This window comes from Ruegeria sp. N11 (assembly GCF_056531525.1).
The window spans coordinates 166,845-222,200 of the sequence record NZ_JBQFLX010000002.1; the positions used below are offsets into that span (position 1 = coordinate 166,845).

General features: G+C 60.3%; 59 protein-coding genes (2 of these 59 running past the window's edge). 24 read left to right on the forward strand and 35 right to left on the reverse strand.

The annotated features are described in order from the left end of the window. Both ACR0J8_RS02750 and mnmC2 read right to left on the reverse strand, forming a co-directional pair. On the reverse strand, positions 1 to 627 hold the 5' portion of the coding sequence (locus ACR0J8_RS02750) for a DMT family transporter (RefSeq protein ID WP_170614282.1). 243 nt of this gene lie to the left of the window's left edge; only the first 627 of its 870 coding nucleotides appear in the window; the start codon lies at positions 625 to 627; its stop codon lies beyond the left edge, outside the window. Continuing rightward, positions 624 to 1,289 (reverse strand): tRNA (5-methylaminomethyl-2-thiouridine)(34)-methyltransferase MnmC2, encoded by a 666-nt coding sequence (gene mnmC2 / locus ACR0J8_RS02755; RefSeq protein ID WP_480522792.1) that lies wholly within the window; start codon positions 1,287 to 1,289, stop codon positions 624 to 626. The genes ACR0J8_RS02750 and mnmC2 overlap by 4 nt, the downstream gene beginning before the upstream one ends. 55 nt (positions 1,290 to 1,344) lie before the next feature. On the opposite strand from mnmC2, the gene ACR0J8_RS02760 reads away from it, so the two are divergent. Next, a complete protein-coding gene (locus ACR0J8_RS02760) occupies positions 1,345 to 2,379 on the forward strand; it encodes an NAD(P)/FAD-dependent oxidoreductase (protein WP_480888841.1) in 1,035 nt (344 codons plus the stop codon). Here the strand turns inward: ACR0J8_RS02760 and ACR0J8_RS02765 are convergent. From ACR0J8_RS02765 to ACR0J8_RS02780, 4 genes are all read right to left on the reverse strand, one after another. Then, positions 2,371 to 3,183, reverse strand: a complete 813-nt coding sequence (locus tag ACR0J8_RS02765) for an HTD2 family dehydratase (protein WP_480888842.1) — start codon at positions 3,181 to 3,183, stop codon at positions 2,371 to 2,373. The two genes, ACR0J8_RS02760 and ACR0J8_RS02765, sit on opposite strands and share 9 nt — an antisense overlap. A 51-nt stretch (positions 3,184 to 3,234) precedes the next feature. Beyond that, a complete protein-coding gene (locus ACR0J8_RS02770) occupies positions 3,235 to 3,777 on the reverse strand; it encodes an NADPH-dependent FMN reductase (RefSeq protein WP_480522789.1) in 543 nt (180 codons plus the stop codon). 132 nt (positions 3,778 to 3,909) lie between these two features. Then, on the reverse strand, positions 3,910 to 4,581 hold the full coding sequence (locus ACR0J8_RS02775; RefSeq protein WP_480522788.1) for a YiaD family glycine zipper/OmpA-like lipoprotein: 672 nt from the start codon (positions 4,579 to 4,581) through the stop codon (positions 3,910 to 3,912). Positions 4,582 to 4,699: 118 nt separating this feature from the next. Continuing rightward, positions 4,700 to 5,392: a helix-turn-helix transcriptional regulator gene (locus ACR0J8_RS02780; protein WP_480522787.1), complete on the reverse strand. Its 693-nt coding sequence runs from the start codon at positions 5,390 to 5,392 to the stop codon at positions 4,700 to 4,702. A gap of 106 nt (positions 5,393 to 5,498) precedes the next feature. Between ACR0J8_RS02780 and ACR0J8_RS02785 the strand changes: the two genes are divergently transcribed. Further along, positions 5,499 to 5,690, forward strand: a complete 192-nt coding sequence (locus ACR0J8_RS02785) for a hypothetical protein (protein WP_170679485.1) — start codon at positions 5,499 to 5,501, stop codon at positions 5,688 to 5,690. A 2-nt stretch (positions 5,691 to 5,692) separates the two neighbouring features. On the opposite strand, the gene ACR0J8_RS02790 is transcribed toward ACR0J8_RS02785, so the two are convergent. Next, positions 5,693 to 6,553: an RluA family pseudouridine synthase gene (locus ACR0J8_RS02790; RefSeq protein ID WP_480888843.1), complete on the reverse strand. Its 861-nt coding sequence runs from the start codon at positions 6,551 to 6,553 to the stop codon at positions 5,693 to 5,695. Between ACR0J8_RS02790 and ACR0J8_RS02795 the strand changes: the two genes are divergently transcribed. Both ACR0J8_RS02795 and ACR0J8_RS02800 read left to right on the forward strand, forming a co-directional pair. Then, entirely contained in the window at positions 6,439 to 6,849 is a 411-nt protein-coding gene (locus ACR0J8_RS02795; protein ID WP_480888844.1) for a nuclear transport factor 2 family protein, read from the forward strand. The genes ACR0J8_RS02790 and ACR0J8_RS02795 overlap by 115 nt on opposite strands. Positions 6,850 to 6,851: 2 nt before the next feature. Then, entirely contained in the window at positions 6,852 to 7,562 is a 711-nt protein-coding gene (locus ACR0J8_RS02800) for an SGNH/GDSL hydrolase family protein (RefSeq protein ID WP_480522784.1), read from the forward strand. Here the strand turns inward: ACR0J8_RS02800 and rarD are convergent. From rarD to ACR0J8_RS02845, 9 genes are all read right to left on the reverse strand, one after another. After that, a complete protein-coding gene (rarD, locus tag ACR0J8_RS02805; RefSeq protein WP_480888845.1) occupies positions 7,553 to 8,458 on the reverse strand; it encodes an EamA family transporter RarD in 906 nt (301 codons plus the stop codon). The two genes, ACR0J8_RS02800 and rarD, sit on opposite strands and share 10 nt — an antisense overlap. A gap of 264 nt (positions 8,459 to 8,722) precedes the next feature. Continuing rightward, on the reverse strand, positions 8,723 to 11,176 hold the full coding sequence (locus ACR0J8_RS02810; protein WP_480522782.1) for a GcvT family protein: 2,454 nt from the start codon (positions 11,174 to 11,176) through the stop codon (positions 8,723 to 8,725). Positions 11,177 to 11,265: 89 nt separating this feature from the next. Next, a complete protein-coding gene (locus ACR0J8_RS02815; RefSeq protein ID WP_480888846.1) occupies positions 11,266 to 12,246 on the reverse strand; it encodes a GlxA family transcriptional regulator in 981 nt (326 codons plus the stop codon). A 10-nt stretch (positions 12,247 to 12,256) separates the two neighbouring features. Further along, positions 12,257 to 13,150, reverse strand: coding sequence for a homocysteine S-methyltransferase family protein (locus tag ACR0J8_RS02820; RefSeq protein ID WP_480888847.1), 894 nt, complete (start codon positions 13,148 to 13,150; stop codon positions 12,257 to 12,259). Between the two features lie 11 nt (positions 13,151 to 13,161). Continuing rightward, on the reverse strand, positions 13,162 to 14,214 hold the full coding sequence (locus tag ACR0J8_RS02825; protein ID WP_480888848.1) for a zinc-binding dehydrogenase: 1,053 nt from the start codon (positions 14,212 to 14,214) through the stop codon (positions 13,162 to 13,164). Positions 14,215 to 14,325: 111 nt separating this feature from the next. Next, positions 14,326 to 16,776 carry a GcvT family protein gene (locus tag ACR0J8_RS02830; protein ID WP_480888849.1) on the reverse strand — a complete coding sequence of 817 codons (2,451 nt, stop codon included), beginning with the start codon at positions 16,774 to 16,776 and terminating at the stop codon, positions 14,326 to 14,328. 15 nt (positions 16,777 to 16,791) lie between these two features. Further along, positions 16,792 to 17,172, reverse strand: coding sequence for a GFA family protein (locus ACR0J8_RS02835; RefSeq protein WP_170679464.1), 381 nt, complete (start codon positions 17,170 to 17,172; stop codon positions 16,792 to 16,794). A gap of 4 nt (positions 17,173 to 17,176) precedes the next feature. Then, positions 17,177 to 17,800, reverse strand: coding sequence for a LysE family translocator (locus tag ACR0J8_RS02840; RefSeq protein WP_480522777.1), 624 nt, complete (start codon positions 17,798 to 17,800; stop codon positions 17,177 to 17,179). After that, entirely contained in the window at positions 17,800 to 18,369 is a 570-nt protein-coding gene (locus ACR0J8_RS02845) for a helix-turn-helix domain-containing protein (RefSeq protein ID WP_480888850.1), read from the reverse strand. Before ACR0J8_RS02845 ends, ACR0J8_RS02840 begins: the two co-directional genes overlap by 1 nt. A 58-nt stretch (positions 18,370 to 18,427) precedes the next feature. Here ACR0J8_RS02845 and ACR0J8_RS02850 point away from each other — a divergent pair, with 58 nt between their 5' ends. Beyond that, positions 18,428 to 18,772, forward strand: coding sequence for a DUF1294 domain-containing protein (locus ACR0J8_RS02850; RefSeq protein WP_480522775.1), 345 nt, complete (start codon positions 18,428 to 18,430; stop codon positions 18,770 to 18,772). A gap of 22 nt (positions 18,773 to 18,794) precedes the next feature. Here ACR0J8_RS02850 and ACR0J8_RS02855 read toward each other — a convergent pair whose 3' ends face one another. The 3 genes from ACR0J8_RS02855 to ACR0J8_RS02865 form a co-directional block, all read right to left on the reverse strand. Next, positions 18,795 to 19,241 carry a GNAT family N-acetyltransferase gene (locus ACR0J8_RS02855; RefSeq protein ID WP_480888851.1) on the reverse strand — a complete coding sequence of 149 codons (447 nt, stop codon included), beginning with the start codon at positions 19,239 to 19,241 and terminating at the stop codon, positions 18,795 to 18,797. Positions 19,242 to 19,414: 173 nt separating this feature from the next. Beyond that, positions 19,415 to 19,870 carry a GAF domain-containing protein gene (locus ACR0J8_RS02860; protein WP_170807318.1) on the reverse strand — a complete coding sequence of 152 codons (456 nt, stop codon included), beginning with the start codon at positions 19,868 to 19,870 and terminating at the stop codon, positions 19,415 to 19,417. A gap of 95 nt (positions 19,871 to 19,965) precedes the next feature. Next, positions 19,966 to 21,138, reverse strand: a complete 1,173-nt coding sequence (locus ACR0J8_RS02865) for a thiolase family protein (RefSeq protein ID WP_480888852.1) — start codon at positions 21,136 to 21,138, stop codon at positions 19,966 to 19,968. Positions 21,139 to 21,240: 102 nt separating this feature from the next. Between ACR0J8_RS02865 and ACR0J8_RS02870 the strand changes: the two genes are divergently transcribed. The 3 genes from ACR0J8_RS02870 to ACR0J8_RS02880 all read left to right on the forward strand — a co-directional run bounded on the left by ACR0J8_RS02870 (position 21,241) and on the right by ACR0J8_RS02880 (position 23,840). Further along, positions 21,241 to 21,579 (forward strand): STAS domain-containing protein, encoded by a 339-nt coding sequence (locus ACR0J8_RS02870; protein ID WP_480522771.1) that lies wholly within the window; start codon positions 21,241 to 21,243, stop codon positions 21,577 to 21,579. Between the two features lie 22 nt (positions 21,580 to 21,601). After that, positions 21,602 to 22,054: an ATP-binding protein gene (locus tag ACR0J8_RS02875; protein ID WP_480522770.1), complete on the forward strand. Its 453-nt coding sequence runs from the start codon at positions 21,602 to 21,604 to the stop codon at positions 22,052 to 22,054. A gap of 208 nt (positions 22,055 to 22,262) precedes the next feature. Then, positions 22,263 to 23,840, forward strand: a complete 1,578-nt coding sequence (locus ACR0J8_RS02880) for a gamma-glutamyltransferase family protein (RefSeq protein WP_480522769.1) — start codon at positions 22,263 to 22,265, stop codon at positions 23,838 to 23,840. 35 nt (positions 23,841 to 23,875) lie between these two features. Here the strand turns inward: ACR0J8_RS02880 and hspQ are convergent, their stop codons facing one another. Then, positions 23,876 to 24,202, reverse strand: coding sequence for a heat shock protein HspQ (hspQ, locus tag ACR0J8_RS02885; RefSeq protein WP_480522913.1), 327 nt, complete (start codon positions 24,200 to 24,202; stop codon positions 23,876 to 23,878). An 80-nt stretch (positions 24,203 to 24,282) separates the two neighbouring features. On the opposite strand from hspQ, the gene ACR0J8_RS02890 reads away from it, so the two are divergent. Continuing rightward, positions 24,283 to 25,164, forward strand: a complete 882-nt coding sequence (locus tag ACR0J8_RS02890; protein WP_480522768.1) for an AEC family transporter — start codon at positions 24,283 to 24,285, stop codon at positions 25,162 to 25,164. A gap of 60 nt (positions 25,165 to 25,224) precedes the next feature. Then, on the forward strand, positions 25,225 to 25,806 hold the full coding sequence (locus ACR0J8_RS02895; RefSeq protein WP_170679447.1) for a transglycosylase SLT domain-containing protein: 582 nt from the start codon (positions 25,225 to 25,227) through the stop codon (positions 25,804 to 25,806). Between the two features lie 35 nt (positions 25,807 to 25,841). Here the strand turns inward: ACR0J8_RS02895 and ACR0J8_RS02900 are convergent, their stop codons facing one another. The 4 genes from ACR0J8_RS02900 to ACR0J8_RS02915 all read right to left on the reverse strand — a co-directional run bounded on the left by ACR0J8_RS02900 (position 25,842) and on the right by ACR0J8_RS02915 (position 32,013). Then, the gene (locus ACR0J8_RS02900; RefSeq protein ID WP_480522767.1) at positions 25,842 to 26,417 is read right to left on the reverse strand and encodes a LolA family protein; all 576 of its coding nucleotides are present in this window, start codon (positions 26,415 to 26,417) and stop codon (positions 25,842 to 25,844) included. 40 nt (positions 26,418 to 26,457) lie between these two features. Then, entirely contained in the window at positions 26,458 to 29,379 is a 2,922-nt protein-coding gene (locus ACR0J8_RS02905; protein ID WP_480522766.1) for a DNA translocase FtsK, read from the reverse strand. 14 nt (positions 29,380 to 29,393) lie between these two features. Then, complete coding sequence (locus ACR0J8_RS02910; protein WP_480522765.1) at positions 29,394 to 30,575, reverse strand: aminotransferase class I/II-fold pyridoxal phosphate-dependent enzyme; 1,182 nt, start codon at positions 30,573 to 30,575, stop codon at positions 29,394 to 29,396. A gap of 109 nt (positions 30,576 to 30,684) precedes the next feature. Then, complete coding sequence (locus ACR0J8_RS02915; protein ID WP_480522764.1) at positions 30,685 to 32,013, reverse strand: amidase; 1,329 nt, start codon at positions 32,011 to 32,013, stop codon at positions 30,685 to 30,687. An 87-nt stretch (positions 32,014 to 32,100) separates the two neighbouring features. On the opposite strand from ACR0J8_RS02915, the gene ACR0J8_RS02920 reads away from it, so the two are divergent. Beyond that, positions 32,101 to 33,327 (forward strand): FAD-dependent monooxygenase, encoded by a 1,227-nt coding sequence (locus tag ACR0J8_RS02920; RefSeq protein ID WP_480888853.1) that lies wholly within the window; start codon positions 32,101 to 32,103, stop codon positions 33,325 to 33,327. Positions 33,328 to 33,352: 25 nt separating this feature from the next. Here ACR0J8_RS02920 and ACR0J8_RS02925 read toward each other — a convergent pair whose 3' ends face one another. The 4 genes from ACR0J8_RS02925 to ACR0J8_RS02940 form a co-directional block, all read right to left on the reverse strand. Then, positions 33,353 to 33,538, reverse strand: coding sequence for a Trm112 family protein (locus ACR0J8_RS02925; protein WP_170679437.1), 186 nt, complete (start codon positions 33,536 to 33,538; stop codon positions 33,353 to 33,355). Next, complete coding sequence (locus ACR0J8_RS02930) at positions 33,535 to 34,176, reverse strand: LON peptidase substrate-binding domain-containing protein (protein ID WP_480522762.1); 642 nt, start codon at positions 34,174 to 34,176, stop codon at positions 33,535 to 33,537. The genes ACR0J8_RS02925 and ACR0J8_RS02930 overlap by 4 nt, the downstream gene beginning before the upstream one ends. A 27-nt stretch (positions 34,177 to 34,203) precedes the next feature. Next, on the reverse strand, positions 34,204 to 35,121 hold the full coding sequence (gene trxA, locus ACR0J8_RS02935) for a thioredoxin (protein ID WP_480522761.1): 918 nt from the start codon (positions 35,119 to 35,121) through the stop codon (positions 34,204 to 34,206). A 76-nt stretch (positions 35,122 to 35,197) separates the two neighbouring features. Then, positions 35,198 to 35,986 (reverse strand): exodeoxyribonuclease III, encoded by a 789-nt coding sequence (locus ACR0J8_RS02940; RefSeq protein ID WP_480522760.1) that lies wholly within the window; start codon positions 35,984 to 35,986, stop codon positions 35,198 to 35,200. Between the two features lie 210 nt (positions 35,987 to 36,196). On the opposite strand from ACR0J8_RS02940, the gene ACR0J8_RS02945 reads away from it, so the two are divergent. Then, positions 36,197 to 36,439, forward strand: a complete 243-nt coding sequence (locus ACR0J8_RS02945; RefSeq protein WP_170679434.1) for a hypothetical protein — start codon at positions 36,197 to 36,199, stop codon at positions 36,437 to 36,439. Between the two features lie 200 nt (positions 36,440 to 36,639). Here ACR0J8_RS02945 and ACR0J8_RS02950 read toward each other — a convergent pair whose 3' ends face one another. Beyond that, on the reverse strand, positions 36,640 to 37,326 hold the full coding sequence (locus tag ACR0J8_RS02950) for a response regulator transcription factor (protein WP_050605036.1): 687 nt from the start codon (positions 37,324 to 37,326) through the stop codon (positions 36,640 to 36,642). Between the two features lie 162 nt (positions 37,327 to 37,488). Here ACR0J8_RS02950 and ribA point away from each other — a divergent pair, with 162 nt between their 5' ends. Further along, entirely contained in the window at positions 37,489 to 38,583 is a 1,095-nt protein-coding gene (ribA, locus tag ACR0J8_RS02955; RefSeq protein ID WP_480888854.1) for a GTP cyclohydrolase II, read from the forward strand. Further along, a complete protein-coding gene (locus ACR0J8_RS02960) occupies positions 38,580 to 39,080 on the forward strand; it encodes a L,D-transpeptidase family protein (protein WP_480888855.1) in 501 nt (166 codons plus the stop codon). Before ribA ends, ACR0J8_RS02960 begins: the two co-directional genes overlap by 4 nt. On the opposite strand, the gene ACR0J8_RS02965 is transcribed toward ACR0J8_RS02960, so the two are convergent. Continuing rightward, positions 39,064 to 39,723 (reverse strand): YggS family pyridoxal phosphate-dependent enzyme, encoded by a 660-nt coding sequence (locus tag ACR0J8_RS02965; protein WP_480888856.1) that lies wholly within the window; start codon positions 39,721 to 39,723, stop codon positions 39,064 to 39,066. The two genes, ACR0J8_RS02960 and ACR0J8_RS02965, sit on opposite strands and share 17 nt — an antisense overlap. A gap of 104 nt (positions 39,724 to 39,827) precedes the next feature. Continuing rightward, on the reverse strand, positions 39,828 to 40,892 hold the full coding sequence (locus ACR0J8_RS02970) for a porin (RefSeq protein WP_480888857.1): 1,065 nt from the start codon (positions 40,890 to 40,892) through the stop codon (positions 39,828 to 39,830). 282 nt (positions 40,893 to 41,174) lie between these two features. Here ACR0J8_RS02970 and ACR0J8_RS02975 point away from each other — a divergent pair, with 282 nt between their 5' ends. The 4 genes from ACR0J8_RS02975 (at position 41,175) to holA (ending at position 45,788) form a co-directional block, all read left to right on the forward strand. Continuing rightward, the gene (locus tag ACR0J8_RS02975) at positions 41,175 to 41,663 is read left to right on the forward strand and encodes a DUF3576 domain-containing protein (protein ID WP_170614449.1); all 489 of its coding nucleotides are present in this window, start codon (positions 41,175 to 41,177) and stop codon (positions 41,661 to 41,663) included. Between the two features lie 72 nt (positions 41,664 to 41,735). Further along, on the forward strand, positions 41,736 to 44,273 hold the full coding sequence (gene leuS / locus ACR0J8_RS02980; RefSeq protein ID WP_480522755.1) for a leucine--tRNA ligase: 2,538 nt from the start codon (positions 41,736 to 41,738) through the stop codon (positions 44,271 to 44,273). Beyond that, a complete protein-coding gene (gene lptE / locus ACR0J8_RS02985; RefSeq protein WP_480522754.1) occupies positions 44,260 to 44,763 on the forward strand; it encodes an LPS assembly lipoprotein LptE in 504 nt (167 codons plus the stop codon). The genes leuS and lptE overlap by 14 nt, the downstream gene beginning before the upstream one ends. Beyond that, the gene (holA, locus tag ACR0J8_RS02990) at positions 44,760 to 45,788 is read left to right on the forward strand and encodes a DNA polymerase III subunit delta (protein WP_480522753.1); all 1,029 of its coding nucleotides are present in this window, start codon (positions 44,760 to 44,762) and stop codon (positions 45,786 to 45,788) included. Before lptE ends, holA begins: the two co-directional genes overlap by 4 nt. 1 nt (position 45,789) lies before the next feature. Here holA and ACR0J8_RS02995 read toward each other — a convergent pair whose 3' ends face one another. Further along, on the reverse strand, positions 45,790 to 46,974 hold the full coding sequence (locus ACR0J8_RS02995) for a TIGR03862 family flavoprotein (protein WP_480888890.1): 1,185 nt from the start codon (positions 46,972 to 46,974) through the stop codon (positions 45,790 to 45,792). A gap of 47 nt (positions 46,975 to 47,021) precedes the next feature. Between ACR0J8_RS02995 and ACR0J8_RS03000 the strand changes: the two genes are divergently transcribed. Beyond that, positions 47,022 to 47,318 (forward strand): HNH endonuclease, encoded by a 297-nt coding sequence (locus tag ACR0J8_RS03000; RefSeq protein ID WP_480522752.1) that lies wholly within the window; start codon positions 47,022 to 47,024, stop codon positions 47,316 to 47,318. Here ACR0J8_RS03000 and ACR0J8_RS03005 read toward each other — a convergent pair whose 3' ends face one another. The 3 genes from ACR0J8_RS03005 to ACR0J8_RS03015 are packed head-to-tail and all read right to left on the reverse strand — an operon-like array spanning position 47,319 to position 49,407. Further along, positions 47,319 to 48,056 carry a VOC family protein gene (locus ACR0J8_RS03005; RefSeq protein WP_480522751.1) on the reverse strand — a complete coding sequence of 246 codons (738 nt, stop codon included), beginning with the start codon at positions 48,054 to 48,056 and terminating at the stop codon, positions 47,319 to 47,321. Then, the gene (locus ACR0J8_RS03010; protein ID WP_480522750.1) at positions 48,053 to 48,661 is read right to left on the reverse strand and encodes an enoyl-CoA hydratase/isomerase family protein; all 609 of its coding nucleotides are present in this window, start codon (positions 48,659 to 48,661) and stop codon (positions 48,053 to 48,055) included. The genes ACR0J8_RS03005 and ACR0J8_RS03010 overlap by 4 nt, the downstream gene beginning before the upstream one ends. After that, a complete protein-coding gene (locus ACR0J8_RS03015; protein ID WP_480522911.1) occupies positions 48,658 to 49,407 on the reverse strand; it encodes an SDR family oxidoreductase in 750 nt (249 codons plus the stop codon). Before ACR0J8_RS03015 ends, ACR0J8_RS03010 begins: the two co-directional genes overlap by 4 nt. Positions 49,408 to 49,541: 134 nt before the next feature. Between ACR0J8_RS03015 and ACR0J8_RS03020 the strand changes: the two genes are divergently transcribed. The 5 genes from ACR0J8_RS03020 to lpxK all read left to right on the forward strand — a co-directional run. Then, entirely contained in the window at positions 49,542 to 51,059 is a 1,518-nt protein-coding gene (locus ACR0J8_RS03020; RefSeq protein WP_480522749.1) for a DUF2125 domain-containing protein, read from the forward strand. A 249-nt stretch (positions 51,060 to 51,308) separates the two neighbouring features. Next, complete coding sequence (locus ACR0J8_RS03025) at positions 51,309 to 52,655, forward strand: TldD/PmbA family protein (protein ID WP_480522748.1); 1,347 nt, start codon at positions 51,309 to 51,311, stop codon at positions 52,653 to 52,655. Continuing rightward, positions 52,642 to 53,442: a 3'(2'),5'-bisphosphate nucleotidase CysQ gene (locus ACR0J8_RS03030; protein ID WP_480888858.1), complete on the forward strand. Its 801-nt coding sequence runs from the start codon at positions 52,642 to 52,644 to the stop codon at positions 53,440 to 53,442. Before ACR0J8_RS03025 ends, ACR0J8_RS03030 begins: the two co-directional genes overlap by 14 nt. Then, complete coding sequence (locus ACR0J8_RS03035; RefSeq protein ID WP_480888859.1) at positions 53,439 to 54,674, forward strand: 3-deoxy-D-manno-octulosonic acid transferase; 1,236 nt, start codon at positions 53,439 to 53,441, stop codon at positions 54,672 to 54,674. The genes ACR0J8_RS03030 and ACR0J8_RS03035 overlap by 4 nt, the downstream gene beginning before the upstream one ends. Beyond that, positions 54,661 to 55,356: the 5' portion of a tetraacyldisaccharide 4'-kinase gene (gene lpxK / locus ACR0J8_RS03040; protein ID WP_480522745.1), read on the forward strand. 303 nt of this gene lie beyond the right edge of the window; the window shows 696 of its 999 coding nt (coding positions 1-696); the start codon lies at positions 54,661 to 54,663; its stop codon lies beyond the right edge, outside the window. The genes ACR0J8_RS03035 and lpxK overlap by 14 nt, the downstream gene beginning before the upstream one ends.

Genomic DNA, 55,356 nt, shown 5'->3' on the forward strand with positions numbered 1-55,356 from the left:
CGCCTGGGCCATCGGTTCCCAGAACCACATGCCAACCAGCGTCATGGCCACCGCCCCGACGACACCCGTCCAGAAAAAGCTGGTGGCCGTGCTGTCGCGACGGGCAACGTATCGGGTCAGCAATCCATAGACCGCAAACATCAGGGCCGAAATCAAAGGAATGACCGCCCAGGGGTTGAAGACGCCAACACCCGGTTCGAGAATGATCAGGACTCCGATGCATCCTACCCCGATCGCAGACCAGCGCCGCCAGCCCACCTTTTCACCCAGAACCGGCCCGCTGAGCGCGGCCACTAGCAGGGGATAACAGATGAAAACGGCCATGCTGTCGATCAGCCCCAGAACCGTGAATCCGAAAACGGCCACACAGATCTCGGCCGCCAGCAACACGCCCCGGATGACCTGAAGCCCAAGCTGGCTGGTTTGTGTTGCCGCCTTCAGCCCGCCGGGTGCACGGGCCGCGATGGTGATGACAAATGCCGCGAAGAACCAATACCGGATCATCACGACCATGTAGGTGTTGTAGGTTCCGGCCAGATGACGCGAAATCCCGTCCTGCAACGCAAAGACGATTGTGGCCGCGACCATCAGGGCGATCCCGGCCCGCACGTTGTTCTGCTGACTCATTCTTTGATCGCCCGTGTCATGTGCCGTTTGCGCCCGTATCCGGGCGAACGCGTGACTGAAAACCCGGCCTCGGTCAACGCACGCCGCACGAAACCGGCCGCAGTATATGTCGCGACTGTTCCGCCAGCCACAGTGTGACCGGCGACCTGCTTTATCAGGTCCGACTGCCACAACTCCGGGTTCTTGGCCGGGGAAAACCCGTCCAGAAACCAGGCGTCCGCAATGTCCGACCAAGCGGGCAGGGTTTCACGCGCGTCGCCTTCGATCACTTTCAGGTGCAGTGTGCCAAGATCGCATTCGCCACCTTGCCAATGCGCCAGAAACCGGCTGCTCCAGGGTTGAAGCTCCGGGAAACATGCCAGTGCGCGTGCCATGTCTGCAGGATCCATCGGAAAGGCTTCGAAACTGGTGAAGCTCAGAGGCGTCGTTTGGCCCGATGCCTCCCACGCGGACCAGACCGTCAGCATGTTCAGGCCGGTTCCGAATCCAAGCTCGGCGATTCGGAAACCCGGCGCGAAGCGACCGGGCAGATCGTTGCCCGTCAGAAACACATGCCGTGTCTCTTCCAGCCCGTTCTGGAGCGAGTAATATGGATCGTCGAAACGGTCCGAAATCGGGATCTGCTCGTCCGTCCAGGTCAGTGCGGCGCGCTGGTCTGCCATCGGGGAATCCTGTAGCTAGGCGGCGCGACACTGAACAAGGAAAAGGGGATTGGCAATGGTCGATGTGACAGTGCGTGGCGCGGGTATTTTCGGCCTGTCCATTGCCTGGACCTGCGCGCGGCGCGGCGCAAAGGTGCAGGTAGTCGATCCTTTTGGTCCCGGCTCGGGCTCCAGCGGTGGTCTGGTCGGTGCACTGGCACCTCATGTGCCGGAAAACTGGAATGCCAAAAAGGCATTTCAGTTCGACAGCCTGATCATGGCCCAAGCGTTCTGGAATCAGGTCGAGGTGACAGGTGGCGTGTCACCCGGTTATGCGCGTCTGGGTCGCTTGCAACCCATCGCTGACCAGCGCAATCTGGATCTTGCGCATCAGCGCGCTAAAACGGCCCTCGAACTGTGGCAGGGACAGGCAGAATGGCGCGTTGTTGAAACCGCCAAGGCTGGCGCCTGGTGCCCACCCAGCCCGACGGGATACGTCATCCACGACACGCTGAGTGCGCGCATGCATCCCAGACGGGCCTGTGCCGCGCTGGTTGCGGCCCTGTCCGTGATGGGGGTCGAAATTGCCACAGACTCGCCCGACCGGGGTCGGGTCGTACACGCCACCGGATTGGCGGGCCTGCAGGAACTGAACTGCCACTATGGCAAAACTGTTGGCAATGGGGTCAAGGGCCAGGCTGCCCTGCTTAGGTTCGATGCAGGGACGGTGCCTCAGCTTTTTGTTGATGCAATTCACATCGTGCCCCATGCGGACGGCACTCTGGCCATCGGATCGACATCCGAGCGGGACTATGAAGACCCTTCCAGCACCGACAGCGCCCTAGATGACGTGATCGACCGCGCCGCGCGCGCCGTTCCCGTTCTGCACGGCACCGAAGTGATTGAACGCTGGGCCGGGGTCCGCCCCCGCAGCAAAAGCCGCGCACCAATGCTGGGCGAACATCCGATGCACAGGGGTCAGTACATTGCCAATGGCGGCTTCAAGATCGGATTCGGCATGGCCCCCAAAGTGGCCGATGTCATGGCCGATCTGATACTGGAAAACCGCGATCAGATACCGGAGGGATTCAGACCCGAAGCCTCACTCTGACACCGGAGTGGCAACCGCCTGCATACATTGCCGGCCGTCCGGCCCCGCGACCCACAGCTCGCAACCGTTCCGGCACAGGGCCGCCGTTTCGAAGTGCATGAGTGGGGAGGACGCGCGGAACGAAAACTCGGACAGCGGCCCCATCAGATCGGTAGCAAACAGCATCAGATGCTGCGCCAGCAACGGTCCATGAACAACAAGCCCCTCATAGCCTTCAACGTCGCGCGCATAGTCCAGATCATAGTGGATCCGGTGGCCATTGAATGTCAGTGCCGAATACCGAAACAACAAAGTTGAGGAAAACCCAACCTCTCGGCGATCCGTTTGGTCGGTTCTGGCCATTGGCGGCTTCGGCTTGATTGCATTAGCCGAAGGGTCTTCACGGTAAACAAGATCCTGCCATTCCGTCAGACACAGATCTTCCCGCTGCCAGATCTCGTGCCGCAAGGTGACAAAACCCAGTGGCCCGGTCCGGCCAGTTTTTGACGTGGCGCTTTCCAGAAAGGACCGGCGCTGGGCTGGCTTGCCCGCGACCAGGGGCGCGCGGAACCGCAACCGGCCTCCGGCCCACATGCGGCGTGGCAGGCCCAGATCCGGGATCAGGCCGCCGCCCACCCTGGGGTGCCCATCCCGGCCAAGCTCATCGGGCGGAAGCGGTGACCAGAAATACAACTGGTGAAAAAACGGCGGAAGCGGTGCGCCCGCCGCAACGGAAACTGGTTGTCCGAGCGCCACCTGCAAGGCAGCGGCGCGCGCGGGATCCATCATGTCCTGCTGTGTTTCGGCCCGAGTTTCATCTGACATGCCCGCACGTTACGCGCCAGGGCATTGCGGAACAAGTACCGCGCCTTGACCTCAGAAACCGGCCTCGGCTTTCAGCTTCTGCATCAGCGTCCGCAGCGGGTTCTCATAGCGCTCGCTAATCAGCCGCCCCTGATCGTCAAATGCGTTCGAGCTGTCGGCAAGATGGATTTCAGGACCTTGCAGGATGCGTGTTTGAAACGGCACCATATAGGCGCGCAACATCATCTGCGCGCGTTCGCCGCCAGCCCGGCCAGCGGCCGCGGACATCACCGCAACGGGCTTGTCCGCCCATGGTTTGCCACTGGTTCGGCTGACCCAGTCCAGCGCGTTTTTCAGCACGCCGGACGGCCCCTTGTTGTATTCCGGGGTCGAAATGATCACCGCATGGGCCTGCGCAATCTGGTCAGCCAGCACCTGAACCGACGCGGGAATGCCCTCACCCGCCTCCAGATCACCGTCATACAGAGGCAGGTTGAGGTCGGCCTCGATGAAAGCGCCGGACTCGAACAACCGCGCGGCCTCGCACAGCAACTTTCGGTTTGTCGCGTTCTGGCGCAACGAACCAGACAGGCCCAGAAGGGTCGGTTCGGACATTATCGGGAACTCCGCTTTGTTGTTTTCGGGAACTTATACGGGGATGGACCGGGACCATAGCCCTGTTGACGCACAGTCAGTGCGCATGGACAGGGCAACAGCATGTGCCCTGTCCACGGTTGTTGGATCCGATCAGGCGTTGCCGCTGGGCAGGACGACAATCTCGACCCGACGGTTCTGCGCTTTGCCATCCGGCGTCAGGTTCGAAGCGACCGGATTGTTTTCACCCTGACCGATTGTAGTGATGCGCGAATAGCTAACGCCATTGGCCTGCAGGACATCGGCCACGGCATTGGCCCGCCGCTCGGACAGGCCCTGATTATAGGTGGCGTCGCCGTCGCTGTCGGTATGGCCGATAATCTGAACATTCGAATTCGGGTAGTTGACCAGATTCTGCCCCACCTTCACCAGATCGGACCGCAGCCCTGGACGCACGGTCGAGCTGTCGGTATCAAAGGTGATGTCATTGGGGACGGTGACGATCAGGCGGTCGCCTGTATTGACGATGGTGATCCCGTCATTGGCCAGTTGCTGACGCAGCTCCGCCGCCTGGCGATCAAGCTGATTGCCGATGACGCCGCCACCTGCGGCACCAATGGCACCACCGGCCAGCGCACCCAAAAGCGGATCCGAGTCATTGGCAATAGCGCCGACGCCTGCACCGATCAAACCGCCCAGTAAGGCACCCTGCTTTGCATTCTGATTGGGGTCGCTTTGCACTGAAAGCGTACCCGGGTCGGTACATGCGCCAAGAACAAGGGCCGAACACAGCCCGGCAGAAATAACAAACTTGGAAATCGTCATGGATTTACCCTCTGCTCATGAACCCGTTCATCGGGTTTGATTTGTTTGGGCCAGTATATCACGGCAGGCCGTTGAAGCCTCAAGCAACATTCCGGTGAAATCGGCAATTACCTGCCGGTCAAACAGGGGCTGATGACGCATCCCAATTGTTGTTCTCCTGCCAGATGGCGCGCAGCGGCTGGCCCTGACCGCAGAAATGCGCGTCCAGAACGTCACACGCCCAGATACGGTCCGTGCGAAAGTGTCGAAAGCCGTTTCGCAACTCGCACCATGCCGCCAGCATCGTGCATTCGATGTGATAGATCAGCGCAACCGGGCGTACGACACGTTCCGTACGCTCGTCTTCGGAATTGACGTAAACCAGCTTGAGTTTCTGTTCCGCCCGGATTGCCTCGCGGTAGCTGGCAACCGGAACACACCCTTTGTCAGGATCGTCCCGAGGCGCCCCCCACGGCGCCACCTGCAACCAGTCTGCTGGCACCTGCAGCGCTTCGATTTTCCGGCAAACGCGATCTGCGGCCTGTTGCAGCGTGCTGTCACCCGTGCGGGCCAGCATTGACAGCCCAACCCACAGCGCCTCAATCTCTTCCGCATCAAAGTTCAGCGGCGGCAGATCATACCCCCGGCGCATCACGTAGCCCACGCCCGCCTCACCTTCGATCGGCGTCCGCTGCGCCTGCAGCGCCGCGATATCGCGGTACACGGTGCGAACAGATACTTCCAGTTGCTCTGCCAGCGCATCCGCTGTCACCGGTGCATCGGACATGCGCAGGATCTGGATAATTTCAAACAGACGGGTAGATCGGCCCATCGCATCCTCCTGACGGTCTGCTGACACAGTAGCACACCCCACTGACAGGGTGGTGTCAGGAGAGGGCTGCAATGCTTGGCACATCACGAAAAAATGGAGAGCAATAATGCCAAGCCGCGACAACCACGTCATGATGACGCTGAAACTCGGAAGATGGTCTCAGGATCACACCTTGCGCGGGTTTGAGATTGAACGGCAGATCATGGCCGAACGCCACTGTCGGTCCATGCAACAGCGAAGGCGTGTCAGACGATTTTCTCTGGGCAACCTCAAGATGATATGGGGCTGGGTGCTTTAGCTTCAGAAATCGGGCTTGGCCCTGAATTTCATCGCAACTCCGCCTTCGGGGTTCTTCAGGCGAAGCTCTTCGGAATGCAGCATCAGGCGCGGGTAATCCCGCGCCGCACCCGTCGCATAGAACGGATCGCCCAGAATCGGGTGCCCCAATGCCTGCATGTGAACCCGCAGCTGATGCGACCGGCCCGTTTTGGGAAACAACCGGATGCGCGTGCTGCGGTCCTCATGTCGGACGACCCGCCAGTCCGTCACCGCAGGTTTGCCCGTCTCGTGACACACCATCTGGCGCGGCCGGTTTGGCCAGTCGACGATCAGAGGCAGATCAACCGTTCCGGATTTGGGTTCAACCTGGCCCCACACACGCGCAACATAGGTTTTGCGCGTCTGGCGCTGTTCGAACTGCTGACCCAGATGGCGTTGCGCATGCGGTGTTTGTGCAAACACCATCACACCTGACGTGTCCCGGTCCAACCGGTGAACAAGCAGGGCCTGAGGAAAAGCCGCCTGAACCCGGGTCAGAAGGCAATCCGACAGATGCTCCCCCCGGCCGGGTACCGAAAGCAGGCCCGGCGGTTTGTTCACCACGATCAGCTGCGCGTCTTCATGCAGCACATCCAGTGGCGTGTTCGGGGGGGTGTAGGTCTCGCTCATGCGGGCTTGCCTATCGCAGCGCGCGACCTCCCGCAACTTCGTCCTTGCCTGCGACCCATCGTTCGGCAACTCTCGGACCAAGTTGAGGAGGAACAGAGATGCATCCGACAATCGAGCGCATGCAGGACGCGGTTGCAAAAGGTGACGAGGCCCGGATACCGGATCTGCTGGCCGAGAATGTGCAGTTCCTGCCGCCGACTTATTACAGCACATGGACCGGGCGTGCACCGGTTGCGGCGGTGCTTGGGCATGTCAGCCAGGTGTTTTCCGAGTTTCGCTATCGCCGCGTCATGGGCGAAGGTTGCGACTGGGCTTTGGAGTTCCAATGCAAGGTCGGTGAACTGGATGCCGTGGGTGTGGATTTGATCACGCTGAATGACGATGGCCTGATCCAGAAATTCGAAGTGGTCATGCGCCCGCACAAAACCGTCGGCGCCCTGCGCGAGGCGATGATGGCGCAGGTGATGAGCGACGCCCGCTTTCTGGAATTTCGCAAGGCGCTGAGCTGACCTTGCGTGCTCCTGTCGCCCCTGATCAGCTTCTGCGCCTTCCGCTGCTGCCGGTTCTGGCGATGCAGGGTCTGTCTGTCCGGCGCAATGCCCAGATGCTGCCCGAGCCATCAGGGCCGCGCGAAGGCCGCGAAGGCCGCGGGCCCCGGCTGCGGTTGCTGATCACGGGTGACAGTTCGGCTGCCGGCGTAGGCGCAGGCACGCAGAAACAGGCCTTGTCCGGGCAACTCGTCCAGCGGCTGGCGCGGCACTTTTGTGTTGAATGGCGGCTGGAGGCTACGACCGGCCATACAACGCAGGATACGATAGACCGTCTCGGCGCACTGAATACTCAGTTCGATGCCGTGGTGACGGCGCTGGGTGTGAATGACGTCACCCGCGCCGTGACGCAACGCCGGTTTGCCGAACGACAAGCCCGCCTGATGTCCCTGCTGACAGGCGCCATGGGCGCGCGGCGCGTGATTGTTACTGCAGTCCCGCAAATGGGCCGTTTTCCGGCCTTACCCCAACCTTTGGCCTGGGTTCTGGACCGGCAGGCGCGACGGCTGGATCAGGCGCTGCAGAAGGTGGTCGCAGAGCGCCCTCAGTGCCGGCACCTCGTGCTGGATTTGCCGGATGACCCGGCGCTTGCCGCGCCAGACGGGTATCACCCCAGTCCGAAAACCTACGCGATCTGGGCGGATGAAGTTGCCCGCGCGCTGCGTCAGGACTGAGCCCGAATCTGCCGGATCATCGGAACCGAATAGACAACCAAAGCCGCCCAGATCAGCGGAAAGGCGATCATGCGACCACGATCGATTTGTTCTCCGAACAGGGTAATCGCGGTGATGAAGATCATGGTTGGAGCGATGTATTGCAGAATGCCCATGGTGGACAACCGCACCAACTTGGCGCCGTTGGCGTAAACCAGCAAAGGCACCGCCGTCACCACACCGGCACCCGCCAGCAGCATCGTATCCGCCCCGGCCAACCCAAAATGTCCGCTGCCTTGCACACCCAGCCAGGTCACATAGGCCAGCGCCGGGATCAGAAGAACCTGAACCTCGAGAAGGAACCCCTGGTTTGGTCCGATAGGAAGGGAGCGTTTGAAGAACGCGTAAAAGCCCCAAGTAAACATCATGCCCAGGGCGGCCCAAGGCAGTGCTCCGGCTTCGAGCACAAGTATGATGACGCCCAACGCTGCCAGCCCAACCGCTACTATCTGCGTTCGGTTCAAAGGTTCGCGCAGCAAAACTGCGCCCAGCGCAATGCTGAACAAGGGGTTGATATAGTACCCCAAGGCCGCGTCCAGCGCCCGCCCGGTGGCAATAGCCCAGACATAGATCGCCCAGTTCACTGAAATCAAAGCGGCCGTCAGGCAGGCCATGCCCAGCATTTTTGGGTTTCGCAGGGCTGCCTTCAGATCGCCTGCACGCCCCAGCGCGATCAGCAACAGACCGGCGACCGGCACGGACCAGATCACCCGATGAGCCACAACCTCGACCGGACCGATATGCGCCATCGCCTTCATGTACAGCGGCAGAAACCCCCACAGTACATAGGCGGTTACAGCCAGCGCCAGACCGCGCGGCGTGTCGACGTTCTGAGTTGGAGCAGCGATGTCCGCCATGTCAGGTCTCCGGCTGATACCGTTCGTCTTTACGGCAGTTCAGGCCGGGTTGGGAACTGTGAATTCTGTGAAGGCTCGTATCACGAACCTTGATAGGATCGCGCCTTGGGCTTTCAGCTGGCTTTTCACTATTTGCGAGGCTCTGCATCGCGCTCCGGGATATTTTTGGCCAGATGAACAAGGGATCCTTCATTCGTCTGGCCGCAAATATCCCGGGGGAGGCGCAGCTTGCTGCGGCGGGGGCAGCGCCCCCAACGCACCGGTTCAGACTTTGACGCGCTCGGATTTAGGGTCATACATCGGCTTCAGCGATGCCTCTGCCCTAACCTTCACACCGCACACGTCGATCTCATAGCTCGATGCCAATACATCAGCCGCCTTCTCGCCCTCGCATGGCACGTATCCCATACCAACGGCACCGCCCAGCGTGTGGCCATAGTTGCCTGAGCTGAGATAGCCGACATACTCACCATCGCGAATGATCGGTTCATTGTGGAACAGCAGCGGCTCAGCTTCGGTCAGCTTGAACTGCACCAGGCGACTCTTTGGCCCGCTTTCCTTGCGCGCGATTACCGCCTCGCGGCCGATGAAATCACTGCCCTTGTCGACCTTGACAGCGAACCCGAGTCCGGCGTCGACAACATGGTCTTCGCAAGTGATATCGTGGCCGAAATGGCGGAAGCCCTTTTCGATCCGGCAGCTGTCCATCATGTGCATCCCACACAACTTCAGCCCCATGTCCTGACCAGCCTCGTGCAGTGTTTCGAACACATGACCCGCCATGTCAGACGAGACACAGATTTCCCAACCAAGTTCACCCACATAGGTCACGCGATGCGCGCGGGCGAGCCCCATGCCGATCTCGATCTGCTGTGCGGTACCAAATGGATTGGTTGCGTTGGTGAAGTCGTTGGGCGAGACCTTTTCAAGCAGCGCGCGGGCGTTCGGGCCCATCACGGCCAGCACCCCTTCGCCCGCGGTGACGTCAGTGATGACCACGTTGAAATTGCCGGCATTGCGTTGCATCCAGGTCTGATCCGCCAGACGGGTCGCCGCCGGAGTGACCACCAGATAGGACGTTTCAGTCAGGCGGGTGACCGTCACGTCCGCTTCAATGCCGCCGCTGCGGTTCAGGAACTGGGTATAGACGATTTTGCCATTGGGCACTGAGTAGTCACCGCCGCCGATATAGTTCATGAACGCCTCGGCATCCGGACCTTCCACCCGGATCTTGCCGAACGACGACATGTCGTACATGCCGACATTCTCGCGCACGGCGCGGTGCTCGGCGGCCGAATTCTCGAACCAGTTCTGGCGCTTCCAACTGTACTGATACTCACGCTCCTGCCCTTCACTGGCGTACCAGTTGGCGCGTTCCCATCCGGCCAGTTCACCAAATACCGCGCCCTGTTCCTTCAGGTGGTGGTGGAACGGCGTCCGCCGCACACCGCGCGCGGTCGCCTTTTGACGATAGGGGTAGTGATCGGCATAGAGCAGGCCCAGCGTCTCTTTCGAGCGTTCGAACAGGTACTGTTTGTTTCCCTGGAACGGCTGCATCCGGCTGATATCCACATCGCCAAGGTCAAACGGTTTCTCACCCGTATCCATCCATTCGGCCAGTGCCATCCCCGCGCCACCGGCGGACTGAATGCCGATCGAGTTGAACCCGGCTGCGACCCAGAAATTGTCCATCTCGGGCGCAAGGCCAAGGTGGTAGGCATCGTCGGGGGTAAAGCTCTCGGGGCCGTTGAAGAAGGTATGGATTCCGGCCTCGGCCAGCATGGGCATCCGGTTGCAGGCATCTTCGAGGATCGGTTCGAAATGGTCGAAATCCTCGGGCAACTGGTCGAATTCGAAGGTATCCGGGATACCGTCCATGGCCCATGGCTTGGCGTTCGGCTCGAACGCGCCCAGCAGGATTTTGCCCGCGTCTTCCTTGTAATAGGCGCATTCATCCGGCACCCGCAGCACGGGCAGCTGCGTCAGACCATCGATGTTCTCGGTAACGATGTAGAAATGCTCGCAGGCGTGCAGCGGGACGTTGACGCCCGCCATCCGGCCAACCTCGTGCCCCCACATGCCTGCACAGTTCACCACCATGTCGCATTCGATGTGGCCCGAGGCGCTGCCGTCATCGGCAACCCAGTCCACACCTGTCACCTTGCGGCCCTGTTTGACGATCTCGGTGACTTTCACGCGTTCTTTGACAATGCCGCCGCGCTGCCGTGCGCCCTTGGCAAGCGCCAGCGCGATATTGGCAGGATCGCCCTGTCCGTCCAGCGGCAGGTAAACCGCACCCTTGACGTCTTCGAGGTTCAGATGCGGATAAAGCTCCGCCACGCGCTCGTTCGTGATTTCTTCGACCTCGACCCCGAATGCCCGCGCCATGGCGGCCTGGCGATAAATTTCTTCCTTGCGCTCTTCGGTCAGGGCCACGGTGATCGATCCGCAGCGCTTGAACCCGGTCGCGACGCCGGTTTCCTCCTCAAGCGAGCCATAGAGTTCCTGACTGTACTTCGCCAGTTTGGTCATGTTGGCAGTCGCGCGCAGCTGCGCGATCAGACCCGCGGCGTGCCAGGTGGTGCCGCTGGTCAGTTGCTTGCGTTCCAGCAGCACGACATCTGTCCAACCCTTCTTGGTCAGATGATACGCGACCGAGCATCCGATAACGCCGCCGCCGATGATGACCACTCGGGCCTTGGTGGGAAGATCAACCATCCTGATGTCTCCGCTGTGTCAGGTTTGGGATAAAATGCCACGGATGTGCGACAACAAATGCATCAAAATCGTCAGGTCCTCTGCAAAAATCACCTTTGCGAAGACGCCCGCTTTTCCCGCCGCAGAACAAACGGCGTGATTCCATAAAAGCTCTTGTAAATCGACGAGAATCCGTTGGGAAATCCGCATGCCAGCCCGATCTCGCGCACACTCATGGTGGTGTTCAGAAGCAGGTTGTTCGCGCGCGCCAGCCGCATTTCGCGGTAAAAACCGTTTGGTGTGGTTCCAAAGATCGACCGGAACTTGCGTTCGAGCGACCGATTCGACAGCCCCAGCAGATTGACGATGTCCTGGATCGGCAAAGGGTCTTCGATATTGGCCTGCATCAGCTTGATGCACTGGTCCAGTTTTGCATCCCCGGTCGCCGTGGTCCGAACCCCGGAAAACGGCTGCTGCGAGGAAAAGTCCCGGATGTTTTCGTGCAACATGATGTCAGCAACCGTCATCCTGGCAGGGCCCGAAACATGGCGCCCGATAACGGCCAGCGCAACATCGGTGGTCGCCTCCATTCCAGCGCAGGTGACGACCGAACCCTGCTGGGTTGCGATGGACATCTTGGCTTCGAACCGGGCGCCCCTTTCGCGCAGGAAAGATGCGTTTTCCCAGTGGGTAGCCATGTCGTCCGTGCCTTGCTCGTCAATATAGCGGCTGGCGGCCTCGGCCAGCAAAAACACCTGTGCGCCGCGGTAGGTATAGTCCGAAACCACCCGCCCAAGTGACAGGTCCGGCAGGTCCGGGTCGGAATTGCCGATCACGAAAAGATAGTCGGCATCAGGCTGCGCGGAAACCGGTTCGGTTGAAACGGTCGCACCGCTGCTGCTTTCAACAGGGCCGCCTTTCAACGATCGATAGGTGTACCGAAACGGAGGATTCGGGCAAACGCGGTTGGCAATCCGCAGGACATCGACCAATGACGCGAGCTCCAGCAAAACGTATCCCGGCGCAACCATGATATCGAACTGATACTGTTTGCCGGATCCTTGCGGTTCGGGTCCTGTCCGCTTCTGCATTCTCGTGCCCTCAGACAATCCTGTGCCCGGCTGCGCGTAACTGTTCGGCCAGTGCCTCAATATGGTCCGGACCGACCTCGCAACAACCGCCTACGATGGTGGCCCCCTTTTCCACCCAGCGCATGGCGTGTTCGGCGTAGACCTGAGGCCCCAGATCGCTGCGCTGTTCAAGCGCGTCGACGGTCGGGGCGTCCTTCAGAAATCCCTCCGAAATTTCGGTGAATCCATTCGCATAGGCGCCAAACGGTCGTCCCATGGTCGCGATGATCTGCAAAGCCGCAGGCATGGCCTCGGGGGGCGAGCAATTGATGAGCACGGCCTCTGGCGCAAAGCGGTCGACCAGAGGTGTGATTTCCGACAGGTGTTCACCCGACCGCAGGCGTGTGCCGTCTGTGTCATCGACGGTCAGGGCCAGCCAGACAGGACGCCCGCCGTCGACCGTGCCGCGCAACGCACCTTCTGCTTCCTGTACCGACGAAACGGTTTCAATCAGGAACAGGTCGACCCTGTCAGCCATCAGTTCGACAAGTTCGGCGTATTTCGGAGCGGCGTCCTCAGGGTCGGGCCGCAGGTCGGGCCTGTAGGTGGCCAGCAGCGGACCCAGCGAGCCTGCAATGCGCCCTTTGGTTCCCGCGCGTGCGCGTTCTGCCTGAGAAAGGGCGGTGTCCGTCAGCGCTCCGATCTGGTCTTCCAATCCCACACGTTCCAGGCGCGAACGGTGAACAGCATAGGTATTGGTGGTCGCGATCGTAGCGCCGCGGCGAAAATAATCAGCGTGAACGTCGCCCACCAGTTCCGGGTGATCCATCATCACCCGCGTTGACCAAAGCGGCGTTGCCCGGTCGCCACTGCGTTTGACCAGTTCCTGCCCGATGGAGCCGTCCAGAAGGGTGATGTCTGCCATGTCTTACCTCGTTACGGAATCAGGACCAGTTTCCCCGGAAACGCTTTGGATTGGAAATCTTCCTGCGCCCGGGCAATGTCTTTCAGAGGATACGTCTTCGAAACAAGCGGCCTGATCCGCCCTGCATTGATAAGTTCGACAAGCCGTCCGAAAACGTCGAATGCCTGGTGCGTACAGCCATGAATGGTGATGTCCCTCAAATAGATATCGCGCAGATCCGCTTGAACAATCGGGCCTGCTATGGCGCCGGAAACGGCGTATTGCCCGCCCGGCTTCAGCGCCAGAATCAACCCCGGAAATGCCGGTCCGCCGACGACGTCGACCACCACATCGAACATGTCTGGCGGCAAGGCCGCGTCGCGATCAAAGGTATCTATCGCACCCTGTCCCTTGACCACGTCTGCTTTGGAGGCGCTGGTGACACCCCAGACCAAAGCCCCGCGCAATGTTGCAAGTTGGACGGCAGCCAGCCCGACCCCACCGGATGCCCCGGTTATCAGGACCTTTTGTCCGGCCGTTACACCTGCGCGGGTCAGCAGGTTTTCGGCCGTGCCGAAAGCGCAGGGTATTGCCGCAATCTCGGTGTCCGACAGGGGTGACACGGACACGTTATAGAGGTCGCTTGCCTCGACCAGGCAGTATTGCGCGAAGGCGCCGTCAATCTCAGAGCCCAATGCAATGAAACCGCTGGGTTGACCGGGGCGCGGGCGCGGCAAGTTGATCGGACAGGTGACACGTTGACCTGGCTGGAAACCGGTGCCGGACCCTGTCCGCTCAACGATGCCGCACAAATCACCGCCCTGTATTCTGGGAAACTGCAGGGCGCCGCCCCAACCGCCGGCATCGACATCCTGATCGACCGCGCCCGTTGCATCCGTGACATCCGGTGAATACCAGCCAACACGCGTGTTGATATCGGTATTATTGACGCCTGCCGCAGCCACCCGGACCAGAACCTGCCCGGCTCCGGGGGTGGGCAGGGGAATATCCTGACGCCATTCCAGTGCCTCCGGCCCGCCATGGCGTGTCAGGTAAACACCGGACATTGTCTCCGGTTGGGTCATTGCCATCTCTCCCCGTTACAGGTTTTGCGGATGCATTATGCCCGACAGCGGTGTTGCATCAAATTGCGGGTCCGCCTGACTTTTGGCCGACCCGCAGTTTTTCCTGATGGATCAGGCGCGCAACCGTGCGTTTTCCGGATCCCAGAGCGGCTGATCCTGCTGCACGACCGCTCGGCATTTCTGACCGTAGATTTCGACCTCCAGCTCGGTGCCCGGAACAGCCAGATCAGGACGCACCATGCCAAGCGCGACCGACGCATTGATGCGATAACCCCATGCACCGGATGTGGTTTCACCCACGATCTGGCCATCATGCCAGAGGCACGACATGTACGGTGCGTCGCAATCTCCGGCCTCGACCAGCATGGTGACGAACTGCTTTTTTACGCCCTGCTGCTTTTCATTCTGGATCGCAGCCTTGCCGGGGAAGTCCTGTGGTTTGTCCAGTTTCACGAACCGCTCCAAACCGCCTTCCAGAAGCGAGTAGTCGGTCGACAAGTCGCCTTTCCACGCACGATAACCCTTTTCGACACGCAGGGAATTGAGCGCATACATCCCGAAGGGCTTGGCACCCGCGTCAATGATGGCGCCATAGATCGCTGGCATGTGTTCGTTCAGGGCATGAACCTCCCAACCCAGCTCACCTGCGAAGGAAACACGGATCAGGTAAGCGGGTTGCCCGGCGACGGTTGCCGACTGGTGGGTCAGCCATCCGGTCGACAGGTCCGCATCGATCATGCCCGACAGGATCTCTCGCGACTTCGGCCCCGTGACGATCAGTGTATCGCGGGTGGTGGTCACATCCTCGACCGAAACGCCTTCGGGCATAGCGTTCAGCAGAATGTCGCGGTCATGCCACTGGGCAGTTGCGGCCGTGATCATGACGAACTCGTCCTCGCCCATCCGGATACAGGACATCTCGGTCAGGATGCGACCACGATCATCAGAGATATAGACAAGGTTCATGCGACCCGTCTTGGGCAGGCCACCCGTGACCAGACCACGTAGCGCCTCGGCAGCACCTTCGCCCTTGACCATGAAGCGCGAGAACCCCGGCAGATCCAGTACACCACAATGGTCGCGCACGGCCTCGCATTCCTCCTTTACGCGCTGCTCCCACGGGCCCGAGCGGCCCCATGTGTGGGTGGCTTCAAGCGACGTGTCGTCGCCGGGCTGCGCAAACCAGTTGGCCCGTTCCCAGCCGTTATAGGCCCCCATGACACCGCCCAGCTCTTTCACCTTGGCATGAACCGGCGACAGTTTCTTGTCGCGCGCGGCGGGCCATTCGTGCTGGGGGAAGTGCATGGCGTATTCGTTGCCATAAACCTCCAGACCTTTCTGGTTGCAGTAGTCCTGATCGGTGTAGTCGGTGTAGCGGCGCGGATCGACAGCCCACATATCCCACTCGGTCGCGCCATCGACGATCCATTCGGCCAGCACTTTGCCTGCCCCCCCGCCCTGCGCGATACCGAAGGTAAATGTGTGCGCCTCGAACGCGTTCTTCACACCCGGCATCGGGCCGATCAGCGGCAGACCATCCGGTGCATAGGGGATCGGGCCATTGATCACGCGGCCCACGCCCGAGGTCGCCATCAGCGGCACCCGCTCCATCGCGTCGGTCACGATGTCCTCGATCCGGTCCAGATCGTCATTCCACAGCTGGAAGCTGAAGTCCTCGGGCATCGGGTCATCTTCGGTCATCCAGTGGCCCTTGCAATTGGGCTCATACGGGCCGAGGTTGAAGCCGTTCTTCTCCTGACGCAGGTAGTATGAGATATCCACGTCGCGCAGTAGCGGCAGCTTCTTGCCCCCGTTTTCCTTGGACCATGCTTGGATTTCGGGGATTTCGTCGGTCAGCAGATACTGGTGGCTCATGACCATCGCGGGAACGGTTCGGCCGCCATAAGGTTTGAACCACTCTCCCACACGCTGCGCGTAGTAACCGGCGGCGTTGACCACATAATCACAGGCGATATCGCCCTTGTCCGTGTGTACGGTCCAGGTCCCGTCGTCATGCTGGGTCACGCCGGTTGCCGGGCAGAAACGGATGATCTTCTGGCCCATGTCGCGGGCCCCCTTGGCCAGCGCTTGCGTCAGCTGCGCGGGGTCGATGTCGCCATCGGTCGGATCATACAGAACCCCCTCAAGATCATGCGTTTCAAGGAAGGGATAGCGTTCCTTGGCCTCTTCCGGGGTCCACATCTCCATCGGGATGCCCTGGTAACGACCCATCGACATCGCCCGCTCAAATTCCTGCATCCGCTCCTTGCTGTGCGCCAGACGGATCGAGCCGGACTGGTGGTAGTTCATCGGATAGGCGACTTCTTCGCCCAGCCGTGCATACAGCTCGGTCGAATAGCGCTGCATGTTCATGATCGCCCACGAGGTCGAAAACGTCGGCACGTTACCCGCCGCGTGCCAGGTCGAACCTGCGGTCAGCTCGTTCTTTTCCAGAAGAACGCAGTCGGTCCAGCCCTTCTTGGCCAGATGGTACAGCGAGGAAGCCCCCACCACACCGCCACCGATAACAACCACTCGGGCTTTTGTCGGAAAATCATTCATGTTGTTTGATCCCTGTTACTGTGCCTCTTGAGGCAGATCGTCCGTGATGTCGTAGTAATCGCCCTTGTCGGCCACGAAGATGTGGCGGGCGAGCGTGAGGCCCGTGGGTTCGTCAAGCGCCCCCATGGAAATCGAAATCGTGTCCTCGTCATTGTGTTGCCAGAAAAGGAACGAACCGCAGGCGCTGCAGAAGCCGCGTCGGGCGATATCCGAGGCACGAAACCAGCTGAGCGTGTCACTGGCGGAAAAACTGAGATTGTCCTGATGCGTCGAGGCGGACGCCCAGATATGACCCGACTGCCTGCGGCATTGACCGCAATGGCAGGCCGATGGCGGTGAAAGCTCACCGTCGACCGCGAAGGCAACCGAGCCGCACAAACAAGAACCTGTCTGCATTCTATTACCCCCTTGCTGTCGGCGTGGTGCTGGTTCCCAGCAGCACACCGTAAATGATGAAACATGCAGCCATCATCCGGCGCACCCAGATGTTGAACACCGCGCCCAGTGCCGCCTTGCCCATGAGCGCGCCCAGAAGTGTGAAGCCGGTATAGCTGAGTGTCGTAATGACCAGCGCTGTTGGCATGATGACCGACATTTGCTGCCAGATCGGCACATCGGGCTGCACGAATTGCGAAAACGCGGCCAGGTATCCTGCGACGCTTTTGGGATTGATCGTGGCGATGGCCAGTGCATGTAGATAGACATGCCGCGCTGGACGTTCCGTGGCAGGTGCCGGCTTTGCCGCGTTCATCCAGCCGCGCACGCCCATCCAGATCAGGAACCCTGCCCCGATCAGTTTGGCGATGAAAAACCCGGTTGGGGACGCCGCGATCAATGCGGTCACGCCCAGTGCCGACAGGATCAGAAACGCGCTGGCCTGAGTCACAATGGCCAGAACACCCAGCATCGCCTTGGCAAATGGCAGGTTCATCCCGTTCGAGATACAATTGACCGCGTTCGGCCCCGGTGTGGTAACGAATACCACCCAGAAAAGTGCGAATATGGTCCAGGCCTCAAAGCTCATCAGTATACCGGCGGGGCGATGACCCAGACCGCAACTGCGGGCTCGTCATAGGGGTTGGACCATTGATAGGGCTCGTGCTTGATCCGAAAACTGTCGCCCGGACCCACCGTGTATTCACGATCGCCAATTTTGAGATCAAGCCGCCCGGAAACCATGTAACCGACCTCTTGCGTCGGGCGATTTGCAGGGGTTTGCATGCGGGACTGGGGTTGAAAGGTAGAATGCACCATCTCGAAATCGTCGGTCAGATCAGGAGACAGCAGTTCTTCGATCAGCCCTTCTTCGCCAGACCCCATCGGTCGCCGTGATCCGGCCCGGACGACATAGCCCTGTTCGGCGGCAGGCGCCGCGGAATGCGCAAACAGCATCGACATCGGAACGCAAAGACACTCGGCAATTTGGCGCAGATCCGAGATCGATGGTTCGGATTTGTCGCGCTCAACCTGGCTGAGCCAGCCGACGGACCGGTCCAGCCGTGTCGCGATATCGGTGAGCGTCAGCCCACGCGCCTTGCGCAGGGCGCGGATGTCCGCTCCGAGTGTCGCGCTTTGCAGGGCCTGGCTGTTCACGGGGGCCACTCCGATTCTCGTGAAATTTTCTCCTCGTTTTTCACGATGACGCGATTCCGTGAAAATTCCAAGCATTTTTTCACTTGGGTCGACCTGTCCGATTGGCTATGTCCCACTGATGTGGATTGCAGTGATCTATCTTTGGGCGGTTAACGGTCTGACCCTGCTGTGTTTCGGCTGGGACAAGGTCCGGGCGCAGCGGCGCAAGCGTAGAATTCCAGAACGCCGGTTGTTGTGGCTTGCGGCCCTCGGCGGCAGCCCCGGCGCGTTGCTGGGACGATGGGTGTTTCGACACAAAACCCGAAAACGCGGATTCTCGGCCTGGCTGTTCGGAGTTGCCACGTTGCAGGTCTTGGCCCTGTATCTTGTCATGACCAACGGCCTGCCGACCCTTATACAGTGACAAGACCTGACTGCACCGTCAATCAGCCGACGTCGCAGACATACATCTCGGTGGTGGCGGAACAGCGTTCCGTCCAAAGTTTAAAACCCGCTTTCTGAAGCACGCGGGCAGAGGCTGGATTGTCGCGATCGACACCGGCAACGAGTCGCATGGCAGGGCCTGACAGCACTGCGGTCTGAAGCCCCTTTAACAGTTCGGAGGCGTAGCCGTTTCCCCAGGCAGTTTCTGCAATCAGATAGCCGGTATGGACACTCGGAGGCGGATCACTCTCCGTATCGACGGCCAGCAACATCAGTCCGATCAGCTCATTGTCGGTGCCTTGACGCACCAGCAGAATGTCGCTTTCGGCGTGACGGGCCTCGATCCAGGCTGAGATGTTCCGGTCCCGCAACTGCATGGGCGGCGGCAGGTTTTTCAGGACCGCAGGGATCAGAAGCGCGGCAAGATCGTCAGCTAGCTTGCGCCGCAAGTGCGGTTGGGCAAGATGGTCTTTCCAGTGGCTGACCGAAAGCCGTTGAGTAGAGAATTGGTGTGGAATCATGCCGGACCCGCCAGGTTTCGAGGCCTTCAGAGTTTAGCGGGTCTTTGCGTGAAGCAAAATCTCGAAGTCCGAGAGTGGGCCTTTCGCCCCCTGCGTTTCCATCAGGCTCGCGCGAAAGTTTGGGACAATATCTCCGTCAGGTATTCGGCGTCATCCTCCGAAAACGCATCGGGCAGATCGCTGTCGATGTCGAAAACCGCAATTACCTCACCTGCGGCATTGTGAACAGGCAGGACCAGTTCGGATCGGGTTGAGGACGCGCAGGCGATATGCCCCGGGAACGCGTCGACATCCGGAACAAGCTGCACCTGCCCTGTGCGCGCAGCCGCACCACAAACACCCCGGTCGAAGGGAATGACCAGACAGCCATGCCCCCCCTGGTAAGGGCCGATTTTCAGCAACCCCGGTTCGGTCACCCGATAAAACCCGGTCCAGTTGAACCGGTCGTCGGAATGATGCACCTCGCAGGCGACGGTGGCCATCAGTGCAACCTCGTCACTTTCGCCTTCGGTCAGAGCGGCGATGGTTCTGGCCAGCATGGTGTAGTCTGCAGTCATGGTGGAAATCCCGTCTGTGGTGGGTAAGGGGGCGCTGCCCCCTCTTGAGCCGTTGGCTCAATTTACCCCCGGAGTATTTGGAAAAAGATGAAGGGTCAAACCCGCTCGATTGCAATTGCGGTGCCTTCGCCGCCGCCGATGCAGATGGCTGCCACACCCCGCTTGAGGTTTCGTTTTTCCAGAGCATTGAGCAGCGTCACCATGATTCGGGCACCTGATGCGCCGATCGGATGACCCAGGGCGCAGGCGCCGCCATTCACATTCACTTTTTCACGCGGCAAACCCATTTCGCGCATGAACGCCATGGGAACGACGGCGAAGGCTTCGTTCACCTCCCACAGATCGACGTCATCCTTGCTCCATCCGATGCGGGACAGCAGCTTTTGCGCCGCCGGAACCGGAGCGGTCGTAAAGAGGCCCGGAGCCTGCGCGTGGCTGGCATGCCCGAGGATGCGCGCACGAACGTTCAGGCTCTGCGCCTCGGCCACTTCGGCGGAGGCAAGAACCAGCGCCGCCGCACCATCGGAGATCGATGAGGAGTTGGCGGCCGTTACGGTTCCGTCCTTGCGAAACGCGGGTTTCAGGGTCGGAATCTTTTCCGGCCGCGCCGATTTTGGCTGTTCGTCAATATCTTGTGTGACTTCACCTTTGCGGGTCCGCACGACGTGCGGCGCAATTTCGCCGTCAAACGCCCCGTTTTCCTGAGCGGCCAGCGCGTTGGACAGAGACTGCAGCGCGTATTCGTCCTGTGCCTCACGCGTGAATTGATAGGCCTCGGCGCAGTCTTCGGCGAAGGTGCCCATCAGGCGGCCCTTGTCATACGCGTCCTCAAGCCCGTCCAGAAACATATGGTCCACCACCTGACCGTGACCGATGCGCGCCCCGCCGCGCATTTTGGGCAGCAAGTAGGGGGCGTTTGTCATGCTTTCCATACCGCCCGCGACCATGGTGTCGGCATGACCCAGCGCAATCTGGTCAAACGCCATCATCGCCGCCTTCATCCCGGACCCGCACATCTTGTTCAGGGTCGTTGCGGGCACGTCTTCGCCCAAACCGGCGGCAAAACCGGCCTGCCGCGCCGGAGCCTGCCCCTGACCGGCGGGCAGAACGCAGCCCATCAGAACCTCGTCCACGGTCTGTACTCCGGCCCCCTGCATGGCCGCTCGAATGGCCGTGCCACCCAGATCGGTCGCCGCAACCCCATCGAACATGCCCTGAAACCCGCCCATTGGGGTGCGGGCTGCACCCGCGATCACGACCTGCTTCATCCGGATTCTCCTTCTGGTTTTCCAGGTTCTGAATACCGAATGGTAAGAATTGCCGTCTAGCGTATTTCTACGAGGTTTTTTCATTCTGGAGGGCAACTGGACATGGGTCTGATCAGCACGACAACCGGTGAGACGCAGGTGATCACGGTTCAGGCCGACCGGATCGACGCCGCCATTGCGATACAGTTCAAGGAAGATATGCGTAATCAGACCGACGGCGGTGCGGGCCGGGTGGTGCTGGACCTGTCGGATGTCGAATTCATCGATTCCAGCGGACTGGGTGCCATCGTCGCATCCATGAAACAGCTTGGTGATGACCGCAGCCTGGATCTGGCGGGACTGCATCCGTTTGTCGAGAAAGTGTTTCGGCTGACCCGCATGGATACAGTTTTCCGGTTGTTTGCGACGCTGGAAGACGCCCTGACGCCGGCTGCGGATTAAAGTTGCACAGGAAACCATTCGCGTGGCCTCTGTTCATGATCATGATTTTCTGGAACTGAGCTTTGCCGCAACCGAAGCTGAGGCGAGCACGGGTATCGCCCGTCTAAGCGCCAGCCTCGCCGAGCGCGGATTGCCCGCGCCACAGGCAAGCGACGTAAAAATCGCGCTGGCCGAGGCGATAAACAACGTGGTCGAACATGCCTACGCAGGCATCGCCCCAGCCCGTGTTCTAGTCAGGTGCCGCCTTCACAGAGATTGGCTTGTCATTGTCATTACGGATACCGGCAACCCTTTGCCGGGGTGTCGAGTGCCCGATGGAATTCCGGCGGACGTCAACACAACCAGACAGAGTCTGCCCGAAGGGGGATTCGGATGGTTCCTGATTCACCAATTGACCAGCGCCATCCACTATGAGCGGCGCGAAGGGTGCAATAGGTTGTCTTTGCGCTTCGATTTCCCGGATGAGGCGAATTGACCCGAAATGGCCACAATAAGGCCCAGATCGAAACATTGTCGCGCCGCAAATAATTGGCAAAAGGGTCTTGTAGCTCAGATAGCTTCCCTCGGCGCCCAGCATCACAGCCCCCACCCAGTGACCGGCGCCGAGGAACCTCCCCTCAAGTTGACTGGACATTCCTCTGCCGCGCGATACGGTCTGCGCGTTCAATGAGGAGAGCCCCGTCATGCGCGATCTGCACAAACCCGGACGTTCCGAAGTGCTGGCGACCGAAGGCATGTGTGCGACGTCACACCCTTTGGCGGCCAAGGTGGCGCTGGACATACTGGCGCAGGGCGGAAACGCGATGGACGCCGCCATCGCCGGTGCGGTTCTGCTGGGCATTTGCGAACCACAAATGACCGGTCTGGGTGGCGATTGTTTTGTCCTGTTCAATCGCGCAGGCGAGAACGAAATTCGCGCGCTGAACGGTTCAGGCCGCGCGCCCCAAGCAGCAAATGCAGAGGCGTTGCGCGCAAAGGACCTGAAGACCGTGCCCCTGAACACCCCGGATGCGGTGACAGTTCCGGGTGCTGTTGATGCGTTTTGCCACCTGGCGGAAACGGAAGGACGGCTGGGGCTTGAGGCGATTTTGCAACCGTCCATCGACTACGCCGAGACCGGTGTTCCGGTGGCCGCACGAGTGGCCTTCGACTGGAAATCCGGCGCGGCTGTTTTGCAGGGTGCGGCCCGCGACCACTATCTGGTCGATGGCAAGCCCCCGGAAACAGGTCAGGTCTTTCGCGCTCCGGGTCAGGCGGAAGTTCTGCGCCAAATTGCTCGTCACGGGCGCGAAGCATTCTACACCGGTGACATCGTGCAAGACATGATTTCCGCCCTGAACACATTGGGTGGGGTCCACACATCGGATGACTTTCAAGCCACCAGATGGACGCAAACCAACCCAATGAGCGGGCACTACAAAGGCACGGACCTTGTCGAACACCCGCCAAATGGGCAAGGGGCGACTGCGATCCTGTTGCTCAATATTATGAAGAACTTTGATCTGGCCGGGATGGACCCTTTTGGTGCGCAAAGGGTTCATATCGAGGCCGAGGCCACCAAATTGGCCTACGATGCCCGCAATCGATTCATTGCGGACCCCGATCATATGGCCAGGGCCGAACGGTTTACAGATCAGGACATTGCAGACAGGCTGGCTGCACTTATCGACCCCAAAAGCACTATGGCCGCCGCCGCACCGCTGACCGAGTCCGTTCACAAGGATACCGTCTATATCACGGTGGTCGACCGGGACCGGATGTCCGTATCTCTCATCTACTCGATCTTCCACAGCTTCGGATCAGGGATCGCGTCTGAAAAATATGGCATTCTGCTGCAGAACCGCGGGGCGGGCTTTACGCTGCAAGCCGGGCACCCCAATGAGCTGGGCGGTGGAAAACGCCCGATGCACACGATCATTCCCGGGATGCTGCAACAGGGCGGCCGGGTAGTGATGCCATTCGGCGTCATGGGCGGGGCCTACCAGCCGACCGGACACGCCAGATTCCTGTCCAATCTTGTCGATTTTGATTTGAGTCTTCAGGGCAGCATCGATGCGCCGCGCGCCTTTGCCGATGGTGGGGTACTGAAACTGGAACGCGGATATCCGCAAGCAGTAGCGCAACAATTGTCTGACATTGGCCACACTGTTTCAATTCCTGACACACCCCTCGGCGGTGCACAGGCGATCCGAATCTGTGAAAGCGGTGTTCTTGAGGGCGCAAGTGACCCCAGAAAAGACGGATGTGCGCTTGGGTATTAAGTTTCGGCGACCGGAAGGCGGCAGCTATGCGGTCATCAATTCAGATGAAAGTGCAGCGGATACGCGCCATCCTCGAACGGGCCGAACATGTCGGGAATATCGGGGTGCTCAACCGGCTCTCCGGACTGGTCGGCAACCAGATTTTGTTCTGAAACATAAGCAACATAGAAGGATTGGTCGTTTTCAGCCAGCAGGTGATAAAACGGCTGATCCTTTATCGGTCGACTGTCTTCAGGAATCGCCTGATACCATTCTTCCGTATTTGAGAACTCCGGATCCACGTCAAAAATCACCCCTCGAAAGGGATGTTTCTTATGGCGGACCACCTGGCCCAAGCCGTATTTGGCATTTGTCTTCAGCATTGTTTCAGCCCCCGGAGGTCTTACTACCTCTTTCCGAGCCAAAATGCCAATCATTGATCTGAAATTCAGGGAAACAGTCTGTGAACCTACTACTGACAGTGTTCGAAATCGTCGCTCCGGTATTTCTGCTTTCAGGGATTGGGTTTACCTGGGTCAGGCTGGGATTCGAGTACCGTTTGCAGTTCGTGACACGGTTTGCGATGACACTGGCCGTGCCAAGTCTGATCTTCGTCGCCTTGATGCAGACCGAAATTCCGGGCGGGGATCTGTCACGGTTCACGCTGGCCACCATTGCCGGGAATCTGGCACTTGCCGTGGTCTTCAAAGTGACCGTGCATCTTTTAAAACTGGAGCAGCGCACGTATCTGTCGCCGCTCATTTTTGGGAATACCGGAAATCTTGGGCTGCCTCTGTGTATTTTTGCATTCGGGCAGGCGGGACTGGGCTATGCGGTGATCTTTCTTGCGGTCACGGCCCTGTTTTCATTCACTTACGGAATCTATCTGGTGGCCGGAAAAGGCGCGTTTGGCAAAGTCATACGCGAGCCAATGGTCTGGGCCACGCTGCTTGGCGCGCTGTTTTTGTGGCAAGGCTGGGAAACGCCCTTGTTTCTAACCAATACGCTTGAGTTGCTGGGGCAGATGGCGGTGCCCATGATGCTGATCACGCTCGGCGTCGCGATTGCACGTCTGACCACGGACAAGCTGGGGCAGGCAATCTGGCTGTCTGTTCTGAAGCTTGGCGTTTGCTTTGTTTTGGGCTGGACCGTTGCAGTGACGTTCGATCTTGGGGCCGTGGCATTCGGTGTGCTGGTCTTGCAAATGTGCACCCCGGTGGCAGTCACATCGTACCTTCTGGCCGAGCGGTTCAAGGCCGATTCAGACGCGGTTGCCGGAATGGTCATGGTCTCGACTCTTCTTTCCGTGGGGGCATTACCTGTCATTCTGGCTATTGTTCTGTAACGAAAGTGATTTCCTCAAACTACAATCTGCGCTAGAATGAACAAAAAAGGCACGAGGCACATGAGCAGAATTCTAGTTGTACTCCTTGGGGTGCTGCTTTTGGCATCCTGTGGGGGCGGTTCCAAGCAACCGCCCAGCAGATTGAATGACGCGTGCAGTATTGCGCGCGAAAGACCTGACTACATCAAGGCGTTCAAATCCACCGAACGGAAATGGGGGGTGCCCATTCACGTTCAGATGGCGACGATCTATCAGGAAAGCCGCTATCGTCACGATGCACGAACCCCGCACAAATACGCACTGGGAGTGATCCCGCTAGGCCGTCAGAGCAGCGCCTACGGCTTCAGCCAGGCCCTTGATGGCACGTGGGAGCAATATCAGCGCGAAACCGGAAAACGGCGCGCCAAGCGGGATCGCATTCGCGACGCGTCCGACTTCATCGGCTGGTACATGAACAAAAGCTACGAACGCAATGGCATCCACCCCAGCGACACACGCAACCAGTACCTGGCCTATCACGAAGGTCACGCCGGCTTTGCGCGTGGCACCTACAACGGCAAATCCTGGTTGCTCAACGTGGCCGATGATGTCGATGCGCGGGCGCGTCTTTATCAGGCCCAGCTGGCGTCCTGCCGAATCTGACACCATTGCGCAGGCCGAAAGTTACCCGGCCTGTCCTAATTTGGGCGTGAGAACAGACTCTGGTTCAAGCGTCCGTCTGTTTCCAATGCGCCCAGCAGGACCGTGGTCTGCCCCCCGGCATTGTCGTGAATCACCCATTTACGCAGCTCAATGGGATCGCCTGTAAACATCAGCTCGATCCGGCCTGCGTCGGGGTTTTTGGGGTCCTGCACGGTAACGATCGTGGCCGTTCCGTCAAACTCGTGCCCCACCACCATATTCGCCTCACCCAGATTTACATTTCGCTTCAGCACCAGTGACAACGGTGTCCGGTTCAGCGGGTATTGCTCGGGCGGCTGGTTTGATTTCGGATCAAAGATCATCACGGATCCGGAGCGCGCCAGAACGACGGCATCATTGGGGGGGTCATATTCGAACCGCATCTTGCCGGGGCGTTGAATCCAAAGCTTTCCGGTACTTAGCGATCCGTCATCGTTGACCTGAGTGAACGACGTCTGAACGGTTTTCATATCGTTCAGGTATTTTGAAATCTGCGACAATGGCAGTTTGTCTGCCGCCCAGGCCGCAGGCGCGGCCAGTGTCAAAGCAAGGGCAAAGGCTATCTGTTTCATGAGACACCAGATAAGCGCTTTGCTCTTGTTATTAAATATCCTACTGCTCGGGGACGAGGATTTCGCGTTTGCCGACGTGATTTGCTGACGAAACAACGCCTTCGTCTTCCATCTGCTCAACAAGCCGCGCGGCCTTGTTGTAGCCAATGGCAAGTTTTCGCTGAATGTACGAGGTCGAGCATTTGCGATCCTTGATTACAATCCCGACTGCCTGATCGTACAGGGCGTCCTCACCGTTGGTGTTTCCACCGGTATTCAGGCCCAGAACAGCATCGATATTGTCAGCGGTTTCCTCGGTCGGGCCATCGACTACCCCACTCATGTAGTCCGGTGGACCGAACTGTTTCAGGTGGTTGACGATTTCCTCGACCTCTTCGTCCGAAACGAACGGACCGTGGCAGCGGGTAATCTTGGCCCCACCCGCCATGTAGAGCATGTCGCCCTGCCCCAACAGTTGCTCAGCCCCCATTTCACCTAGGATGGTACGGCTGTCGACTTTCGAGGTCACCTGGAATGAAATCCGCGTCGGGAAGTTCGCCTTGATCGTACCGGTGATCACGTCGACCGACGGACGCTGCGTTGCCATAATCAGGTGAATACCCGAAGCCCGCGCCATCTGTGCCAGACGCTGAATGCAGGCTTCGATTTCCTTGCCCGCGACCATCATCAAATCGGCCATTTCGTCGACGATGACGACGATGTAGGGCATCGCCTCAGGTGCGAATTCTTCGGTCTCGAATGTGGGTTCGCCGGTGTCATCGTCAAACCCGGTCTGAACCGTGCGGCTGAACAGTTCGCCCTTGGCCAGCGCGTCCTTCACGCGGCCGTTGTAGCCCGCGATATTGCGCACGCCCATTTTGGACATCTTACGATAGCGGTCCTCCATCTCGCCCACGACCCATTTCAGAGCCACAACCGCCTTCTTTGGGTCGGTCACAACCGGGGACAGCAGATGCGGGATGCCGTCATAAACGGACAGCTCCAGCATCTTGGGGTCGATCATGATCAGGCGACATTCATCCGGCGTCAGCTTATACAGCAGCGACAGGATCATGGTGTTGATCGCCACTGACTTACCGGAGCCCGTGGTACCCGCGATCAGCAGGTGAGGCATCTTGGCCAGGTTCGCGACAACGGATTCCCCGCCGATATCCTTGCCCAGTGCCAAAGGCAGCGCGTGGTTGCCATCGCCAAAGTCCCGGCTGGCGAGGATTTCGCGCAGCACGACCATCTCGCGATTTTCGTTGGGCAGTTCGATACCGATCACAGAACGCCCCGGCAGGGTCGAAACCCGCGCCGACAAGGCGGACATGGACCGCGCGATATCGTCCGCCAGACCGATCACACGGCTGGCTTTCAGGCCCGGAGCCGGTTCAAGTTCGTACATGGTCACCACAGGGCCGGGGCGGACGCTGACGATCTCACCCTTGACGCCATAATCGTCCAGAACGTTTTCCAACATCCGCGCGTTTTCCTCCAGCGCCTCATCGCTCAGATGATGGCGCTGAATGCTGGCCGGATTGGACAGCAGACCCAGCGGCGGCAATTCGAAATCCGAATGCCGTTCCTCGAACGACAAGGTCGGCTGCGCTTCGGCCTGAGCACGACGCGACGGAGGCGGGCTGCGGCGCACAGGCTGTGCCACGACCGGTTTGCGAGGCTCGGCCACCGGGATTTTCATCGCCGTGCGCGGCTCTGGCACGAGTTCGGGTGCGTCCTCAAACACGTCGTCGCCGTCAAAATCGGGTTCCGGCTGAAAGCCCTGCATGTGATCGGGTTCAGGCACGTACGCGTTCGGCTCACGCGCCTGCCATTCGGGCGCCGCCCCTGAAGTCAACGGCGGTTCGGGTGGCAACCCGCCCGCAGTAATGGGTGGCTCAGGCGGCAATTCTCCGGCCCGCGCTGTGTTCAGGATCAGCGGGTCGGGCCCTCTGCCGCGGCCCTTGGTCAGCGGAAGGTTCGGATCGGGTTCGGGCGTCATCTCACCGGTGGCGACCCGGCGGCTGCGGACGGCTGCCGAAATTTTTGAACGGATACGATCCTCACCCGGCATTTCGTCGAAACCTGCAACCGGTTCAGGGTCGACAAGTTCGGGTTCCGGCATCGGTTCAGGTCGCCGGATCAACGCGGGCATCCGCGCCAGCAGGCCGGTTTTCTGCGGCCCGGGCTCGAATTCAAGCTCTTCGAATACCGGATCGGCAAAATCCATATCGTCCTGGAACACGAGGTCATCAGCCTCGATCCGGGCGGCCTTGCGATCTTCCCACCGCGCGCGGCGGTCACGCGCGGCCTGGGCCGTGGCAGATGCGCTGCGGCCAAGACCCTTCATCAGCATGTCGTAGGACAGAACAAGACCAAGCAGGAAAGCCCGGAACCCGCGCCGGACGTCGTCTTTGGTAAACCCAAGAACAAAAACGCCCAGCGCCAGCATCCCCACCGCCATCGCCAGCGACATCAGCTTGACCATGAAATGCGAGGAAATCGGCAACAATGTCAGCAACGCACCCATCACGGTATCGCCAAACAAACCGCCCAGACCATAGCTGTGGGTGGCGCGCCATGCGTCGCCCGGCACCAGAGTCGCTGCATAAACCGATACAACCGCGATCCAGATCGGCGCAAAGATCAGGCGCGCAACGGCGCGATCTTCGCCGAAGTGACCGGCAAAGCGGATGCCCCAGCCGATCAACACCAAAGCGATGCTCCAGCTTCCCCAGCCCACGATCATGAACAGAGGCGCAGCGATCGAGGCCCCGATACGGCCCATCCAGTTCTGCACCGGCGCGTCTGTCGATACCATCCAGTTCGGATCATCCGGCGTGTAGGACCAGATCATTGTCGCTGCCGCAAAACCCAGCAGGATCAGGGCGATCCCGATCAATTCCTTGCTGCGCCGCTCAATCGCGGCCTGCGTTGTGCTGTCCAGTAAAGGATCGCGGTTGCGCGCGTTCAATGATGCCATTTTGCCCTCGTACCTCACGAATAGATGCAGTCGCGAAGCGTGATCAGCCCGCGCTGCAACTCTGTTTTTGGGGCCACCATGGCGACCCTGATAAATTGCTCGCCCGGGTTCTGTCCCGGATCGCCTTGAGAAAGATATGCGCCTGGCAGGACACGCACCCCTGTCTCCTGCCACAGCTTCAACGCTGTTTCCTCGCCGTTTTCGACCGGCAGCCACAGGAAGAACCCGCCCTCAGGCGGCATATAGCCCTGCACGCCAGCGAACACCTCATCCGCAATGGCGTATTTATCCTGATAGAGTGCACGGTTCTCGGCCACATGCGCCTCATCCGCCCAGACTTTTGCAGCCGCAGCCTGCAACGGCGCGGGCAGAGGCGCGCCGGAATAGGCCCGCAGCTGCTTGACCCTTTTGATCGTCTCAGGGCCGCCTGCAATCAGTCCCGAACGCAGCCCGGCCAGATTGGATCGTTTGGACAGCGAATTGAACAGGACGATCCGCTCAGGATCCGCTCCCAGTTCCTGCGCCACGGTCAGAATACCTGTCGGAGCTTCGTCGCGGTAAATCTCGGAATAACATTCGTCGGCGAAGATGCGGAAATCGTATCTCTCGGCCAGACGGATCAGTTCAGCCCAATAGTCCCGCGACGCAACCGCGCCCTGCGGGTTGGCGGGCGAGCAGATATAGGCCACCGCAGTTCGGTTCAGCACGTCCTCGGGCAGACCGGCATAGTCCGGCAAGTGACCAGTGGCGGCCGTGGCCGGAACAAAAACCGGCTGCGCCCCGACCGAGATCGAGGCGACCATGTAGACCTGATAAAACGGGTTCGGGCATAGAACGATCGGCTGCTGGCCGTTCTTCTGCTCCGGGCACAGCGCCATAGCTGCGTTATACAGACCTTCGCGCGTGCCATTCAGGGCCATCACGTTGGTATCGGGATCAAGCGAAACACCATAACGACGTTCGATCCAATCGGTGATCGCACACCGCAGCGCGGGCGAACCTTCGTTCGGCGGATATCCCTGAAAATCAGCAGCGTTTTCGGCGATGATATCCGTCACCCACGCCGGGAAATCATGCATTGGCGTGCCGATAGTCATATGAATGACCTCACCGCCCGGCTGATGGTGATCCAACAGGGCGCGCAGACGCGGGAATGCATATGCCGGTAGGTCCGAAAACCGCTCGGGGAAATTCATAACAACTGCCTCAATGCCGGGATCGTTTTTGTCCCGATTTTTTGGCAGATTACAGGTCGCACCCCGCCTCGTCCAGACAAAGAGGTGCCGAATCAGGGGATTGTGGCATTCAGGCCAACGCGGATTCGGCCGCAGATCCCAGCCGTAACAGCGCTTCTTCCGAACCCGGATAGCCTAGCATCATCAATCCGCAACCGGGTGTTCCGGTAGGCAAAGTCAGAGAAGCCAAACCCATCAAATTGCCGATGCGTGTGTTGCGCAGGGCCAGCAGATTTTCAGTGACGTAGTAGTCATGGTCGGTCATCAGACGGTCCAGATTCGGCGGCAGAATGGGTGCCGTCGGGGCCAGAACCGCGTCAAACCCGGTGGTTGCGGCGTCCCATGCGCTGCGGCAGGCCTTGAGCCTGGACCAGGCCGCTACGTAGTCCGGGCCGGAATGCGCCTTGCCGATGCGGAATCGTTCCAGAATTTCCGGATACATGGCATCGGGGTTCGCTTCGATCACGTCACGCCACAGCCCATACGCTTCTGTCGTATAGACTACACTGGTCAGACCCATGGCGTCGTTCAGTTCAGGAACATCCAGCGGTACGATTTGCGCGCCGGCCTCCCGCAGTCGGTTCAGGGCTTCCTCAAGCGCCTTGCGCGGGCCGTCCCGCAAATCATCCCTGGCAACATTCTGCAGATCGGCAAACCGCCGCCCTTTCAGGCTGGCCCCCCGCAAGTCGGCGGGAGTGCCACCTTCCAACAACGCCAGCACGTGCGCAGCATCCTCGACCGAACGGGCCAGCGGCCCAACCGTGTCAAACCGCAGGCACAATGGCACAGTGCCCTCAAGACTGACGCGTCCGGCTGTTGTTTTCAGGCCCACCAGATTGTTCCAGGCCGACGGGATGCGTACCGACCCGCCGGTATCCGATCCGATCCCGCAAGCCGCCAGCCCCCATGCTACCGAAGCCGCCGCGCCCGAGGATGAGCCGCCGGGCACCGCCTCTTCATCGTCAATACAGGGCGGCGTACCGGTGATGGGATTCAGTCCTAGGCCGGAAAAGGCCAGCTCGCTCATATGTGTCTTGCCCAGACACACCGTTCCCATGGCGGTGGCGTTGCGCACGACCACGGCATCGGCATCCGGAACGCGACCTTTAAGCAGGGCCGTGCCTGCCTCGGTTGCGATGCCTGCCGTGTCAAACAGGTCTTTCCAGCTGATTGGCACACCGTCCAGCAAGGATCGGCGCAGCCCCAAGCCGGCTCGTTCCTTTGCGGCCTTGGCTTCGGCCCGGGCGCGGTCATGGGTAACGCGGGCATAAATACGATCACGATGCGGATGCGCGTCGATGGCCGCCAGATAGGTTTCGGTCAGATCCACAGGGTCGATCTGCCCCATTCCGATGCCGCGCCCCAGATCGCACGCGGTCATGGTCAGCCACTCCTGCATCCCTCACCTCCATTTATCTACGATGAGGGGACGGTAGCGACACGACCGCACATGGACAATCCCGAAAGGGCGCGCATATTGCGGGGCATGACTAAGGTTTCGGATATCCTGATCGTTGGCGGCGGCCTGAACGGCCCCGCACTGGCACTGGCACTGGCGCAGACCGGGCATTCTGTAACGGTAATCGACGCGCTGGCCGAGACCGTGCGCAAGGACGCCGCATTTGACGGCCGGGCCTACGCACTTGCGCTTGCTTCGCAAAGATTGCTGGCGGCGACCGGCGTCTGGAGCAGGGTTGCCGGGCATGCGCAACCGATGCTCGAGATCAAGGTCACCGACGGGCATGCCGGGGCCGGCCCGTCGCCCTTCTTCATGCATTTCGACCATGCCGAGATCGAAGAAGGCCCGATGGGCTACATGGTCGAAGACCGCCATCTGCGTCGCGCCTTTCTTGAGGCGATGGCCGAGGAAAAGGGCATAACGCAACTGAGCGGGAAAACAGTCGTAGCGCAGGAATGCGATGCAACGGGCGTGTCACTGACACTTGACGATGGCTCTGTTCTGACCGGCGGCCTGCTTGTCGGATGCGACGGGCGCCGAAGCGGCACTGCCGCGCGGGCGGGCATCAGGCGCACCGGCTGGGATTATGGGCAGACGGCGCTGGTCTGCGCCATCGAACATGACCTGCCCCATCACAGCATTGCCCACCAGTTCTTCATGCCGCCAGGTCCACTGGCTATTCTGCCGCTGACCGGCAATCGCAGCTCCATTGTCTGGAGTGAACGGACCGACACGGCCCGGCGCATCAACGCCCTGTCAGAAGCCGACTATCTGCAGGTCCTGCGCCCCCGGTTCGGGGATTTCCTGGGCGACATCCGTTTGCAGGGCGACCGGTTCACCTACCCGCTGAACCTGACCATCGCCAATTCCTTCATCGGCGAGCGGTTGGCGCTCGTTGGGGATGCCGCGCACGGCATGCACCCGATCGCGGGGCAAGGATTAAACGCCGGATTGCGTGATGTCGGCGCGCTGGCCGAGGTGCTGACGCTGGCCGGACGGCGGGGCGAGGATTTCAGCTCGGCTCTGGTGCTGGAACGCTATCAGGAGTGGCGGCGGTTCGATACAGCCGCATTGGCCATGGCGACGGATGTGTTCAATAAGCTGTTTTCCAACGACAACCCGCTGCTGCGGATCGGTCGCGACATCGGCATGGGCATCGTCGGCTCTATGCCCGGGTTGCGCCGGGGCTTTGTGCGCGAGGCCGCCGGGCTGACCGGAGACCTGCCAAAACTGCTGCAGGGGCGCGCGATCTAAAACGCCGCCGGGCACCCTGAGACGATCAGTCGAGTTCTCGTGCTTCATCCACGAGCATCACCGGGATGCCGTTGCGGATCGGAAAGGCGAGATTCGCGGCTTTCGACACAAGCTCCTGCTTTTCGGCATCATAATGCAGCGTCGTATGGGTTTGCGGGCAGATCAGCGCCTCGAGCATGCGGCGATCAAAAGTGGTGTCGGGTTCGCTCATTGCAGTTTTTCCTCGTTAGAGCCGCCGCGCAGGGCGAATTCGATCAGCGTCACAAGCGTTTCACGTCGGGTGCGTAGACAGGGCGCCTCGAGCAGAGCCTGTTTGTCCTCGGGGTCGAAATCCAGCAGCATCGACAGAGAGTTGACCAGCAACTCATCATCTGCGTCCTTCAACGTGTCCCAATCCGTCGACAGATGGCGTGAGGAAAAGAATCGCTCCAGCAGGTTCAGCAACCTTGTGCGATTGAACCCGTCATCCCGTTCCGCCTTGCCCAGATCGCGGTCAAACCCATCCCACGAGACCGAGCACCGTCGATAGGGCGTAAATGCATCCAGTTCGGATTTGACCCGAAACCGCGAAATCCCGGTCAGTGTGATCAGATATCGGCCATCTTCCGTTTCGGAAAACTGTGTCACCCGCCCGGCACATCCGATCTGGTGCAGCTTGCTTTCATCGCTTTGGCACGGATTCGGCTGAACCATGGCTATCAGCCGTTCCTGAGTCTTGAGCGCGTCGTCCAGCATCTGAAGATAACGCGGCTCAAAAATGTGCAGCGGCAGGCGCGAACGGGGCAACAGCAGCGCCCCGGGCAATGGAAAAACGGATACCGTTTCCGGCAGATCGGCGGGATGCATCATGTATCCGAGTGTAGCCCTGATCCGGAATTAGGCAAATATCATCGAGCTGAGCTTGCGCCGCCCGTTCAGAACCACAGGGTCATTTGGCTTGAGCGCGTCGAAAATCGTGAACAGCTGGATTTTGGCGGCTCCGTCGTTCCATTCGCGGTCCCGGCGGAACAGTTCCAACAATTGCGCCACCGCGTCCTCGACATCACCATTGGCATGCAGGGCCTGCGCCAGATCGAACCGGGCCTGATGGTTGCCGGGTTCGGCTTCGACGGCGGCGCTCAGCTCGGCCACCGGGCCTGCATCGGCTGCCTGTTTGGCCAGTTCCAGCTGGGCATGCGCGGCCTCAAGCTCGGCTGTGCCGGAGATTTCGGCCGGTGCCCCGTTCAGGATGGCTTCGGCCTGTTCCAGATCGCCAGACGCGATATGCGCACGCACCAAACCACCATAGGCTCCGGCATGGTTCGGATCTTCGCCCAGAATGGCGGCAAAGGTCTGCGCCGCATCGACGGCGGCCCCTTCAGCCAGCATTTCTTCGGCGGCCTGAACGGCATCATCCAACTGTCCGCCCGGGCTTTGGCCGCCGGCCGCTTCGATCACGCGGTCCACAAACGCCTTGACCTCGGAACCTGGCACCGCGCCCTGAAACCCGTCAACGGGCTGGCCCTGGAAAAACGCATAGACGGTCGGGATCGACTGAACGCGCATCTGCGAGGCGATCATCTGGGCCTCGTCCACATTGATCTTGACCATCTTCACCGCGCCCTTGGCGGCGGTCACGGCCTCTTCCAACTGGGGTCCTAGCGTCTTGCACGGCCCGCACCACGGTGCCCAGAAATCGACGATGACCGGAGTTTCCTGCGACGCTTCAACAACATCGGCCATGAACGTGGCCTCGGTTCCGTCCTTGATCAGATCGGTGACATCAGCGCCGGCTGCGGCGTTCAGAAGTTCCATGGCTTACACTCTCTCGTTCGAACTTGGCCTCTATATGCAACCACAAAGGGCAGAAACCAATAGTAGAGTTGCGGGTTCAAAGGTCGAAAGTCGCAAAGACAGGCGCATGGTCGCTGGGTTTCTCCCAACCGCGCGCTTCGCGCAGAACGCGGCTGGAATGACCCGCGTTCGATATATCGGGCGTCGCCCAGACATGATCCAGCCGCCGCCCCTTGTCCGCGGCATCCCAATCCCGCGCCCGATAGGACCACCAACTGAAAAGCTGGCCTTCGGGGATGTCCTTGCGTGTGACATCGACCCAACCGCCCGCATCCTGCGTTTCGGCCAGTTGCTCGACCTCGATGGGCGTGTGCGACACCACCTTGAGCAGTTGTTTGTGCGACCAGACATCATCTTCGCGCGGGGCGATGTTCAGATCACCGACCAGGATGGATTTTTCGGGTTTCTCCGAATGGAACCAGTCCCGCATATCCGTCAGGTAATCCAGTTTCTGACCGAATTTCTCGTTCACCTCACGGTCCGGCACATCGCCGCCTGCCGGGACATAGAAGTTGTGAATCACCACGCCGTTTTCCAGCCGCCCGGCGATATGGCGGGCATGACCCAGCCCGGCGAAATCCTTATCGCCCACCTCCTCCAGCGGAAGACGCGACAGGATGGCCACGCCGTTATACCCTTTCTGACCCCGCGCGATCAGATGGGTATAGCCCAACTCGGCGAACCCTTCGGTCGGGATTTTTTCGACCGGTGACTTGCACTCTTGCAGACACAGAACGTCGGGGGCCTCTTCCCGCAGCAATTTCAACACGATAGGTTCGCGCAGCCGGACCGAGTTGATGTTCCATGTGGCAATTGTGAAGGGCATGCAGAAGGTCTCCTGTATCGCGGTTGGTGCAACCTAACGCCCCGGTGGTCAGGGTGCCATGAGAAAAAGAACCCGCATGGAATTTGATGTGAGGCGCTCGTTTTCTTCATCGCTTTGTCGAGTTCGCCATTTTCTTGTGACTTCCTGCCAACAGGCTTGCCCGCTGCATGTCGCGGTCACAGGTGTGCATCGGATGAATGAGGCCACACCATGATTGAACACGAACCGCAGCCTGCAGCGTACTACGATCAGAACGGCATCTGGACGCTGGACCCCACGATCGCAGACCACCAGGTGTGCGATGCCTTTGCCGAAGGTGTGAGCGATCTCGTGCAGTTGCTGGACGACAACAAACCGATGTTGTCACGGGACGTTTACGCCCGGCTTTTCGCATCACTGCTGACAATGTCCAGATTGCTCGGAGAGTATGAAGACCGCTGGAAAGACAACTGACTTACATAATGCCAGCGCGCAACCACACTGCCGGAGCGCCGAAATTCACACGTAAACCTTCGGTTGCAATAAAAAAGCCGGGCCCGGAGGCCCGGCAGTCCAACAGGGAGGTACATGTCATGACCCGGACATGCGCGGGATACGATCACCTTAAATATGTTTACAGAGTATCACTTTGATCCACCTCAATCCACACCCAGTTACGAAACGAGTCTATAGCCACCCGATTCTGTGACCAAAAGGCGCGCATTGGACGGGTCGGGCTCGATCTTCTGGCGCAGGCGATAGATATGAGTTTCCAGCGTGTGGGTTGTGACACCTGCATTGTAGCCCCAGACCTCGTGCAGCAGGACATCGCGGGCAACAACGCCGTCGGTGGACCGGTACAGGAACTTGAGAATATTGGTTTCTTTCTCGGTCAGGCGAATTTTGCGATCCTCTTCGGTGATCAGCATCTTCATCGCCGGTTTGAAAGTGTAGGGGCCCAGGACGAACACCGCATCTTCAGATTGCTCGTGCTGGCGCAGCTGGGCACGGATGCGAGCCAGAAGAACCGGAAATTTGAACGGTTTCGAGACGTAATCATTTGCGCCGGCGTCCAGACCCAGGATGGTGTCGGCGTCGCTGTCATGGCCAGTCAGCATCAGAATCGGGCTTTTTACACCTTGTTTACGCATCAGGCGGCATAGTTCGCGCCCGTCGGTGTCAGGAAGGCCAACATCAAGAATCACCAGATCGTAGATCGCCTCGCGGGCGCGCTCCATGGCTGACGACCCGTCGGATGCTTCGAAGACATCAAAATCCTCGGTCATCACAAGCTGCTCACTCAGAGCTTCGCGCAGATCCTCGTCATCATCCACAAGCAGAATTTTCTTGAGCTGAGCCATGTTCCCGTCCTCCTATGCCTTTTGCATCACTTGCGTGTGGAATATGCAATCAACAAGATTTGCTGCAACTGTCTCACGACCTCGTGTCTGACGTATAGGAAATGTTTCACATTTTCCGCGGATCAGGCTACCTGATGGACGAAACGTTATAGGATAACACGGATGAGTCTCATTCCAGACATCTCGGAATTGCTGGCACGGGCGCGGGCAGATCTGCGCATGGGCCTGCCTGTGGTCCTGACAGATGACGGCGGACTAAGCGTGTTGGCCGTGGCGTCGGAAACACTCAGCGCGCAAAGGCTTGCCGATCTCAGGGGTCTTGGCAGCGACCCGGTTGTCACGATCACCGGACGGCGGGCAGAAACGCTCAAGGCCCGGGCCTATGACGGCGATCTGGCGCGCGTGATCCTTCCGGCGGATGCGGATATTGGATGGGTGCAGGCCGTCGCCGATCCGTCTGACGATCTGAACGCACCGATGAAAGGCCCCCTGATGTCCGAGCGTCAGGGACATGCCAATCTGCACCGGATCGCGATTGCGCTGACGAAATCCGCGCGCCTGTTACCTTCCGCAGTTGTTACGGCAATTGAAGACGGCCGCGCCTTTGCGGCAGCGCATGGACTGACCTGCATTGATCATACGCGCGCGGCACCTCATCTGGCTGACCGCAGCGCCTTGCACGAAGTCGTTGCGGCGCGCCTGCCAATGGAAGTGTCCGAGGCAGGCCGGTTGCACATTTTCCGCCCCGAAGATGGTGGAGAAGAGCATTATGCCATCGAGATCGGACGCCCGGATCGGAGCAAGCCGGTTCTGGCCAGATTGCACTCGGCCTGTTTTACCGGCGATCTGATGGGCAGCCTGAAATGCGACTGCGGCCCGCAGCTTCGCGGGGCCCTGGCCCAGATGGGCACGGAAGGTGCCGGCGTCCTGCTGTATCTCAATCAGGAGGGTCGCGGCATCGGGCTGGCCAACAAGATGCGCGCATATTTCCTGCAGGATCAAGGGTTTGACACGGTCGAGGCCAATCATCGCCTCGGGTTTGAAGATGACGAGAGGGATTTTCGCCTGGGGTCGGATATCCTGAAATCCCTTGGCTTCAACGCAGTCCGCTTGCTGACCAACAACCCGGCAAAGATTGCGATGATGGAGAAAACAGGAATCGCCGTGACAGAACGGGTGCCGCTGCAAGTTGGCGAAACGGCACATAACCGGGGGTATCTGGCGACCAAGGCGGCAAAGTCAGGCCATCTGCTGTGACACCAAATGATCTTGTGCTGACGCCGCGCGGTGTCCGGTTTCTGGGCCGGGTCTTCCCCTGCGCCATCGGCAAAGGCGGGATCAGCGCGGACAAGCGCGAAGGCGACGGCGCAACACCGGTTGGAACGCACCGGATTGTGGCCATGCTGTACCGGCCGGACCGCATCTGTCGGCCCGTGCCATGGGCGCGTCCGATCGGTCCGGGGGATCTTTGGTCTGACGACATGCAGGATGCGGGTTATAACCATCTGGTACGGGCGCCTTACGCCCACAGCCACGAGAAACTGCGCAGGTCAGACCCTTTGTACGATCTTGTGCTCGTCGTTGACTGGAACTGGCCCGACGCGATTCCAGGGCGCGGCTCGGCCATCTTTATTCATCAATGGCGGCGACAGGGGTTTCCCACCGAAGGCTGCGTGGCCTTTCGCCGGGACCATCTGAAATGGATTGCCAGGCGTGTCGCCCAAGGCACGCGATTGATTATCCCTGCGGCCTGACCCGCTCGCCAAAAATTGCCGAACCGACGCGAACATGCGTTGCACCCAGCGCGATGGCTTTCTCGAAATCCCCGCTCATGCCCATGGACAACCCGGACAAGCCGTTTCGTGCTGCGATCTTTGCCAGCAGGGCGAAGTGCAGCGAAGGCTCCTCCTCTATCGGAGGAATGCACATCAATCCCTGAATTGGCAGGTCGAGGTCACGGCATTCGGCAACAAACGCATCCGCATCTGAAGGCATGATTCCGGCCTTCTGCTCCTCTTCCCCGGTATTCACCTGAATGAAAAGGTCAGGGCAGTGGCCCAGTTCCTGCGCCAGACGCGCCAGTGTCTTGGCAAGTTTGGGGCGGTCAACCGAGTGGATCGCGTTGCACAGTTCCATCGCCTGACGTGCTTTGTTGGTTTGCAGCGGGCCGATCAGATGCAGGTCAATGCCGTCGTACCGCTCTTTGAAGGCGGGCCATTTTCCTGCTGCTTCCTGCACCCGGTTTTCACCGAAACACCGATGGCCCTGATCCAGCACCGCCTGAACCCGTTCATCGGGCTGAACCTTGGAAACGGCGATCAGCTTTACCGCGCCAGCGGGCCGTCCATTGGCAATTTCCGCCTCGGCGATACGGTCGGTGATTTCCTGCAGCGACATGGGGTTCCTCAATCTGCCTACCTGCGCAGACAAACACCAAGTCGGCACAAAAGAAAAGGGCAGGTCTTTCGACCTGCCCTCAAACCTTGCGGTTTCAGATCAACTTAGAAGTTGAACTGAGCACCGAAGTCAGCACGGATGGTGCTGCTTCCGCCGCCCGGCTTCGAGCTGCCTACACCACCGCGCAGCGATGCACCGCCGCCCAGGTCGTAGATAGCGCCGATACCATACTGACGGGTGTCGTTGCTTGCCGAACCGTCACCGTATGCTGCGGTGATGGTGGTTGCTGCGCCAACGTTATAGGCCAGCGACAGACCGTATGCGGTGCCGTCGGTGCCGCTTACGCGGGTTTTATCGTCAGCAACAAACAGGGTGCCCGAGAAGTCGCCCCATTCGCCACCCAGGGTCAGAACAGCCAGGCTAGGCTTGCTGCCACCGCCCGAAACGTCGGTCTGACCGTAAGCAACAGCGGCAGTGATGTTGCCGAAGCTGTAGGTCGCGCTGACGTCCCAACGGTCGCCGGAACCGGTGACGGTTGTCAGAGCCGGGCCACCTGCGACGGTACCGATTGTGGTGGTCACAGTGTCAACCTGGTCGTACGACGCGCCGAAGGCGAAATCACCAACTGCGTACTGGAAGAACACAGCGTTTGCGCCCGAACCGGTCGAGGAGTACGACAGGAAGCTGTAGTCAACGCCCGAGTACTGACCGATGAACGATTCCAGGCCAGGCTCGTTACCGTAGTAGTTTGCCAAGTTGTCGAACGAACCCGATACGTTGCCGGCGTCAACACGCAGACCACCGTAGATGACCGAGAAACGTGCGCCGTTCAGGCCAGCCGAGTTGGCTTCGCCGGTTGCCGCGTTTTCGTCAGCCTGCAGACGAACACGACCCGAGAACTCTACGCCACCGTCGGTTTCAACGTTTGCGTCGATGTTCAGACGGAAGCGCGATACCAGGATGGTGTCCGAGCCCTGAACCGATGCAGTCAGGGTTGTGGTGGTGACAGCACCACCGGTTGTCACGGAGCGGACAACGGCGGAGGTCGAGAAGCTACGGTCTTCCTGGTAGCCGATACCAAAACGGCCGTAACCGCTGAAGCGAACATCAGCCGCTGCAACGCTTGCGGTTGCAATCAGAGCGGTCGATGCGAAGAGAACTTTTTTCATCTTGTTTCCCTCGGTTTCAAAAGTTTTTCTACTCGACATATGCCTCAGCACATGTCTCAGCACGGACACCGTTTCGCTCTTTTTGCCCCCTTCGCGCAAGCTTACCTTAATTGCGTCGCCTGCATTGGCCCCGGATTGGTGCAAGGATGCCACAGTCGATTTCCACCCCCGGAACCCGCATTCTGCGCCAATATAAGAAAAGAATAGGCTTGTTGCTGCACTGCGCCTTGTCTAGGAGTATCAACCAACAACGCAAAACCAATGAAGCAGGACCTGTCGACGATGCGCCTGAAAACGATTCTGGGTTTGATAATACTGACCGCCGCTGTCGCCGCCTGCGGGCGCAGCCAGCCATTGCCGGGGGATGCACGCTCGTTGACTGTCGATGGCTCTTCGACAGACGAACGCGAACTCAGCGATCCGGGCCGTACAACGATCTGGGATGTCTTCGGACCGAACAACTCCGAGCAGGTCACAAATGTGAACCGCTATTTGTGGCGCGCTTCGCTGGATGTGCTGAATTTCCTTCCAGTACAGGAAGTTGACCCGTTTACCGGTGTGATCGTGACCGGCTATGGCAAGCCACCGGGTGGCGGGCGCTCGTACCGGGCGACGGTCCATATCAGTGACCCGGCGCTGGCGGCGCGCTCGTTGACTGTCTCGCTGCAAACCAGTGGCGGCGCTCCGGTCAGTGCCGCAACCACCCGCGCGGTCGAGGATGCAATCCTGTCCCGCGCACGCCAGCTACGCATTGCGGACAACAAGTTCTAGCCACCCGCCGCAAATCGCAATATTACCACGCCGGGTTCATGCCCGGCGTTTTCATTCACGAAGGACCGCACCATGTCGCGCTACTCGGCCAACGAAATCGAAGCAAAATGGCAGGAGGCCTGGGACAGGGCCGGGATCTTCACCGCCGACCACAAGGCGGACAAGCCGAAATATTACGTGCTTGAGATGTTCCCCTACCCGTCCGGCCGAATCCATATGGGGCATGTGCGCAACTACACGATGGGCGACGTGATCGCGCGGCATAAACTGGCGACCGGCCACAACGTGCTGCACCCGATGGGCTGGGATGCGTTCGGGATGCCAGCGGAAAACGCCGCGATGGCGATTGGTGGCCACCCGAAAGACTGGACTTACGGAAACATCGCCGACATGCGCGGGCAGATGAAACCGCTGGGCCTGTCGATCGACTGGTCTCGCGAGTTCGCTACCTGTGACCCCGAATATTACGGCCAGCAGCAGGCCTTGTTCCTGGACATGCTCGAAGCCGGGCTGGTGTATCGCAAAAACGCCGTGGTGAACTGGGATCCGGTCGACATGACCGTGCTGGCCAACGAACAGGTGGAAAACGGGCGCGGTTGGCGGTCCGGAGCGCTGGTGGAACGTCGCGAACTGACCCAGTGGTTCTTCAAAATTTCGGACTATTCCGAGGAACTGCTCGACGCGCTGGACACTCTGGATAACTGGCCCGCCAAGGTACGCCTGATGCAGGAAAACTGGATTGGCAAGTCGCGCGGCCTGCAATTCGGCTTTGAACGCACAGATGGCGGCGAGCCGATCACCGTCTATACGACCCGGCCCGACACGCTGCTGGGCGCGTCCTTTGTTGGTATCTCGCCGGATCACCCGATTGCCAAGCAGCTTGAGGCAGAAAGTTCCGAAGTTGCTGAATTTGTTGCCGAATGCCGCAAAGGCGGCACGACCGAAGAGGCGATTGAGACCGCCGAGAAGCTGGGTTATGACACTGGCATTCGCGTCAAACACCCGCTGGACCCGAATTGGGAACTTCCTGTCTGGATCGCCAACTTCATCCTGATGGATTACGGCACTGGCGCGATCTTTGCCTGCCCGGCGCATGACCAGCGCGACCTCGATTTCTGCCGCAAATATGGCCTGCCCGTGGTGGACACCTTCTTTGCACTGGATGACGACACGCCGGTCGACAAGATTGCTTTTGTCCCGCCCAAAACCGAAAAGGTTCGCTGGGTAAATCACTTCGCGGGCCTGACCGAGGCGACGGGTGACGAGGCGATCGACGCCACCGTCGATTTTGCCGAAAAGGCCGGCTGGGGCGAAGGCGTCACCAAATACCGCCTGCGCGACTGGGGTTTGAGCCGCCAGCGCTATTGGGGCTGCCCGATTCCCGTTGTTCATTGTGACAGCTGCGGCGTGATACCTGAGAAAAAAGAAAACCTGCCGGTTCGCCTGCCTGACGATGTCACGTTCGACAAACCCGGCAACCCGCTGGACCGTCACCCGACCTGGCGTGACTGCGCCTGCCCAAAATGCGGATCCCCGGCAAAACGCGAGACCGACACGATGGACACCTTTGTCGATTCGTCGTGGTATTTCGCCCGTTTCACCGCCCCGCGTGCAGAAACGCCAACGGATTTGGCGGAAGCCGAATACTGGATGAATGTTGATCAGTATATCGGCGGCATCGAGCATGCGATTCTGCACCTGCTCTATTCCCGATTCTTCGCACGTGCGATGAACATCACGGGCCACTTGCCGAAAAAAGCCATCGAGCCGTTTGATGCCCTATTCACCCAAGGCATGGTGACGCACGAAATCTACCAGACCCGCGACGCCAATGGCCGCCCAGTCTATCACCTGCCCGAGGATGTGACCGACGGCAAACTGGCCGACGGCACCGAGGTTGAGATCATCCCCTCGGCCAAGATGTCAAAATCCAAGAAAAACGTGGTCGATCCGGTCAGCATCATTTCTGCCTTCGGTGCCGACACAGCCCGCTGGTTCGTGCTGTCCGATTCGCCACCCGAACGGGATGTGGAATGGACCGCGGCCGGGGCCGAAGCGGCCTATAAACACCTCAATCGCGTGTGGAACCTTTGCGACAAGATCGGTGCCATGGACCCGGACGCAAAAGGCGAAGGTGATGAGGACCTGCTGCGCGAGATGCATAAAACCATCCGCGATGTGTCGCTGGGTGTCGAAAGCTTCGGCTTCAACGCGGCCATCGCCAAGCTTTATGCCTTCACAAACACGCTGGCCAAATCAAAGGCAGGGGCTTCGGCCCAGAAGCAGGCAATCAAAACGCTGGCACAGCTTATGTCGCCGATGACACCGCATCTGGCCGAAGATATCTGGGCGCATCAGGGCGGAGAAGGTCTGGTGGCAGTCGCACCATGGCCCGTCGCAGATGAGACGATGCTGATCGACGACACGGTCACGTTGCCGATTCAGATCAACGGCAAGCGCCGCGCGGAAATCAGCGTGTCCAAGGATTTGGCGAAGGACGAGGTTGAAAAAGTCGCGCTCAGCACCGAAGCTGTGCAAAAGGCGCTGAACGGTGCAGCGCCGAAGAAAGTGATCGTAGTACCGGGCCGGATCGTGAATGTCGTTGTTTGATCGCAAATCGTGGCGGATGCTGCCGCTTGCAGCTGCTCTGTTTGTTGCCGCTTGCGGTTTCCAGCCGGTTTATGCCCCCGGCGGTTCAGGCGAAGCGCTCTACGGGAAGGTTGTCGTGTCTGCCCCGAATGACGTCGACAGCTACCTGTTGGTTCAGAACCTAGAACAGCGTCTGGGGCGCAGCGCGGAACAGGTTGAAGATTACGACCTGAATGTTCAGGTCGCGACCACGACTCTGGCAGCGGCCATCACTACGACCAACGAAATCAACCGCCTGACCATTAATGGCCGGGCCAACTTTACGCTTGTGTCGAAAGCCACAGGGCAGGTGGTTGCATCAGGCTCAGAAACCAATTTCGTGGCCTATTCGGCTGCCGGTTCAACCGTCTCGACCCTGGCCGGGGAACGCGCGGCCAAGGAACGTCTGATGGTGATGCTTTCGGATCAGATCGTCAATCGCCTGTACGCCACCACAGGTCCGGCCACATGAAGCTCAGCCCGCGCGAGGCCGAGGGGTATTTTACCAGGCCCGACGCGGACAAGGCCGCGCTGCTGATCTACGGCGCGGATGCGATGCGTGTTGCGCTGAAACGGCAGCAGGTTCTGGCGGCCCTTCTGGGCCCGGCCGCCGAGGAAGAGATGCGGCTGACCCGAATCCCGGGATCGGAATTGCGCGGCGATCCGGCGTTGCTGCTGGATGCGATCAAGGCGGTTGGGTTTTTTCCCGGCCCCCGGGCCGCGTTTGTCGAGGATGCGACGGAGACCGCAGCGCCTGCGATTCTGTCAGCGCTGGAAGACTGGGCGCTTGGCGACGCGCAGATCGTCGTGACCGCCGGTCAGCTCAAACCAAGTTCGAAAATCCGCAAGGCGTTCGAAACCCATCCGGCGGCCTATGCCGTGGGTATCTACGACGATCCGCCTTCCCGGGCCGAGGTTGAACGGATTCTGTCCGAAGCAGGCCTTCACAATATCCCCCGAGACACGATGTCGGCGCTGGCTGAACTGGCGGTTGCGCTCAGCCCAGGGGATTTCACCCAGACCGTTGAAAAGATTTCATTATACAAGCGCGGCGACCCTTCTGAGCTGACCATCGAAGATGTCGAATCTTGCGCGCCGCGCTCGACCGAAGCGGCGTTGGACGATGTCCTGAATGTGGTTGCCGAAGGACGAACGGCCGAAATCGGGCCATTGCTTCGCCGTTTGCAGGCGCAGGGCACAAATGCAGTCACCTTGTGCATCGGGGCAACCCGGCATTTTCGCACGCTTTATGCCTGCGCTTCAGATCCGGGCGGTGCAGCGCAGGGTATCGGCAAGCTGCGTCCGCCTGTTTACGGCAAGCGCCGCGACCGGATTTTGCGACAGGCACAGGGTTGGGGTGCGCAAAAGCTGCAAACCGCGCTGACGGTGCTGACCGATACGGACCTTTCCCTGCGATCAGCCGGTCAGACCGCACCCGCGCTGGCACTGGTCGAACGGGCGATGATCCGTCTGGCCATGCTGGCCCGGTCGCGCTAGTTCACCCTGCCCGTTCCAGGCATTCCGCCGCCGATCTGCCTGCCCATCGCCCGGTCGCCAGACATGCAGTCAACAGATACCCGCCGGTCGGAGCCTCCCAGTCCAGCATCTCGCCCGCACAGAATACGCCGGGCATGACGCTGAGCATCAAACCGTCGTCCAAAGCCGCGCGGACAACACCACCTGCGGTCGAGATCGCCTCGTCCATCGGGCGCAATTCCGCGCCACGCACGGGCAAAGCCTTGAGCATTTCGATCGTCTGTTTTGGCGTAAGTGACTGCCCCGCCGTCATTTCGTGAAACAATGCGACTTTCTGCGGCGGCAATCGCAAACTCTTTTTCAACCACTGAGACAGCGTTGTCTTGGTTTTTTTGTCCGAGAACCGGCGGTGCAGCACATCCTCTGCCAGATCGGGCAAGAGATCGACCTGCAATTCCGCGCCGTCGCGCAACGCCGGGGTCAAGGCATACAACCCGCCCCCTTCCAGCCCCGTCGCCGAAAGGGTCGCCTCTCCTCGAGACCGCAGATCACCGGCGCGCCATTCAACTGATTTAAGCGGCGCGCCGAAATGCGGCTGCATATGCGGGCTCCAGGAAACAGAAAGGGCCGAGTTCGATGGGGCGAACGGGGCCAGAGGCACGCCTTTCTTCGCAAGATGCGTCACCCAGGCACCGTCCGATCCCAGTCGCGCCCAACTGGCCCCGCCCAGTGCCAGCACCGTGGCGTCACTGGACAGGCTTTGACGACCATCGGGTGTCTCAAACAGCAGTTTCTGTCCTTCCCAACCCAGCCAGCGCCAGCGCGTTCTTATCTGCACCCCGGACGTATCCAGTCGCCTTAACCAGGACCGCAACAAAGGCGATGCTTTCATCGCCTTCGGAAACACGCGACCAGTCGAGCCGGTAAACACTTCTTGCCCCAGATCGCGCGCCCATTCCTGCGCGGCCTGCGCATCGAACCCCGCGATCATCGGGCGCAACCAGTCAGCCGCGCTGCCATAGGACCGGATCAGTGTGTCAAAGGGCTCATCCTTGGTCAGGTTCAATCCGGACTTGCCTGCCATCAGGAATTTGCGCGCAACGGATGGTTTGGCCTCAAGCACCAGCACGTTATGGCCGGCACGGGCCAAATGCTCTGCCGCCATCAGACCCGCCGGACCTGCTCCGATCACCACAGCCTGCGCCATCATTGCCCTCTTGTCATGTGCTTCAGACGGCGCGACTCTGCCATACCATGGCGACAACCGATCCGATCTGCCCGCTTTGCGACCGCCCGATCCCGGAAGGGAGCGGCAGCGTGCACCATCTGATCCCAAAACTCAAAGGTGGCAAGGGCGGACCCACCGTTTTGCTGCACCAGATCTGCCACAAAGAAGTTCACGCCACGCTGACCGAAGCCGAACTCGCGCGCAGTTACAGTACGGTCGAAGCCCTGCGCGCCCATCCCCGGCTTGAGAAGTTTCTGATCTGGGTGCGAAAGCGACCACCCGGCTTCCGTTCCAGGGTTCCGGGCAAGCGGCGCGGGCGCTGACTATGCAGGCAACCATCGATCCCCGGCGGCATCGCTGACTGCGGCACCCAGCCCTTCTATTTCCAGCCCCCGGTAATCCGGCACCGGCGAGAATTGCGCATCCGGGACATGCTGAAACTCCAACGTGGTATAGGGGCGTTTCCAAAGCCATTCGCGGTTCTGGACGGCCCAAAGATCACCACTTGGCGGCACGTCTTTCGTAAAAGCGTAAAAGTGCAGATCAAATCCATAAAGCGCGACATCCTGCATCGACAACAACCGCATGCCCTGGCCACTGCAGAACTGGTCTTCGGACGCAAGGTCACCCGTCCGCAGCGTTACCTGTCCGATACGGGCCCGCGCAAAGGGGTCTTCTGGATCGGCGGCCCCGTCCGGGCGGTTGCCGTCAAAATCATGCTGCAGCAATTCGATCACAAAGCCGTCCGGATCGCTCAGATGTGCCATATATCCGATATCCAGGAACTGCCTTGGCGCGCTGACATCGACGCCCATTCGGCGCAGATGGGCGGCGGCCAGATCAACGTCGGGCACAGTGATCCCGATCTTCCAGTATCGCTGACCCCGGTCGTGCCGATAGCCACCACCTCCGGGCATAAGCAACAGATCCGCATCCTGACCTGCATAACCGACCCGCCGGTTCGGACCTTCCCACCGCACGGACATTCCAAACGCATCGCGGTAAAACCCCGCAAGAGCATCCGGGTCGTCAACACGCAGGCGCAGGGCGGACAACCTCATCGGCACATCCTTGCGATCCCGGCGGCGATTTCGGGATTGGCCGCAAGGCTGTCGGCTGCCAGATCACGGGCAGTGGTCATCAGATGGTCCGGCTCGACGATCCTGTCGACCAGACCAAAAGCATAAGCCTCTTGCGCGGAAATTTTCTGACCACACATCAGGATCAGCCTTGTCCGCGCAGCTCCGATCAACGCCGTCATGCGTTTGGCATCGGATGGCTGTGGCAGAAAGCCCAGCTTCATGACCGGATAAAAGACCTTCGCCGTCGGCACTGCAATGCGGATATCGCAAGCCAGGGCCATGCCGTTCGCGCCCCCTGCCAGAGTTCCGTTCAGCGCGGCGATGGTCAGGCAGGGCAATGCGGCAATTGCGCCCGAAAGGCGCTCCCACACATCCGAAGTTGCCAGACCCGCCCGGGCCTCGTCCAGATCCGCGCCCGCGCTGAACACCTTGCCGGCGCCGGTCAAGACCAATGCGCGGGCCTGTGTTGCACTTTCGGCGATCTCGGCCAGACGCGCCAGCATGTCCCCGGTAAGCGCGTTAGCCTTTCCGGGGTTGTTGATGGTGACGGTCCACAACCCGTCGGCCTTATCCAGTTCAATCACGTCAGCCCGACCCTTTTGCGGATGTCTTCCTGCCTCAGCGAGATTTCCGTCCCAAGAAACTCATCCGCATCCGGCGTGCACATCCACAACAGGGCCCGTGCAGGCCAGTCGGCCGGAATATGATCGCTCCAGTCCAGCTGACTGACGGCGTTGATACCACTGGCCTTGATCACCCGCTGCATGTCCGTCGCAACCGTTCCCGGAGACAGCCCCATCGCGCGAATACCGTGATGGGCCTCTTCCAGATGCAGGCACTCGGTCATCATCTTGGCTCCGGCCTTGGACGCGCAGTAGTGGCTCCAGGCTTCGACCGGGTTGGAAGCCGCGCCCGAGGATATTGTCAGAACCGTACCACCGCCCGCCGCGCGCATGATGGGCAGCGCCGCACGCATCCCGTAGAACACGCCCTTGAGGTTGATATCGATCGCCTGGCTCCAGGCCACGGGATCGGCATTGGACAGATGAAAGATCGGCTCGATGACACCGGCATTGCCGATCAGAACATCCAGGCCGCCAAACCGGTCCACGCAATCGGCCAAGACCTGTTCCACCTGTGCAAAGTCGCTGACATCGCAGCTAAGCGCGATGGCATTGTCACCCAGCGCCGAGGCCAAAGCCTCGATCTGGTCGCGGCTGCGCGCCACCAATGCAACATTGGCGCCGGCTGCGGCAAATACGCGCCCTGCCTCGGCGCCGATACCCCGGCTGGCACCGGTTATCAGTACAGTTTTCCCTTGCATCGGAATACTCTGCCCCCATTAAAATCATATCTGGGGACTCTGTAACGCGCGCAAGGGGAATTGGTCCAGCCCTGCCCCCTTGACGCCCGCCGCCGCAGGCACGACGATATGCGCAAAAATTCATCGAGAAGGGTAATCCTATGTCGCATTTCCTTCGCCGCAGTTGCGGCGCTGTTCTGGCTTATGCCGTTGTCAGCCAGGGGGCGCTGGCCGACGTAACAGCCAGCGACGTCTGGGCCGACTGGCAGGCTTACTTCACGCAAATGGGTTATACCGTAAACGGCGAACAGTCGGTGTCGGGTGCCGTGACCACCATCTCGGACATGACGCTTGCAATGGCCTTGCCCGAAGAAGAAGGGCAGTTCGTGATCAAGGTCCCGGAAATGACGCTGGGCGACAACGGCGATGGCACCGTCAGCATCGGCTTTCCCGATTCCTTTCCCATGAGCGTCACCGGCAATGCCGAAGGCGAGGAATTCTCTGCCGATGTGGTCTACGCCCTGGATGGGTTGGACATGGTTGTTTCCGGCACGCCGGACGACATGACCTATACCTACACGGCCAACTCCATGGCCGTCTCGCTGGACAACATTCAGGTTGACGGCCAGCCCGTGCCCCGGGAAATTCTGGACGCCAGCATGACGATGACCGGCCTGACCGGCAGTTCGCAGATGCGAATCCGCGACGGGCGCGACATCAAACAGTCCTTTGCTGTGACCGCCCTGACGTACGGGCTTGCCTTTGACGATCCCGAAAGCGGTGAAACCGGCAAAATCGACGGCAAGCTGGACCAGCTTGTCATGGACAGCGACAGCGTGATACCGGCCGACTTCAACATGTCGGACCCGGCGGCGCTGTACGAGGCCGGTTTCGCCTTTTCGGGCAGGTTCACCTATGCATCTGGCCAGACCAATATCGCCGGCACGAGCAAGGGCGAAGCCTTTTCCATGAGCAGCCAGTCCGAAGGCGGCCAGTTCGGCGCCAGCCTTGACGCACAGCGGATTGCCTACGACATCAACCAAAACAGCACCAGGCTGGCCGTCACCACCGCCGATTTGCCGTTCCCGATCGAAATCGCGATGACCAATGCCGGGCTGAAATTCGAACTGCCGGTTCAGCAATCGGAAGAGATCCAGCCCTTTGCCTTTGGGTTGAACCTGACCGACTTCACCATGTCCGATGTTTTGTGGAGCATCTTCGACCCTACAGGCGCACTGCCCCGCGACCCGGCGACCATCGCGCTGAATAGCACCGGAACGGCGAAGGTGCTGATGAATATCTTCGATCCCGAAGTGGCAGAAGATCTGACCGGCGAAGCACCGGGCGAGTTGCACTCGCTGAAAATCACCGAGCTTCTGGTTTCATTGGTGGGTGCCCGCCTGACCGGTGACGGTGACTTCACGTTCGACAATACCAACACCCAGCAACCTGGCGGCATGCCGGTTCCCGCTGGCGAAGCGAATCTGCAGCTTGTCGGGGCGAACGCCCTGATCGACAAGCTGATCGGCATGGGAGTGATTTCGGACAACGACGCGCTGGGTGCCCGGATGATGATGGGGCTGATGGCCGTACCGGGTGACGCGCCGGACACGCTGAACTCGACTATCAAGTTCACCGAAGACGGTCAGATTCTGGCGAACGGCCAGCGCATCAAATAAGCCAGCCACTGGCACCACGGGTCTGAACGGCCTGTGGTGCCAGCCTCGCGCTTCAGCAAATACCGTGACCCGCGGCAGCTCGGGTAAAGCGAACACAACAGTGCCGTCCCACCCTGCCGAACCGGACACACACCCACCAATACCCCAAACTCAGACTGATCCGGTGCTTCGTCACGCTCAATCCGGCCGCAGGACTTGCGGGGCGCGCAGTCCAAGGCTAGGTCCAGTAATAATCAGAGCGGAGGCGTCATGACCCGAACACCCGAAGAGATCAGCCATCACCTGCTTGATGCTGCGCGCAAGGCCGGGGCAGAATCCGCAGATGCGATCGTGATTGACGGCTCCTCGGTGTCGGTCGAAGTGCGTGAGGGTGCTCTGGAACATGCCGAGCGCTCGGAAGGAACCGATCTGGGTCTGCGCGTATTTCTTGGCAAACGTCAGGCGATTGTCTCAAGCTCTGACAGCCGCCCTGAGACGCTGAGCGCGATGGCCGAACGCGCCGTGGCGATGGCGCGTGAAGCCCCCGAAGACCCGTTCACCGGTTTGGCCGATCCCGGCCAGCTGGCCACCGAACGGGACATGCCTTCGCTTGAAATGTTCGACCCAACCCCCGAGCCCGCGGCCGAAGACCTGCTGCAGGACGCACTGGCGACCGAAGCTGCTGCACTGGCCGTGACCGGCGTCTCACAAGTGTCAGACGCCGCTGCTGCGTATGGCACACACAGGGTGCATCTTGCAGCCACGAACGGATTTTCCGGGGGGTATCTGCGCAGCAGCCGGTCGACATCCTGTGTTGCAATATCGGGCGAAGGCACCGGGATGGAGCGTGACTACGACGGCGACAGCCGCACCTTCCAAAGCGATCTTCGCAGCCCGGAAGAAATCGGGCGCACTGCGGGGGAACGCGCCGTCCAGCAGGTTGGAGCCCGCAAACCGGCAACCGGAAGTTTCCCGGTGTTGTTTGACGAACGCATCTCATCCTCGCTGATCGGCCATCTTCTGGCGGCCGCCAACGGGTCTGCAATCGCGCGCGGGGCGTCATGGTTGACCGATTGTTTGGGCCAGCAGGTCCTGCCCGATCATCTGTCGCTGATCGAAGACCCGCACCGCCCGCGCATCTCGGGATCACGCCCGTTTGACGCCGAAGGACTGCCGACCAGCCGCCGGGCGATAGTCGAAAACGGTGTACTGACCGGCTGGACCCTCGATCTGTCCAGTGCCCGCAAACTTGAAATGCTGTCCACCGGCAACGCCGCACGCGGCGTGTCCGGACCGCCCTCGCCCAGCAACTGGAACCTGAGCCTGACGCAGGGCGACCAAAGCCGCGAGGACCTGTTGCGCGACATGGGCAACGGGCTGCTTGTGACGTCGATGATCGGGTCGACCATCAACCCCAACACGGGCGACTATTCCCGTGGCGCATCCGGGTTCTGGGTCGAGAACGGGCAGATTGCCCACCCGGTCAACGAATGCACGATTGCGGGCAATCTGCGCGACATGCTGAAACGGATCGTCCCGGCAAATGACGCGCGCCCCTATCTGTCACGGGTTGTCCCATCGCTGCTGATTGAGGGAATGACACTTGCCGGCAACTGACCTGCCCCTGCTGATCGAGGCCGCCCGGGAGGCTGGCAAGATCGCCACCCGATACTCGGGGGCAGATGCGCAGCGCTGGGACAAACCCGATGGCACCGGCCCCGTGACCGAGGCGGATCTGGCCGTCAACGCGATGCTCGAACAGATGTTGCCTTCGGCACGCCCCGGTTATGGCTGGCTGAGCGAAGAGACCGAAGATTCACCCGACCGGCTGTCACGCCGCAGGACATTCATCATCGATCCGATCGACGGAACCCGCAGCTTTGCCGAAGGGTCGCGAACCTGGGCACATTCCCTGGCGGTCGCGGATCAGGGCAAGGTGACGGCGGCGGTGATCTATCTGCCGATGCGAAATCTTCTTTATGCGGCAGCGGCTGAACAGGGCGCAACACTGAACGGTGAGCGGATTCATACCACGCAGACAAACCGCCTGCATGACGCCGAAATTCTGGCTGCCAAACCTAACCTGAAGCCCGTTCACTGGAAGCACGGGCAGGTGCCCGATTTCAAACGCAACTACCGCCCATCCCTGGCCTATCGCATGGCCGCAGTGGCGCAAGGGCGGTTTGACGGGATGCTGACCTTAAGGCCCAGTTGGGAATGGGATATTGCAGCCGGTGATCTGATCATCCGCGAAGCCGGTGGCATCTGCTCGAACCGGCAAGGACAGCCGTTGCGCTTCAACAACTCCCAACCGCGCCTGAACGGTGTGATCGCGGCGGGTGCCGAAACCTACAGGTTGCTGTGCGAACAGCTTGACCCGGACGGGCACGGGCTGCCGGTATGAGCAAGCCCGGGTCCTTCAGCCTTGCGGCCTATCGGGTACTGTCCTGGGGCGTGCCCAAAACCGGAGGGCAACAGCAGCAGGCGCGCCCGGACGGCGAATTGCTTTGGGTTCACGTCAACAGCCACCTGCGCTTGCGCGTTGTGGATGAGTTTTGCCACAGGTTGACGCGGTCCCGTCCTGACCTGTCGGTGTTGATTACCGCCCCTTACGGCGCCGATCTGGCGCTTTGGGCGGATAGCACCTTTCCGGTTGTTTCCCTTCCGGCCGAGCAAACCGGCGCGGTTCGCGGATTTCTGGAACACTGGCGACCGGACATTGGTGTTTGGGTTGGCGGCGGGCTTGTTCCCAACCTGATCACCCAGGCGGAAGAAAACGGCATTCCGCTGATCCTGATCGAAGCTCAGGTCGATGTCGTGACTCCGCGGGGGGCCAGATGGCTGCCCGACCTTGCCCGATACACGTTCGACTGTTTTCACACGATTCTCACGACCACGCCTGAAGCCGCCCGTCAGATCCGGCGGCTGGGCATACATTCAGCCAAGGTCACGGAATCTCCGCCGCTGCATATCAGCCCCAACCCGCGCCCATGGCCCGAGGACGAGTTGATCGAGACCAATCACGTGCTGGCCGGTCGTCCTGTATGGCTTGCCTCATGCGTGCAGGACAAGGAGTTCATCTCGGTGCTCAGCGCGCACCGGCAGGCGTTGCGGATGCTGCCCAGGCTCGCGCTGGTTCTGCATGTGGCGGACGCGTCCGAAGCGCCCCCCCTGCACCGGCGCCTTGCGGCCATGGACCTGCGCTGTGTCGACTGGGACAACGGCGAACCGATCGAAGACACAACACAGGTGATCCTGTCCGCCGAACGCGAGGATCTGGGCCTGTGGCAACGGGTTTCCGCCGTGACATTCGCAGGCAGTTCGCTGGAGAGAGGCATGGGCGGTCATGATCCGCTTGAAGCGGTGGCACTTGGATCGGCGGTTATCCATGGACCGTTCGTCCACCGCCATCAGGAGCTCTATGACCGTCTGGACATGGTGGATGCCGCCCGCACAGTCAGAACCGCAACCGAACTCGGCAACGCGGTCGAGGAATTGCTGGCACCGGACCGCGCGGCCGACATGGCCCTGGCCGGATGGCAGATCGTGACCGAGGGCGCCCCACAGGCAGATCGGCTGATCGACATGATTCAGGACCTGCTGGACCTCCGGAGGACAAAGCATGCGGGCACCTGAGTTCTGGAATTCCCCGCCCGACCGTCCCGCACTGCGTGCCCGGTTGCTGGCGCCGCTGGGGCGGCTCTATGCGGCAGCGACTGCCCGGCGAGTCGCCTTGGAACCGGGGATCAGGACGGGCGTTCCGGTCATCTGTATCGGCAACCTGAATGCGGGCGGCACCGGCAAGACACCCACCGTGATCTGGATGATCGAACAACTGCGCAACGCCTGGCACGAAGCGCATGTGGTTTCGCGCGGCCATGGCGGCTCGCTGGATGGGCCCGTGCGCGTTGATCCGGGCAAACACAGCGCCGCACAGGTCGGAGACGAGCCTTTGTTGCTGGCGGCCTTTGCCGAAGTTTGGGTGGCCAAGGACCGGGCAGCAGGTGCACAAGCGGCGGCCGATGCAGGCGCCACCGCGATCATTCTGGATGATGGTTTTCAGAATCCGTCCGTTGCCAAGGATTTCTCGGTCATCGTAGTGGATGCTGCACGCGGGTTCGGAAACGGTTTGTGCCTGCCGGCCGGCCCCCTGCGCGAACCCGTCGACGCCGGTCTGCAGCGTGCGAGCCTGGTTCTGTCACTTGGCGATTCCGACGCACAGAACACATTTACCGCGCAGTGGGGCAAACGTCTGAACGTGCCGCTTGCCACCGGCGCGGTAGAACCGCTGCAAACCGGCATGGAGTGGGACAACGCC

Bases quoted from the DNA above. Each gene is read 5' to 3' on its own strand.
- ACR0J8_RS02920 (WP_480888853.1), top strand. From the start codon at position 32,101: ATGACTAAGGTTTCGGATATCCTGATCGTTGGCGGCGGCCTGAACGGC.
- leuS (WP_480522755.1), top strand. From the start codon at position 41,736: ATGTCGCGCTACTCGGCCAACGAAATCGAAGCAAAATGGCAGGAGGCC.
- ACR0J8_RS03020 (WP_480522749.1), top strand. From the start codon at position 49,542: ATGTCGCATTTCCTTCGCCGCAGTTGCGGCGCTGTTCTGGCTTATGCC.
- ACR0J8_RS02965 (WP_480888856.1), bottom strand. From the start codon at position 39,723: ATGTCGCTGCAGGAAATCACCGACCGTATCGCCGAGGCGGAAATTGCC.
- ACR0J8_RS03005 (WP_480522751.1), bottom strand. From the start codon at position 48,056: ATGAGGTTGTCCGCCCTGCGCCTGCGTGTTGACGACCCGGATGCTCTT.
- ACR0J8_RS02830 (WP_480888849.1), bottom strand. From the start codon at position 16,776: ATGAATGATTTTCCGACAAAAGCCCGAGTGGTTGTTATCGGTGGCGGT.
- ACR0J8_RS03025 (WP_480522748.1), top strand. From the start codon at position 51,309: ATGACCCGAACACCCGAAGAGATCAGCCATCACCTGCTTGATGCTGCG.
- ACR0J8_RS02925 (WP_170679437.1), bottom strand. From the start codon at position 33,538: ATGAGCGAACCCGACACCACTTTTGATCGCCGCATGCTCGAGGCGCTG.
- lptE (WP_480522754.1), top strand. From the start codon at position 44,260: ATGTCGTTGTTTGATCGCAAATCGTGGCGGATGCTGCCGCTTGCAGCT.
- ACR0J8_RS02905 (WP_480522766.1), bottom strand. From the start codon at position 29,379: ATGGCATCATTGAACGCGCGCAACCGCGATCCTTTACTGGACAGCACA.
- ACR0J8_RS02770 (WP_480522789.1), bottom strand. From the start codon at position 3,777: ATGTCCGAACCGACCCTTCTGGGCCTGTCTGGTTCGTTGCGCCAGAAC.
- ACR0J8_RS02795 (WP_480888844.1), top strand. From the start codon at position 6,439: ATGCATCCGACAATCGAGCGCATGCAGGACGCGGTTGCAAAAGGTGAC.
- ACR0J8_RS02910 (WP_480522765.1), bottom strand. From the start codon at position 30,575: ATGAATTTCCCCGAGCGGTTTTCGGACCTACCGGCATATGCATTCCCG.
- ribA (WP_480888854.1), top strand. From the start codon at position 37,489: ATGAGTCTCATTCCAGACATCTCGGAATTGCTGGCACGGGCGCGGGCA.
- ACR0J8_RS02860 (WP_170807318.1), bottom strand. From the start codon at position 19,870: ATGACTGCAGACTACACCATGCTGGCCAGAACCATCGCCGCTCTGACC.
- ACR0J8_RS02930 (WP_480522762.1), bottom strand. From the start codon at position 34,176: ATGATGCATCCCGCCGATCTGCCGGAAACGGTATCCGTTTTTCCATTG.
- ACR0J8_RS02865 (WP_480888852.1), bottom strand. From the start codon at position 21,138: ATGAAGCAGGTCGTGATCGCGGGTGCAGCCCGCACCCCAATGGGCGGG.
- ACR0J8_RS02940 (WP_480522760.1), bottom strand. From the start codon at position 35,986: ATGCCCTTCACAATTGCCACATGGAACATCAACTCGGTCCGGCTGCGC.
- ACR0J8_RS02790 (WP_480888843.1), bottom strand. From the start codon at position 6,553: ATGTGCTGTAATAAGTCGGCGGCAGGAACTGCACATTCTCGGCCAGCA.
- rarD (WP_480888845.1), bottom strand. From the start codon at position 8,458: ATGGCGGACATCGCTGCTCCAACTCAGAACGTCGACACGCCGCGCGGT.
- trxA (WP_480522761.1), bottom strand. From the start codon at position 35,121: ATGGAACTTCTGAACGCCGCAGCCGGCGCTGATGTCACCGATCTGATC.
- ACR0J8_RS02765 (WP_480888842.1), bottom strand. From the start codon at position 3,183: ATGTCAGATGAAACTCGGGCCGAAACACAGCAGGACATGATGGATCCC.
- ACR0J8_RS02945 (WP_170679434.1), top strand. From the start codon at position 36,197: ATGATTGAACACGAACCGCAGCCTGCAGCGTACTACGATCAGAACGGC.
- ACR0J8_RS03000 (WP_480522752.1), top strand. From the start codon at position 47,022: ATGGCGACAACCGATCCGATCTGCCCGCTTTGCGACCGCCCGATCCCG.
- holA (WP_480522753.1), top strand. From the start codon at position 44,760: ATGAAGCTCAGCCCGCGCGAGGCCGAGGGGTATTTTACCAGGCCCGAC.
- ACR0J8_RS02820 (WP_480888847.1), bottom strand. From the start codon at position 13,150: ATGGCAGACATCACCCTTCTGGACGGCTCCATCGGGCAGGAACTGGTC.
- ACR0J8_RS02840 (WP_480522777.1), bottom strand. From the start codon at position 17,800: ATGAGCTTTGAGGCCTGGACCATATTCGCACTTTTCTGGGTGGTATTC.
- ACR0J8_RS02825 (WP_480888848.1), bottom strand. From the start codon at position 14,214: ATGACCCAACCGGAGACAATGTCCGGTGTTTACCTGACACGCCATGGC.
- ACR0J8_RS02810 (WP_480522782.1), bottom strand. From the start codon at position 11,176: ATGGTTGATCTTCCCACCAAGGCCCGAGTGGTCATCATCGGCGGCGGC.
- ACR0J8_RS02785 (WP_170679485.1), top strand. From the start codon at position 5,499: ATGCCAAGCCGCGACAACCACGTCATGATGACGCTGAAACTCGGAAGA.
- ACR0J8_RS02970 (WP_480888857.1), bottom strand. From the start codon at position 40,892: ATGAAAAAAGTTCTCTTCGCATCGACCGCTCTGATTGCAACCGCAAGC.
- ACR0J8_RS03035 (WP_480888859.1), top strand. From the start codon at position 53,439: ATGAGCAAGCCCGGGTCCTTCAGCCTTGCGGCCTATCGGGTACTGTCC.
- mnmC2 (WP_480522792.1), bottom strand. From the start codon at position 1,289: ATGGCAGACCAGCGCGCCGCACTGACCTGGACGGACGAGCAGATCCCG.
- ACR0J8_RS02870 (WP_480522771.1), top strand. From the start codon at position 21,241: ATGGGTCTGATCAGCACGACAACCGGTGAGACGCAGGTGATCACGGTT.
- ACR0J8_RS02815 (WP_480888846.1), bottom strand. From the start codon at position 12,246: ATGCAGAAGCGGACAGGACCCGAACCGCAAGGATCCGGCAAACAGTAT.
- ACR0J8_RS02995 (WP_480888890.1), bottom strand. From the start codon at position 46,974: ATGGCGCAGGCTGTGGTGATCGGAGCAGGTCCGGCGGGTCTGATGGCG.
- ACR0J8_RS02775 (WP_480522788.1), bottom strand. From the start codon at position 4,581: ATGACGATTTCCAAGTTTGTTATTTCTGCCGGGCTGTGTTCGGCCCTT.
- ACR0J8_RS02975 (WP_170614449.1), top strand. From the start codon at position 41,175: ATGCGCCTGAAAACGATTCTGGGTTTGATAATACTGACCGCCGCTGTC.
- ACR0J8_RS02760 (WP_480888841.1), top strand. From the start codon at position 1,345: ATGGTCGATGTGACAGTGCGTGGCGCGGGTATTTTCGGCCTGTCCATT.
- ACR0J8_RS02780 (WP_480522787.1), bottom strand. From the start codon at position 5,392: ATGGGCCGATCTACCCGTCTGTTTGAAATTATCCAGATCCTGCGCATG.
- ACR0J8_RS02915 (WP_480522764.1), bottom strand. From the start codon at position 32,013: ATGCAGGAGTGGCTGACCATGACCGCGTGCGATCTGGGGCGCGGCATC.
- ACR0J8_RS02900 (WP_480522767.1), bottom strand. From the start codon at position 26,417: ATGAAACAGATAGCCTTTGCCCTTGCTTTGACACTGGCCGCGCCTGCG.
- ACR0J8_RS02950 (WP_050605036.1), bottom strand. From the start codon at position 37,326: ATGGCTCAGCTCAAGAAAATTCTGCTTGTGGATGATGACGAGGATCTG.
- ACR0J8_RS02895 (WP_170679447.1), top strand. From the start codon at position 25,225: ATGAGCAGAATTCTAGTTGTACTCCTTGGGGTGCTGCTTTTGGCATCC.
- ACR0J8_RS02835 (WP_170679464.1), bottom strand. From the start codon at position 17,172: ATGCAGACAGGTTCTTGTTTGTGCGGCTCGGTTGCCTTCGCGGTCGAC.
- hspQ (WP_480522913.1), bottom strand. From the start codon at position 24,202: ATGCTGAAGACAAATGCCAAATACGGCTTGGGCCAGGTGGTCCGCCAT.
- ACR0J8_RS02880 (WP_480522769.1), top strand. From the start codon at position 22,263: ATGCGCGATCTGCACAAACCCGGACGTTCCGAAGTGCTGGCGACCGAA.